54 protein-coding genes, 1 other RNA gene, 2 riboswitches and 1 other annotated feature (2 of these 58 cut by a window edge) are annotated in these 56560 nt (G+C 59.3%); of the genes, 14 read left to right on the top strand and 41 right to left on the bottom strand.

Features of this window, described 5'->3' with window-relative positions:
* The 9 genes from EKM88_RS08820 to groES all read right to left on the bottom strand — a co-directional run.
* Positions 1 to 45, bottom strand: the start of a protein-coding gene (locus EKM88_RS08820; protein ID WP_125705303.1) for a Maf family protein. It extends 516 nt beyond the left edge of the window; 45 of the gene's 561 nt are visible here — the first part of the coding sequence; the start codon lies at positions 43 to 45; its stop codon lies off the left edge, out of view.
* On the bottom strand, positions 42 to 1985 hold the full coding sequence (gene mutL / locus EKM88_RS08815) for a DNA mismatch repair endonuclease MutL (protein WP_125705301.1): 1944 nt from the start codon (positions 1983 to 1985) through the stop codon (positions 42 to 44). Before mutL ends, EKM88_RS08820 begins: the two co-directional genes overlap by 4 nt.
* A gap of 4 nt (positions 1986 to 1989) precedes the next feature.
* Complete coding sequence (mutS, locus tag EKM88_RS08810) at positions 1990 to 4557, bottom strand: DNA mismatch repair protein MutS (RefSeq protein WP_125705299.1); 2568 nt, start codon at positions 4555 to 4557, stop codon at positions 1990 to 1992.
* Positions 4558 to 5434: 877 nt separating this feature from the next.
* Positions 5435 to 7270 carry an APC family permease gene (locus tag EKM88_RS08805; protein WP_125705297.1) on the bottom strand — a complete coding sequence of 612 codons (1836 nt, stop codon included), beginning with the start codon at positions 7268 to 7270 and terminating at the stop codon, positions 5435 to 5437.
* A gap of 209 nt (positions 7271 to 7479) precedes the next feature.
* The gene (locus tag EKM88_RS08800; RefSeq protein WP_125705295.1) at positions 7480 to 7833 is read right to left on the bottom strand and encodes a DUF1827 family protein; all 354 of its coding nucleotides are present in this window, start codon (positions 7831 to 7833) and stop codon (positions 7480 to 7482) included.
* 24 nt (positions 7834 to 7857) lie between these two features.
* The gene (locus EKM88_RS08795; protein WP_125705293.1) at positions 7858 to 9003 is read right to left on the bottom strand and encodes an MFS transporter; all 1146 of its coding nucleotides are present in this window, start codon (positions 9001 to 9003) and stop codon (positions 7858 to 7860) included.
* Between the two features lie 211 nt (positions 9004 to 9214).
* Positions 9215 to 9409, bottom strand: a complete 195-nt coding sequence (locus tag EKM88_RS08790; RefSeq protein WP_125705291.1) for a hypothetical protein — start codon at positions 9407 to 9409, stop codon at positions 9215 to 9217.
* Between the two features lie 114 nt (positions 9410 to 9523).
* Positions 9524 to 11152, bottom strand: coding sequence for a chaperonin GroEL (groL, locus tag EKM88_RS08785; RefSeq protein ID WP_125705289.1), 1629 nt, complete (start codon positions 11150 to 11152; stop codon positions 9524 to 9526).
* Between the two features lie 40 nt (positions 11153 to 11192).
* The gene (gene groES, locus EKM88_RS08780; RefSeq protein ID WP_125705287.1) at positions 11193 to 11477 is read right to left on the bottom strand and encodes a co-chaperone GroES; all 285 of its coding nucleotides are present in this window, start codon (positions 11475 to 11477) and stop codon (positions 11193 to 11195) included.
* Positions 11478 to 11707: 230 nt separating this feature from the next.
* Between groES and EKM88_RS08775 the strand changes: the two genes are divergently transcribed.
* The 3 genes from EKM88_RS08775 to EKM88_RS08765 all read left to right on the top strand — a co-directional run bounded on the left by EKM88_RS08775 (position 11708) and on the right by EKM88_RS08765 (position 13677).
* Positions 11708 to 12772, top strand: a complete 1065-nt coding sequence (locus EKM88_RS08775; protein ID WP_125705285.1) for an LCP family glycopolymer transferase — start codon at positions 11708 to 11710, stop codon at positions 12770 to 12772.
* A 65-nt stretch (positions 12773 to 12837) separates the two neighbouring features.
* Positions 12838 to 13317 (top strand): hypothetical protein, encoded by a 480-nt coding sequence (locus EKM88_RS08770; protein WP_125705283.1) that lies wholly within the window; start codon positions 12838 to 12840, stop codon positions 13315 to 13317.
* Between the two features lie 159 nt (positions 13318 to 13476).
* The gene (locus EKM88_RS08765) at positions 13477 to 13677 is read left to right on the top strand and encodes a DUF2188 domain-containing protein (RefSeq protein ID WP_125705281.1); all 201 of its coding nucleotides are present in this window, start codon (positions 13477 to 13479) and stop codon (positions 13675 to 13677) included.
* Between the two features lie 565 nt (positions 13678 to 14242).
* On the opposite strand, the gene EKM88_RS08760 is transcribed toward EKM88_RS08765, so the two are convergent.
* Positions 14243 to 14902 carry a redox-sensing transcriptional repressor Rex gene (locus tag EKM88_RS08760; protein ID WP_125705279.1) on the bottom strand — a complete coding sequence of 220 codons (660 nt, stop codon included), beginning with the start codon at positions 14900 to 14902 and terminating at the stop codon, positions 14243 to 14245.
* Positions 14903 to 15107: 205 nt separating this feature from the next.
* Between EKM88_RS08760 and EKM88_RS08755 the strand changes: the two genes are divergently transcribed.
* Positions 15108 to 17042, top strand: a complete 1935-nt coding sequence (locus EKM88_RS08755; RefSeq protein WP_125705277.1) for an ABC-F family ATP-binding cassette domain-containing protein — start codon at positions 15108 to 15110, stop codon at positions 17040 to 17042.
* Between the two features lie 62 nt (positions 17043 to 17104).
* Here EKM88_RS08755 and EKM88_RS08750 read toward each other — a convergent pair whose 3' ends face one another.
* The 5 genes from EKM88_RS08750 to EKM88_RS08730 all read right to left on the bottom strand — a co-directional run bounded on the left by EKM88_RS08750 (position 17105) and on the right by EKM88_RS08730 (position 21493).
* Positions 17105 to 18442, bottom strand: a complete 1338-nt coding sequence (locus tag EKM88_RS08750; RefSeq protein ID WP_125705275.1) for a chloride channel protein — start codon at positions 18440 to 18442, stop codon at positions 17105 to 17107.
* A 121-nt stretch (positions 18443 to 18563) separates the two neighbouring features.
* Complete coding sequence (gene tsaD, locus EKM88_RS08745) at positions 18564 to 19586, bottom strand: tRNA (adenosine(37)-N6)-threonylcarbamoyltransferase complex transferase subunit TsaD (protein WP_125705273.1); 1023 nt, start codon at positions 19584 to 19586, stop codon at positions 18564 to 18566.
* 10 nt (positions 19587 to 19596) lie between these two features.
* The gene (rimI, locus tag EKM88_RS08740) at positions 19597 to 20133 is read right to left on the bottom strand and encodes a ribosomal protein S18-alanine N-acetyltransferase (protein WP_125705271.1); all 537 of its coding nucleotides are present in this window, start codon (positions 20131 to 20133) and stop codon (positions 19597 to 19599) included.
* Positions 20117 to 20839, bottom strand: coding sequence for a tRNA (adenosine(37)-N6)-threonylcarbamoyltransferase complex dimerization subunit type 1 TsaB (gene tsaB / locus EKM88_RS08735; RefSeq protein ID WP_125705269.1), 723 nt, complete (start codon positions 20837 to 20839; stop codon positions 20117 to 20119). Before tsaB ends, rimI begins: the two co-directional genes overlap by 17 nt.
* Before the next feature lie 129 nt (positions 20840 to 20968).
* Positions 20969 to 21493 carry a folate family ECF transporter S component gene (locus EKM88_RS08730; RefSeq protein ID WP_125705267.1) on the bottom strand — a complete coding sequence of 175 codons (525 nt, stop codon included), beginning with the start codon at positions 21491 to 21493 and terminating at the stop codon, positions 20969 to 20971.
* 37 nt (positions 21494 to 21530) lie between these two features.
* A riboswitch (THF riboswitch) is annotated at positions 21531 to 21625 on the bottom strand.
* A 415-nt stretch (positions 21626 to 22040) separates the two neighbouring features.
* On the opposite strand from EKM88_RS08730, the gene EKM88_RS08725 reads away from it, so the two are divergent.
* The 3 genes from EKM88_RS08725 to EKM88_RS08715 all read left to right on the top strand — a co-directional run bounded on the left by EKM88_RS08725 (position 22041) and on the right by EKM88_RS08715 (position 25598).
* Positions 22041 to 23009 carry an asparaginase gene (locus EKM88_RS08725; RefSeq protein WP_125705266.1) on the top strand — a complete coding sequence of 323 codons (969 nt, stop codon included), beginning with the start codon at positions 22041 to 22043 and terminating at the stop codon, positions 23007 to 23009.
* Positions 22996 to 23643, top strand: coding sequence for an endonuclease III domain-containing protein (locus EKM88_RS08720; protein WP_125705264.1), 648 nt, complete (start codon positions 22996 to 22998; stop codon positions 23641 to 23643). The genes EKM88_RS08725 and EKM88_RS08720 overlap by 14 nt, the downstream gene beginning before the upstream one ends.
* A gap of 410 nt (positions 23644 to 24053) precedes the next feature.
* Positions 24054 to 25598, top strand: a complete 1545-nt coding sequence (locus EKM88_RS08715; protein ID WP_125705262.1) for an LPXTG cell wall anchor domain-containing protein — start codon at positions 24054 to 24056, stop codon at positions 25596 to 25598.
* A 93-nt stretch (positions 25599 to 25691) separates the two neighbouring features.
* Here the strand turns inward: EKM88_RS08715 and EKM88_RS08710 are convergent, their stop codons facing one another.
* From EKM88_RS08710 to tadA, 16 genes are all read right to left on the bottom strand, one after another.
* Positions 25692 to 26414 carry an acyl-[acyl-carrier-protein] thioesterase gene (locus tag EKM88_RS08710; RefSeq protein ID WP_125705260.1) on the bottom strand — a complete coding sequence of 241 codons (723 nt, stop codon included), beginning with the start codon at positions 26412 to 26414 and terminating at the stop codon, positions 25692 to 25694.
* The gene (rsmI, locus tag EKM88_RS08705; RefSeq protein WP_125705258.1) at positions 26404 to 27279 is read right to left on the bottom strand and encodes a 16S rRNA (cytidine(1402)-2'-O)-methyltransferase; all 876 of its coding nucleotides are present in this window, start codon (positions 27277 to 27279) and stop codon (positions 26404 to 26406) included. The genes EKM88_RS08710 and rsmI overlap by 11 nt, the downstream gene beginning before the upstream one ends.
* Entirely contained in the window at positions 27279 to 27617 is a 339-nt protein-coding gene (locus EKM88_RS08700; protein WP_125705256.1) for a DNA replication initiation control protein YabA, read from the bottom strand. The genes rsmI and EKM88_RS08700 overlap by 1 nt, the downstream gene beginning before the upstream one ends.
* Before the next feature lie 64 nt (positions 27618 to 27681).
* The gene (gene holB / locus EKM88_RS08695) at positions 27682 to 28650 is read right to left on the bottom strand and encodes a DNA polymerase III subunit delta' (RefSeq protein WP_125705254.1); all 969 of its coding nucleotides are present in this window, start codon (positions 28648 to 28650) and stop codon (positions 27682 to 27684) included.
* The gene (locus tag EKM88_RS08690; RefSeq protein ID WP_125705251.1) at positions 28650 to 28979 is read right to left on the bottom strand and encodes a cyclic-di-AMP receptor; all 330 of its coding nucleotides are present in this window, start codon (positions 28977 to 28979) and stop codon (positions 28650 to 28652) included. Before EKM88_RS08690 ends, holB begins: the two co-directional genes overlap by 1 nt.
* A 24-nt stretch (positions 28980 to 29003) precedes the next feature.
* Positions 29004 to 29654: a dTMP kinase gene (tmk, locus tag EKM88_RS08685; protein WP_125705249.1), complete on the bottom strand. Its 651-nt coding sequence runs from the start codon at positions 29652 to 29654 to the stop codon at positions 29004 to 29006.
* 122 nt (positions 29655 to 29776) lie between these two features.
* Positions 29777 to 30058, bottom strand: a complete 282-nt coding sequence (locus EKM88_RS08680; protein ID WP_125705247.1) for a YaaL family protein — start codon at positions 30056 to 30058, stop codon at positions 29777 to 29779.
* A 16-nt stretch (positions 30059 to 30074) separates the two neighbouring features.
* Complete coding sequence (gene recR / locus EKM88_RS08675) at positions 30075 to 30674, bottom strand: recombination mediator RecR (protein WP_125705245.1); 600 nt, start codon at positions 30672 to 30674, stop codon at positions 30075 to 30077.
* A 542-nt stretch (positions 30675 to 31216) separates the two neighbouring features.
* Positions 31217 to 31525: a YbaB/EbfC family nucleoid-associated protein gene (locus EKM88_RS08670; protein ID WP_125705243.1), complete on the bottom strand. Its 309-nt coding sequence runs from the start codon at positions 31523 to 31525 to the stop codon at positions 31217 to 31219.
* 18 nt (positions 31526 to 31543) lie between these two features.
* On the bottom strand, positions 31544 to 33229 hold the full coding sequence (gene dnaX, locus EKM88_RS08665) for a DNA polymerase III subunit gamma/tau (RefSeq protein ID WP_164512058.1): 1686 nt from the start codon (positions 33227 to 33229) through the stop codon (positions 31544 to 31546).
* A gap of 568 nt (positions 33230 to 33797) precedes the next feature.
* Positions 33798 to 33895, bottom strand: an RNA gene (gene ffs / locus EKM88_RS08660) — signal recognition particle sRNA small type.
* A gap of 98 nt (positions 33896 to 33993) precedes the next feature.
* Entirely contained in the window at positions 33994 to 36375 is a 2382-nt protein-coding gene (locus EKM88_RS08655) for an ABC transporter permease (protein ID WP_125705241.1), read from the bottom strand.
* 4 nt (positions 36376 to 36379) lie between these two features.
* On the bottom strand, positions 36380 to 37045 hold the full coding sequence (locus EKM88_RS08650; RefSeq protein ID WP_125705239.1) for an ABC transporter ATP-binding protein: 666 nt from the start codon (positions 37043 to 37045) through the stop codon (positions 36380 to 36382).
* Between the two features lie 109 nt (positions 37046 to 37154).
* Entirely contained in the window at positions 37155 to 38171 is a 1017-nt protein-coding gene (locus EKM88_RS08645) for a sensor histidine kinase (protein WP_125705236.1), read from the bottom strand.
* The gene (locus EKM88_RS08640) at positions 38158 to 38808 is read right to left on the bottom strand and encodes a response regulator transcription factor (RefSeq protein WP_125705234.1); all 651 of its coding nucleotides are present in this window, start codon (positions 38806 to 38808) and stop codon (positions 38158 to 38160) included. Before EKM88_RS08640 ends, EKM88_RS08645 begins: the two co-directional genes overlap by 14 nt.
* 522 nt (positions 38809 to 39330) lie before the next feature.
* On the bottom strand, positions 39331 to 39792 hold the full coding sequence (gene tadA, locus EKM88_RS08635) for a tRNA adenosine(34) deaminase TadA (protein ID WP_125705232.1): 462 nt from the start codon (positions 39790 to 39792) through the stop codon (positions 39331 to 39333).
* A 98-nt stretch (positions 39793 to 39890) separates the two neighbouring features.
* On the opposite strand from tadA, the gene EKM88_RS08630 reads away from it, so the two are divergent.
* Complete coding sequence (locus EKM88_RS08630; protein WP_125705230.1) at positions 39891 to 40718, top strand: helix-turn-helix domain-containing protein; 828 nt, start codon at positions 39891 to 39893, stop codon at positions 40716 to 40718.
* 172 nt (positions 40719 to 40890) lie between these two features.
* On the opposite strand, the gene EKM88_RS08625 is transcribed toward EKM88_RS08630, so the two are convergent.
* The 4 genes from EKM88_RS08625 to rplJ all read right to left on the bottom strand — a co-directional run bounded on the left by EKM88_RS08625 (position 40891) and on the right by rplJ (position 45271).
* Positions 40891 to 41487 (bottom strand): class I SAM-dependent methyltransferase, encoded by a 597-nt coding sequence (locus EKM88_RS08625; RefSeq protein WP_125705228.1) that lies wholly within the window; start codon positions 41485 to 41487, stop codon positions 40891 to 40893.
* Between the two features lie 55 nt (positions 41488 to 41542).
* The gene (gene mprF, locus EKM88_RS08620) at positions 41543 to 44167 is read right to left on the bottom strand and encodes a bifunctional lysylphosphatidylglycerol flippase/synthetase MprF (protein WP_404819971.1); all 2625 of its coding nucleotides are present in this window, start codon (positions 44165 to 44167) and stop codon (positions 41543 to 41545) included.
* A 174-nt stretch (positions 44168 to 44341) separates the two neighbouring features.
* Positions 44342 to 44710 carry a 50S ribosomal protein L7/L12 gene (gene rplL, locus EKM88_RS08615; RefSeq protein ID WP_125705225.1) on the bottom strand — a complete coding sequence of 123 codons (369 nt, stop codon included), beginning with the start codon at positions 44708 to 44710 and terminating at the stop codon, positions 44342 to 44344.
* Positions 44711 to 44764: 54 nt separating this feature from the next.
* On the bottom strand, positions 44765 to 45271 hold the full coding sequence (gene rplJ / locus EKM88_RS08610; RefSeq protein ID WP_125705223.1) for a 50S ribosomal protein L10: 507 nt from the start codon (positions 45269 to 45271) through the stop codon (positions 44765 to 44767).
* Between the two features lie 31 nt (positions 45272 to 45302).
* Positions 45303 to 45422: a sequence feature (ribosomal protein L10 leader region), on the bottom strand.
* A 48-nt stretch (positions 45423 to 45470) separates the two neighbouring features.
* Here rplJ and EKM88_RS08605 point away from each other — a divergent pair.
* The 6 genes from EKM88_RS08605 to EKM88_RS08580 all read left to right on the top strand — a co-directional run bounded on the left by EKM88_RS08605 (position 45471) and on the right by EKM88_RS08580 (position 51813).
* The gene (locus tag EKM88_RS08605) at positions 45471 to 46130 is read left to right on the top strand and encodes a GNAT family N-acetyltransferase (protein ID WP_125705221.1); all 660 of its coding nucleotides are present in this window, start codon (positions 45471 to 45473) and stop codon (positions 46128 to 46130) included.
* Between the two features lie 275 nt (positions 46131 to 46405).
* Positions 46406 to 48289 (top strand): BglG family transcription antiterminator, encoded by a 1884-nt coding sequence (locus EKM88_RS08600; protein WP_125705219.1) that lies wholly within the window; start codon positions 46406 to 46408, stop codon positions 48287 to 48289.
* A gap of 141 nt (positions 48290 to 48430) precedes the next feature.
* Entirely contained in the window at positions 48431 to 48757 is a 327-nt protein-coding gene (locus tag EKM88_RS08595) for a PTS sugar transporter subunit IIB (RefSeq protein ID WP_125705218.1), read from the top strand.
* A gap of 12 nt (positions 48758 to 48769) precedes the next feature.
* Positions 48770 to 50014: a PTS sugar transporter subunit IIC gene (locus EKM88_RS08590; RefSeq protein ID WP_125705216.1), complete on the top strand. Its 1245-nt coding sequence runs from the start codon at positions 48770 to 48772 to the stop codon at positions 50012 to 50014.
* Between the two features lie 10 nt (positions 50015 to 50024).
* Positions 50025 to 50366, top strand: coding sequence for a PTS lactose/cellobiose transporter subunit IIA (locus EKM88_RS08585; RefSeq protein WP_125705214.1), 342 nt, complete (start codon positions 50025 to 50027; stop codon positions 50364 to 50366).
* Positions 50367 to 50376: 10 nt separating this feature from the next.
* A complete protein-coding gene (locus tag EKM88_RS08580; protein WP_125705212.1) occupies positions 50377 to 51813 on the top strand; it encodes a glycoside hydrolase family 1 protein in 1437 nt (478 codons plus the stop codon).
* A 293-nt stretch (positions 51814 to 52106) separates the two neighbouring features.
* On the opposite strand, the gene EKM88_RS08575 is transcribed toward EKM88_RS08580, so the two are convergent.
* The 6 genes from EKM88_RS08575 to EKM88_RS08550 form a co-directional block, all read right to left on the bottom strand.
* Positions 52107 to 52820 (bottom strand): TatD family hydrolase, encoded by a 714-nt coding sequence (locus tag EKM88_RS08575; protein ID WP_164512057.1) that lies wholly within the window; start codon positions 52818 to 52820, stop codon positions 52107 to 52109.
* Complete coding sequence (locus EKM88_RS08570) at positions 52810 to 53556, bottom strand: ABC transporter ATP-binding protein (protein ID WP_125705208.1); 747 nt, start codon at positions 53554 to 53556, stop codon at positions 52810 to 52812. The genes EKM88_RS08575 and EKM88_RS08570 overlap by 11 nt, the downstream gene beginning before the upstream one ends.
* Positions 53557 to 53565: 9 nt before the next feature.
* Positions 53566 to 54558 carry an ABC transporter substrate-binding protein gene (locus tag EKM88_RS08565; RefSeq protein ID WP_125705205.1) on the bottom strand — a complete coding sequence of 331 codons (993 nt, stop codon included), beginning with the start codon at positions 54556 to 54558 and terminating at the stop codon, positions 53566 to 53568.
* 11 nt (positions 54559 to 54569) lie between these two features.
* Complete coding sequence (locus tag EKM88_RS08560) at positions 54570 to 55313, bottom strand: ABC transporter permease (protein WP_125705203.1); 744 nt, start codon at positions 55311 to 55313, stop codon at positions 54570 to 54572.
* A gap of 61 nt (positions 55314 to 55374) precedes the next feature.
* Positions 55375 to 55478, bottom strand: a riboswitch (TPP riboswitch).
* 184 nt (positions 55479 to 55662) lie between these two features.
* Positions 55663 to 56322 carry an ABC transporter permease gene (locus EKM88_RS08555; RefSeq protein ID WP_125705201.1) on the bottom strand — a complete coding sequence of 220 codons (660 nt, stop codon included), beginning with the start codon at positions 56320 to 56322 and terminating at the stop codon, positions 55663 to 55665.
* Positions 56315 to 56560: the final stretch of an osmoprotectant ABC transporter substrate-binding protein gene (locus tag EKM88_RS08550; protein WP_125705199.1), read on the bottom strand. The gene runs 687 nt beyond the window's last position; only the last 246 of its 933 coding nucleotides appear in the window; the start codon falls outside the window, past its right edge — the gene reads right to left on this strand; it ends in the stop codon at positions 56315 to 56317. Before EKM88_RS08550 ends, EKM88_RS08555 begins: the two co-directional genes overlap by 8 nt.

Here is a 56560-nt window from a genome sequence, read left to right as displayed (position 1 = left end):
GAGGAGCTCACGCCGGCGCGGCGAGCTGCTGGCGAGGATGATCATTGCCGCGCCTCACTTTCGTGGCTGTCCTGGATGCGCTTGAACATTTTCTCCAAGTCCGTGTTAGAAAAATGCACAAGCACCGGCCGACCGTGCGGGCAGTTGAACGGGTTCTCCGCCGTTGCCAGCTTGGTCAACAGCGCCTGCGCCTGCGGGGCATCGAGGTGATGGTTGGCCTTGATGGCGCACTTACAGCTCATCATGATGGCCGTTTTCTCCCGAAAATCGGCCACGCTGAGCTTGCCGTCCCGCAACACCCAGTCGACCATCTCGCGGATCGTTTCGGTTTCTTGCCCCGCCTTGAACCAGGTCGGGTGTTGGCGCACCTCGAAGGTGTTTTGGCCAAAATCCTCCAAGTACAGGCCGACGCTTTCCAACACGTCGCGGTGCGCACGAATCGCCACCGCGTCGCTGGCGGGGTAATCCAACACCAGCGGCACGAGCAGCGCCTGCTGCGCGGTGCCGACCTCGCCGATCGCCACGCGGTAGTACTCGTAGTTCACCCGCTCCTGGGCGGCGTGCTGATCGAGCAGGTACAGCCCGTCTTCGGCCTCCGCCAGCAAGTAGGTGCCGTGCACCTGCGCCAGGTAGCGCAGGTGCGGGAAGCGCTCAGCCGGGGCGGCCACCGGGGTGAGCTTCGGCGCCGGCTCTGCCGCCGGTGCAGGCTGCGCGTAACGTGCGTCCCACGCCGCCAGTCGGGCCGGATCCTTGAAGATCGGTTCGCTTGGCAAGTCGGTAATCGCCAGGCCAAAGCCGGCGGGCTGCGATGACGTCGCCGGCACCGGTGAGGCGTCGGTCGCCGCCGGTTGCGCCGATGCTGCAGGGGTGGTCACAGGCAGCGGGGCAACGGTTTCCTGCACGGTTTGGGCCTTGGACGCCTCGTTGAGCGTCATCGCCAGCTGGTCTAGGTTCACCGCCGGGTGGTGCGGCAGGTTGTGCAAGGCATCCGGGATCAAATTCTGCGCACCCAACTGATGGCGAATCGCATCTGTCAAAAGCGCGCCCAGCTGGTCCTCTTTGCTCAGGCGCACCTCCTGTTTCGTCGGGTGCACGTTCACATCGACGAGAAGCGGATCCATCTGAATGTTGATGATCGCCACTGGGTAGCGCCCGACCATCAGCTTGGAGCCGTAACCCGCGATCAGGGCCTTGGTCAGCTGGTAGTTTTTGATGTAGCGACCATTGACCATCAGGCTCAGGTAGTTGCGGCTGGCCCGGGTGGTGTCCGGCAGGCTCGTGAACCCTGAAATGGTGAAGTCGAGGTCCTGCCCCGTGATCGTCATCATCGCCTTGGCCGTGCCGACACCGTAGATGCCGGCGATGGTTTGCTGCAGGTCGCCGTGACCGGCCGTTTTGAGCATCAGGTTCTGCCTATTCTTGAGCGTCACCGCCACTTCCGGGTGTGCCAGGGCGAGCCGGTTGACGATGTCGGCGATGCGCGACAGTTCGGTGGCTTGCGACTTGACGTACTTCAAGCGCGCCGGCGTGTTGTAAAACAGGTCGTGCACGGTCAACTGCGTCCCTTGGCGGGCGGCCGTGGTCTGCTGCGCCAGGAACTTACCGCCCTGAATGTGGGCCTGGGTGCCCAGCCCGTCTTCGGTGGCAGTGATCAGGGTGACATCGGCGACCGCCGCGATACTGGCCAGCGCCTCACCGCGAAACCCGAGGCTGTGCACATTGAACAAGTCGCGCGTGGTCAGGATCTTGGACGTGGCGTGGCGCAAAAAGGCCGTGGGCACATCCTCGGCAGCGATCCCGCTGCCGTTATCGATGACCTGCACGGTGCGCATGCCGGCGTCTTCCACCAGCACATCAACTTGCGTGGCCCCGGCATCGATCGCGTTTTCGACCAGCTCCTTGACGACACTGGCCGGGTGTTCGATCACTTCCCCGGCAGCAATCTGGTTTGCCAGCGTCTGGGATAATTCGTGGATCTTGGCCATTCGCTCACCTCTTCTTCAGTTGCTTTTGGACATCATACAACAGGTTCATCGCATCCATCGGGGTCGCCGCCATCAGGTCGAACTTCGCCAGCTTCTTCAACAGCGGGTCGGGCTTGGCGACCGCGGGTTCCGGTTCAAACAACGACAGCTGGGCCTCGGCCTCCTGCACAACTGGCTGAGCCGGCGCAGTGCTCGGGCTGTCGGATTCCAGCGTGCTGAGGATCGCATCGGCGCGGTTGAGCAGGCTGCTCGGCAACCCGGCCAGCTTGGCGACATGGATCCCGTACGACTTATCGGCCGGCCCCGGCAGCATCTTGTGCAAAAAGACCAGCGTGCCGTTTTCCTCGACCGCCCCGACGTGCACGTTTTGGAGCTTGGCCAGCTGATCGGCCAGCGCCGTCAGCTCGTGGTAGTGGGTCGAAAACAGGGTCTTGGCGTGCACATGGTCGTGCAGGTACTCGATGATGGCCTGCGCCAGCGCCATGCCGTCATACGTGGCCGTGCCCCGCCCGATTTCGTCAAACAGGATCAGCGAACTGGCCGTCGCGTGGCTCAGAGCCGCCTCAGCCTCCATCATCTCGACCATGAACGTACTTTGGCCGTTGGCGAGGTCATCGGCCGCCCCGATGCGGGTGAAGATCTGGTCGAACACCGGCAGGCTGGCGTCGGTGGCCGCCACAAAGCTGCCGGCCTGCGCCATGATCACGGTCAATGCGAGCTGGCGCATGTACGTGCTTTTCCCTGACATGTTCGGGCCGGTGATCAGCAGGATGTCAGTTTGATCGTCCATGATGACATCGTTGGGGATGTACTGGGCCTCGCCCAGCACCAGCTCGACCACCGGGTGCCGGCCGCCGTGGATCGCCAGGTCGTGGCGGCCGGCGTGCATGCTCGGCCGCACAAAATGGTTGTTCTCCGCGACCACCGCGTAGCTTTGCAGCACATCCAGCGCCGCCACGCGCGCCGCCAGCTGCTGCAGCCGGGTGATCTGCGCCTTCACCTGCTCGCGAATATCTTGGAACAGGTCGTACTCCAGTCCGGTGGCGTGCGCTTCCGCTTCCAGGATCAGGCTTTCCTTTTCCTTCAGCGCCGGCGTGGAAAACCGTTCCGCGTTAGTCAGCGTTTGCTTGCGCTCGTAACGGTCGGCCGGGACCTTGCTCAGGTTGGCCTTGGTCACCTCGATGTAGTAGCCGAACACCTTGTTGAAGCGGATGCGGAGGTTGTGGATCCCAGTGGCCGCGCGCTCGCTGGCCTCTAGTTCCGCGATCCACTGCTTGGAGTTCGCCATAGTTTCGCGGTAGGCGTCGAGCTTGGCGTTGTAGCCGCGCAGGATCACGCCGCCATCCATGATGGAGATCGGCGGCTCCGGCTCGATCGCCCGGCGGATCAGGTTCGCGACATCCTGCACCGGATCCAGTGCGTCCAGCAGCGCCGTGAAGCTGCCATCGTCGAGCGTGGCCAAAATGTTTTGCAGCGCGGGGATCTGGTCCAAAGACGTCTGCAACTGGATCAGGTCGCGCCCGTTCACCGTGCCGTACGCCACGCGCCCGGCCAGGCGCTCCAGGTCGTACACCTTGGTCAGGCGCTCCTGCAGCTCGCTGCGCTCGAAATAGTGGTCTAAGAGGTCCTGCACCTGGTTTTGCCGCGCCGTGATCTGGTTGAGGTCCAAAAGCGGCCGGTCCAGCCACTGCTTGAGCAGTCGGCCGCCCATCGCGGTTTTGGTCTTATCGAGCACGGCCAAAAGCGTGTCGCCTTTGCGCCCCGTGCGGCTGTTCTTGAGGATGTCAAGGTTGGCGCGAGCGTCTTGGTCCATCTCCAAAAACTCGGACGGCGCGTACGCCACCGCTTTTTGGATGTGGGCCAGGCTGCGCTTTTGCGTCGTCAGCAGATAGTTCATCAGCATCGCCACGACCTCGACTTCAAGCGAGTCGGTCAGGTCCTGGCTGACGTAGCTCGCCTCGGCCTGCACTGCTGCGGTCCCATGGCTCAGCAGGCGCCCGGCACCGATCAGCTGGGCGTCCGCGTCTGCCAGCTCCTCTGGCACCACGACTTCGCGGGCGTTGAGCGCCCCTAGCTCGTTTTGCAAGGTGAAGCGGTTGGTCAAAACGGTCACCTTAAACTCCCCGGTGGACAGGTCCGCGTAGGCGAAGCCGTAGCGCTCGGCTTGCGGCACCACCGCGGCCAGGTAGTTATTCGACTTGGCCTCACCGATCTTGACCGCCATCTTGGTCCCCGGCGTGACGAGCTGGATCACCTCGCGGCGCACCATCCCCACGGCCTTCTTCGGGTCCTCCATCTGCTCACAGATAGCGACCTTATAGCCCTGGTCGACCAGAATGTCGACGTAGCTTTGCGCCGCGTGGTGCGGCACCCCGCACATCGGGATCGGATCGGTCGCGCTTTTGTTGCGCGCCGTCAGCGTCAGCTCCAGCAGCTGGGAGCCCTTGATGGCGTCATCGTAGAACAGCTCGTAAAAGTCCCCGATGCGGTAGAACAAAAAGGCGTCCGGGTACTGATCTTTAATCGCCTGATACTGTTGCATCATCGGCGTGTCTTGCGTTTTTTGCGGCATCACTGACGCTCCTTAACTTGGGTTGATTACGGTCTATTCTAACATTGATTACGTCTTTCGGGGAGGGCACCGTTCCTGGTTTCCTTTCGTCTGTGCCCACCCCGATCCGTTCGTCACACAGGCCCAGACATCCTTTCTTTCTCGCCTCATTTGCACGGTGTTGTTCGGTAGCGTGCTTGCCGGCAACACCGCAAGCCACCGTAGGGCGCACGCGACCGGAGGTGTGAGACTGCTGCTAGGCGGCACACTTTGCCGGCTTACAACAATGGTGGGTCTGGAGACCGCACTTTGACGTCTGGGAACCCCATGCGTTTCGCCGCCACCCGCCTCCGCTTCCAGTGTCACAGGCTGAATCTCCGTCCTCCGATGATGATTAACTGAAACATCCGGGGGAAAACCGATAGCGACCGAAAGCCGTGTTAGCGCCCAGTGACCCTACCAAGGCTCGTATTCTAAGCATCTGAACACCACGCAAGCCGCCTTGGCTAGCTCGCCAGGTTGATTATAACCACTCACTGTTCGGTGATTTTGAATGTCAGTCACCACCCCAGGCCTCTTAGGTCGGCAGGCGTAGCGGCGCAGATTGGGGCCCAGCAGTATCGAGCTCCTTAGTGATTTATCGCTTAGAAGCTGGGCCGTGTTTGAGCCTGACTTGCGGGCTTGGCAAGTCGGGTTCAACCCGAGGGAAAAGACAGTGCACTTCTGGCTTTTTCCGGGCCCCACTGCGTTCCGGCCCCAAAAGCTGCAGAGCGGAACCTGCCGGCCTAAGTGACCGGCCAGACTCACGCTGCCGGCCAGCGTGGGAACGGCACTAAGTCTGAGTTCGCCCTGATCTCGCTAAAAAAGCACCCCAAAAGTGGGGTGCTCGATAACGGGCTTAGCGCTTCAAGTGGTAACTATACGTAGCGATGATGACGTTCTCACGGCTGGCGAACGCAGCGCGTAGTCGCAAGTTTGTCTGGTTGTGCAAGATGTTTTGCCATGGCTTCTTCGGCACGAACTGCGGGATCAGCACGGTGGTCGTGAAGTTACGCTTGGCCGCGTTGCGGGCAACGATGTCTACGAAGCGAATCGTTGGCCCCTCAACCGAGCGGTACGAGGAATGCACATCGACAAAGCGGACATCCGGAAAGTCGCGCTTGAACTCGGCTTGGGTCTCCTGCTCCTTGTTCGGGTTCTCGTCCATCGACACGTGCATCGCGATGACGTAATCCCCGATCGTCTGCGCGTAATTCAGCGCCCCGCGCGTCACGCGGGTCACATTGCCGACCAGCACGATCACGGTAGAGCCCGCGTAGTCGTGCAGCTCAATGTCTTGCGGCAAGCGCAACTGCGCCGCGACTTCTTTGTAGTGGTCGTGAATTTTCCAGAAGACGAACACAAGGGCTGGCATGATGATGAAGAACGGCCAGATGTCTGGCAGGCGGTAAACGAACAGGATCACCAGGATGGCAAAGGAGATCAGTGCGCCCGTAAAGTTGGCGATGCTCTTGCCGATCCAGCCCTTTTCGGTCGTGTGACGCTTCCACCAGTGCCGGATCATCCCAGTTTGCGACAGCGTGAACGGAATGAACACGCCCACCGCGTACAGCGGGATCAGGCGCTCGGTGGACCCTTGGAACATGGCGATCAGAAGCCCAGAGCCGATCGCGAGGGTCAAGATCCCGTTGGAGTAGCCGAGTCGGTCGCCACGGTCCATGTACATGTGCGGCATGTACTTATCCTTGGCCATGTTGTAGGCCAGCACTGGGAAGGCGGAGAACCCCGTGTTCGCGGCCACAGCCAGGATCAGCGCGGTCGCAAACTGGATCACGTAGTACATCAAGCCGGTGCCACCAAACGTCGCCTTAGCCACCTGCGACAGCACAGTCACCTTGGTTTCCGGCACGATGCCGTACCAGTAGTTCAAGAACGTGATCCCGGCAAAGAAGAAGCCGAGGATCGTGGCCATGATGGCTAGCGTGCTGGCGGCGTTGTGCTCGCGCGGCTTTTTGAAAAACGGTACCGCGTTACTGATGGCCTCGACCCCGGTCAGCGAACTCGACCCGCTGGAGAACGCGCGGAAGATCAGCGCCATGGAGATCCCTGGCACCACGCCACCGACGATCGCGGTGGCGTGGTACGGGATCGCCCCGGTGGCGATCTGGTACAGCCCCCAGCCGATCATCCCTGTGATGGAGACGACGAACAGGTAAACGGGCACCATCAGGAAGTTCGCGGATTCGCTCAACCCGCGCAGGTTCATCGCGGTCAACACCACGATGATGATCAGCGCGATGGCGACCTCATGGCCGTACAGCGCCGGGATCGCCGAGGTGATCGCCTCGGCCCCAGCTGATGTCGACACCGCGACGGTCAGCATGTAGTCGATCAGCAAACTGCCGCCGGCTGCGAGCCCCGCGTTTTGGCCGAGGTTCTCACTCGCCACGAGGTACGCGCCCCCACCGCTCGGGTAGGCGTGAATGATCTGCCGGTACGACAGTGTCAGGCTCAGCAGTAAGACGAGCACGAAGGCGGCGATCGGTAAGGAATACCAGATCGCGGCCGCAGAAAGGGTCGTCAGGACTAAGACGATCTGCTCAGTCCCGTACGCCACGGAAGACAGGGCGTCTGACGACAGCATCGCCAGCGCTTTGAGCTTCCCCAGCTTTTGGCCCCCTTCTTCGGAGGATTTTAGGGGTTTCCCCACCAATAACCGCTTCAATTGAGACATACTAACGCTCCATTTCCAAGTGATCGCTTGCCATAGCAAACTAAAGCATTATAAAACTCACGTCGAGCAAATACTAGCAGAAGTTTAAGCAATGGTAAAGCTGTTGCCCGCGGTGTCTACGCTCGTCAGGCGGGTGTGCGATGGTGGTAGACAAAAAACAGGGCCGCGCCCCTTGGGCAACGGTCCCGTTTGGCACACCGCCAAGCGCCTTATTCGCGCGTGCGCTTTTCGATGATGACCAGGTCCTTCACGCGAACCTTGCGGTGCAGGTCCGCCTCGATCTGGTTCTTCGCCGCATGGTTGATCGTCAGATCGTCCTTGGCGACGCCGTCAAAGAGTTTGGCCACCACAAAATCGATCTCGTCATCCTTGATGTTACGCGTATCGTGGGTCATGACCAGCTCATCTTTTTCGAAGCCCTCGATGAAGTACACGTGAACGGACCCCAGCGTGTACAAGCGAAAGGCCTTCACGGTGCTTTGCCCGTACAGGTAACGCATCGTGTACGGCAGCATCTTGTGCAAGCTTGCATTCAAACGAATCGGGTTTTCAATCAACTTCATAGCATCAGCTCCTTTAAGTTCAGTTTACCACAGCCACCACCCCACGGCTGTGATGACCCCCAGGATCGCGCCCATCAGGCCAAACGTCGGGCCAAACCCCCACGCTGAAATGGCCGCGCCCAAGGCTGGAAAGCCCACCACCATGAGAACTGAGAATAACAGCGCACTGACCGACAGCAGCGTTGCCCGTTGCGCACTGGGGATCGCCGCGTTGTAATAAACGGCAAACACGGGCGGTAGTAGCGCGCTCAGCGCATAGATCAGCACGTACGCCACGACCATCCCTCCAGTGTGCCCAAGTCCCGCAAGCCCCATCAGGATGATCAGGCTCAGCGTCAACCCCAAGGCCACGCGCCGCGGTGGCAGTTGGGTCAGCCGCGGGCTCAGCGGAATGATGGCCAACGCTGCCACGGCAGTCCCGGCAAGTAGGCTTGTGATGCCCAGACTGCTGAAGTGACGCACCGCCATCTCCTGTTGAAAGTAGTAATAATAGCCGGTGGCCAGCGTGGCAAAGCCCGCATCAAAGCCCATCAGGCGCCGCAAGCGGCGATCGTGCCGTAGCACCCCACCCGCCGCTTGGAGAATTGCCAGCAGCGGTTGCGGGGTGCGCTGCTGATGCGTGACAGGCTCCTTGAGCTGACCTGCCAGTCCCCAGGCCACAACGGCCGCCCCCGCAGCGATGCCATAAGTGGCCGCGAAGTGCCAATGCACCATCGTCCCTGCCACCAGCAAACCGCCGCTGGCCGCCCCTTCGCCGATCAGATTCAGCCGACTGGTCACCTGTGCCCACTGGCCCTCAGTGTGGGTGGCCTGAAGCGATTCGTACAACAGAGCCTCAAGCGTGCCGGACTGCAGGTTATACGACCAGGCCGACAGCACAAAGCTCAGAGCAAACCACCCGACCCCCCCGTTGACCAGCATCATCAGGCTGGCAAGCACTGCGGCGATGCGGCTGAGCCCGAGCATCCGACGGTACGTGAAGCGGTCCGCCAAGGCCCCGGACGGCACCTCACTCAGCAGGCTGGTCAAGTGAAACACACTTTCGCACAGCCCGATCGCCACTAGGCTCAGGCCCCGCTGACCCAAGTACAAGACCCACAGTTGGGTAATGCCGAGATTCGTCAAAAAGGCGTACGCGTACGCCACGTGTAACTGTTTGGTTATTTTCATTGGATTGATCCTCATCTGAGGCTTGCCCCAACACGAAAACACGCTGGCCATCACAAAATGGCCAGCGTGTTCATGCCGTGGCCAAGCAGAAAAAAACTGCAAAAAAGGGCGCACTTCGCCCCTTAGGCCACTCAGATGTTTGCAACTCCGTGCTTCAAAATCAACCAATGACGCATAACGTTCTCCTTAAATCCCTTGAGGTAAGGGCGGCTTACATGCCGCTCGCCAATGACCACAAAACGGCCATCCAGTAAACACTGCCACCGATCATCACAACGCCCAGAATAATCTGGATCCAGCGCGTGATGGTGCTGACGGGCGCCTTTTTGGCCGACACCAGCAAAATCACGCCGACTGCTAGCAAAATCAACGCCAACAACACGGCTGGCACAACGATGCCCAACATTCCACTCACCTCCGTCTATGGCATTATAGCACACTGGCGCAGGGGGTGCCAGCCGGATCAGATCAAAAAAACGTCAGGCGATTAGGCCTGACGTTTCTTTGACGATTCAACTGCTTACATCATCCCGCCCATGCCTGGGGCACCGGCACCCGGTGCGGGCACGTCAGCCTTTGGATCTGGCTTGTCGGCCACAACGGCCTCGGTGGTCAGGATCAGCGCCGCAACAGAGGCAGCGTTTTGCAGGGCCGAACGGGTCACCTTGGTTGGGTCGATGATACCGGCCTCAGCCATGTTTTCCCACTTGTCGGTCGCCGCGTTGTAGCCGAAGCCGGTGTCTTCGTGCTTCATGCGTTCCACGATGACGGAGCCTTCCAGGCCCGCGTTTTCGGCGATCTGGCGAACAGGTTCTTCAAGGGCGCGCAGCACGATGTTGATCCCAGTTTGCTCGTCGCCTTCCTCGGTCAAGGCCGCAACGGCCTTTTGCACGTTGACCAGAGCGACACCACCACCGGCCACGTAGCCTTCTTCAACGGCCGCACGGGTCGCGTTCAGGGCGTCTTCGATGCGGTACTTGCGCTCCTTGAGCTCGGTTTCCGTCGCAGCGCCGACCTTGATCACGGCAACGCCACCGGCCAACTTGGCCAAGCGTTCCTGCAACTTCTCCTTGTCAAAGTCGCTGGTCGTGTCTTCGATCTGCTTCTTGATGGTGGCCACACGTTCTTCGATGGCCGCCTTGTCGCCGGCGCCTTCAACGATGGTCGTGTTGTCCTTGGTGATGGTGACCTTGCCAGCCTGGCCAAGCTGCTCCAGCTTGGTGTCCTTGAGGTCCAGCCCGAGGTCAGACGTGATCACGGTCCCACCGGTCAGTGTCGCAATGTCTTCCAGTTGCGCCTTACGCCGGTCGCCAAAGCCTGGCGCCTTAACGGCAACCACATTGAAGGTCCCACGGATCTTGTTCAGAACCAGAGTCGGTAGGGCTTCTCCGTCCACATCATCGGCGATGATCAACAGCGCCTTACCTTGCTGCACAATGTCTTGCAGCAGTGGCAGGATGTCTTGGATGTTGGAGATCTTCTTGTCGGTGATCAGGATGTATGGGTTATCCAGGTCCGCTTCCATCTTGTCGTTGTCGGTCACCATGTACTGGGACAGGTAACCGCGGTCGAACTGCATCCCTTCAACAACGGACAGCTCGGTTTGGATCCCCTTGGATTCCTCGATGGTAATGACGCCATCGTGGCCCACTTTTTCCATCGCATCGGCGATCAAGTCGCCGACTTCAGGGTCTGCGGAGGAGACACTGGCCACCTGCGCGATTTCCTTCTTGCCGGAAACGGTGTGGGAGATGGCATGCAATTCGTCAACGGCCGCCTTCGTGGCCTTTTCGATCCCGCGGCGAATGCCGACTGGGTTAGCCCCGGCGGTCACGTTCTTCATGCCTTCGCGGATGATGGACTGGGCCAAAACGGTCGCGGTGGTGGTCCCATCACCGGCGATGTCGTTGGTCTTGGTGGCAACTTCAGCCACAAGCTTCGCGCCCATGTTCTCGTAGTGGTCTTCCAGCTCGATGGACTTGGCGATGGTCACCCCATCGTTCGTGATCTCAGGGGAGCCGTAAGCTTTGTCCAACACGACGTTGCGGCCTTTCGGGCCAAGGGTCGTCTTAACGGTATCTGCTAACTTATCAACGCCGGCCAACATTGCGTGGCGGGCGTCTTCACCAAACTTAATATCTTTTGCCATGTGTTTCGTTCACCTCATATGATAGTTTTTGATTACGACACTACTCAGCGATGGCCATAAGGTCCTTTTCGTGCAGGACCAGGTACTTCTCGCCTTCGTACTTCACTTCGGAACCGGCATACTTGTCGTAAACGACCACGTCGCCAACCTTGACAGTCAGTGGCAGCAGCTTACCTTCCGGGGTGCGGGCACCGGCCCCCACGGCAACGACTTGACCGGATTGTGGCTTCTCCTTGGCGTTGTTCGCCAAGACGATGCCCCCGATAGTCTCTTCCTGCTCTTCAACGACCTGCACGATCACGCGGTCTCCTAATGGTTTTAACAAGGCAATCCCTCCATACTTGAATTGATGAGCTTTAGCACTCTTGGTATCTAAGTGCTAAGTACACTTGTTACTATAACGAGTTCGGGGGCAAAATGCAACCCCCGTGATTCAGTCTGTTATACTGGATGCATCCCTTGGTTCGTTAAAAGAGCGTTAAGTTCCCACCGCTTTGGTGTAACGCTTGTGTGATTCACTACAATGAAACCAAACTCTGACTCAAGGAGGCTGTTATGGACAGTCGCAGCGCACGCCACAAGATGCACCACCCAATTCTGAAGCTCATCCTACTCGTCGTCTCCACCGCCCTTGTGGCCGGTGGGCTGTACGGGCTGCGCTTGTACAGCCAAGCCAAGTACGCCATTGACTCGACCTATTCCAAACTTGGCAGTGATAGTAACACCGATGTGGCAACGACCATCAAGACCAAGAAGCCGTTCGCCGCCCTGCTGCTCGGCGTCGACACCGGTGCCGATGGCCGCACCGAAAAAGGGCGCACAGACACGATGATCATCGCCGTCGTTAATCCGGCCAAGCAGTCCACCACCTTAGTCAGCATCCCGCGTGACACCGCGGCCAAGATGATCGGCACGAAGTCCTTCAATATGCAAAAGATCAACGCCGCCTACGAACTCGGCGGCTCGACCATGGCCGTTGACACGGCCAAGGCCTTGGTCAATGTGCCCATCAAGTACTACCTGACTGTCAACATGGCCGCCTTGCAAAAAATCGTGGACGCGGTCGGCGGCATCGACGTGGCGGTCCCGTTCACCTTCACCAGCAAGTACACCGGCGGCCAGACCTTCACCAAGGGGCAGATGCATCTCAATGGTGAACTGGCTCTAGCCTACGCCCGGATGCGCCACGAAGATCCCCAAGGCGACTACGGCCGCCAGCAGCGCCAGCAACAGGTCATCAAGGCGATCATGAAAAAAGCCGTGTCCATGGACGCGCTCAAGAACTTCAGCACCTTGCTCAAAACCATTTCCGGTAACATGCGCACGAACCTGAGCTTCGACGACATGATGAGCCTCGTGCAAAACTACCGCGGTGCGGCCAAGACCATCACCACCGACCACATTCAGGGCCACGATGCCTGGGTTTACCCCGGCCCCGCCTCCTACCAGATCCCCGCGACCGAAGAGCTTCAGCGCGTCTCCGACAAGCTGCGCGCCGCCCTCGGCCTGAGCAAGGAGACCCTCGCGAACCAAAACGTCCGAGAGAACAACGCTAACACCCAGTTCAACTGGGATAACGCTAACGCCCAGACCTACACCATCTACAACCCTGATTTATAACCGCCATCCCTGCACAACGCGCCACCGTGCCGCGTCGTGCGCAGACTGAGACAGGAGCGCCTGCGATGAAATTCTGGTGGTTTTTGGCGATCATGTTACTGACTATCGTGGTAGGGGGCTCACCGACCACGATGCTGCCTGCCCCCAAGGTATCCAACCACGAGGCGGGCACTGACAGTGAAAACTTTTACGTCTATTTGCCCGACCACTGGTACATCGCGGGCGGGCCGATGGGCAACGCGCTGACATACGCGACAAAAGCACCCGAGGCCATCACCCAAGGCGATGGCCTGAGCCACATCTTGACCGATGTTGATCGCGTGGCTTGGGATCAGACGACGATCCTCGTAGTGGGTCGGGTCAGCGGCATCAACACCCCCATCAAGTACGTGGCGGTCGATATGAAAACCGGTGCGCAGACCTGGCGGGACTCGCGTGCACAGATCACGCGGGCTGTGCCATCAACCCAGCCATTCAAGCTCAAAGACGTCTCGGCCTACGCTTGGCATGTGCACCTGCGCAGAGCGGATGCGGTCGCGCCGTGACCATGCCGCCTCATCCCTGCCGGTTGACACGACGCCCGCCCCGGCATTGCCGCACCTTTGCGGTCCCGCGCAGTTTTCACGTCCCGCGAGGGCTACGGCTGGCCGCCGCCGTCACCAAGGGCTTACCATAGAGGCAACCCAACCTTGGAGGTGACTTGCATGACTTGGACGTTGACCCACTGCCCCACCCCACTTACGCAAACGCGTCAGCTGGTGCGCAAAAAGACCCTCGAAATCGCCAATGACTTGCGGCGAGAAAACGTGCCGGATCACTTGGCGCTGGCACTTGCCTTACGTCAGGCCCGCCAGTGGTACCAGGCGGCGGACGCCTCAACGCGCGCCGCGTATGCGCGGCATTAGGGGGCAAACACCACTTCGCGGGCTGATGCGTTGCGGCACAAATAATGTTATTTAATATTGCGGATATCAGCTGGTGATAAAGCCGCTTGCCGACCGCTCAGGACCGCTTTTTTCATCATGTCCTTCGCCGCAGGTCATCGACCCACCTGATTTGCACTGCTTGCGGGCTAACGCAAACCATGCTATATTATGGGGGAAGAATCAGTTGCACGGCAACACGAAACCCGCCCCTAGTGTGAATAGGGACGGGTCTTTTTTCACCTTGACATCAGGCGCGTTGGCTGGCGGCAACTGATCACCGATCATCGTCGCCTATCCGGCCAATAGGCGAATAGCTCACAAGCTATCCCCACCGACAATGGGGCGATGATCTGAAAAAGAATCATCTGCACGACAACACCCCCCTTCGAGGCAGTTGCCGCTGTCAGTGTAACAGGTGACCTACATTTCTGTCGATTTTTCGTTATTTATTACTGACAACCCCTGGCATGACGCGGAAATACGATTTCACCGATGCAAAAGAACGGGGCCCTGACTGCGCAGTCAGGGCCCCGTTCTTTTGCATTTAGTCTTCGTCCGGGCTTTCCTGCAGCGTTGGGCCGTAGTGATCCAGGAAGTAGATCAGCGTCTGCAACTCGGTGGCCAAGTCCACGTTCTGGACGCGCACGTAGCTTGGCACGGAAATGCGGATCGGGGTGAAGTTCATGATGCCTTTGATCCCCGCTGCCACCAGTTCGTCGGTCAGCGTCTGCGCCGCATCGGTAGGCACGGTCAGGATCACGATCTCGATCTGCTGCTGGTGGATCTGGTTGGCCAGCTCAGCCATCGGGTACACGGGCACGCCGCTTTGAATCGTGCCGGCGATCTCCGGGTTGACGTCAAACCCGGCACTGATCCGGATGTTGTTGGCCTGACGGAAGTTGTAGTTCAACAGCGCGTGACCGAGGTTCCCGACGCCGACCAGCGCCACGTTGGTCAGCCGGTCTTGGTTCAAGATCTTCTTGAAGAACTTGATCAGATCCGCGACATCGTAGCCGTACCCACGCTTGCCCAGCGCGCCAAAGTACGAGAAGTCCCGCCGAATCGTGGCGGAGTCCACCTTTACGGCCTCAGACAATTCGGTGGAGCTGACCTTGGTCGTGCCTGAGTTCGCCAAGAAGTTCAGGTAGCGATAGTACAAGGGCAACCGCTTAGCGGTGGCCTTTGGAATAATTGTTTCTGCCATAATGTTCCTCCTATGGGGCGCGAAGGGCGCCGATGTGGTTGAAGAGTGACCGATTTGTGAAAACACCGGCATACTTTCATTTTTATAGTAACCGGTTTTGCGAAAACCTGCAAGCATTCCAGCCCAGCTTGCTCAATTTTTTTCACAAATGTCTTGCCGGTGGTATGGTACACTGGAATCAAATGCACCGAAAGGACACGATACCATGATCATCATGCAAGCCCAAGGCGTTGGGCGCAGCTTCGACGGCAACGACTTGTTCACCAACATCAGCCTCGAAGTGCAAACTAATTCCCGCATCGGTCTTGTCGGCCCCAACGGGATCGGCAAGACCACCCTGCTGGAAATTCTGGCGGGACTAAACCCACCGGACGGCGGCCAGGTCACGACCGGCAAAAACATGTCAGTCGGCTACTTGGCCCAGGACTCTGGCCTCGACTCCAGCCGCACCATTTTTGCCGAAATGCTCACCATCTTCGACGACTTGATCGCGATGGAGGCACGGATGCACGCCCTTGAAGCACAGATCGCCGACCCGGCGCTGGCCAACGACCCCGCGCAGTTCGAGCAGGTGATGCATCAGTACGACCAGCTCCAACACGACTTTGAGGCCAACAACGGGTACGGCTACCGGGCCGAGATCCGCGGCGTTTTGACCGGCTTCAAGTTTCCCGAGGCGACCTGGGAGATGCCGATCCACACCCTGTCCGGCGGCGAGCGCTCGCGCCTGGCGCTGGCCAAACTGCTGCTGGAGCACCACGACCTGATCATCCTGGACGAGCCGACCAACCACTTGGACATCGACACCCTGACGTGGCTTGAAGGCTACCTGCGCGGTTACGCCGGGGCGCTTTTGACCGTCAGCCACGATCAGTACTTCCTCGACCACGTGGTCACGGAGATCTACGAGCTGACCGCCAGCCGCGCCGTCCACTACACGACCAACTACAGCGGCTACCTCAAGCAAAAAGACCAGAACCGCGCCTTGGCGTGGAAGGCCTATGAGAAGCAACAGGAAGAGATTAACAAGCTGCAGGAGTTCGTCGACAAGAACATCGTGCGCGCCAGCACCACCAAGCAGGCCCAGGCCCGGCGCAAGCAGCTGGAGAAGATGGACCGCCTTGAGCGCCCCGAAGGCCCAGAGAAAACCGTTCACTTCAAGTTCACGCCGGAAAAGGTCAGCGGCAACGAGGTCTTGCAGGTGCGCCAGGCCACCGTGGGGTATTCGGCGGCGGAACCGATGGCCGGCCCCATCGATTTTCAGGTCAACAAGGGTGACCGGATCGCCATCATCGGCCCCAACGGCGTCGGCAAGTCCACCCTGCTCAAGAGCGTGCTCGGCCAGATCCCATTCTTGGCCGGCAGCGCGCGCTTCGGCACCAACGTCACCACCGGGTACTACGATCAGGACCAGCACCAGCTCCACTGGGACAAGTCCGTCATCGATGAGATCTGGGACGATCACCCGACCATGCCGGAAAAAGACATCCGCTCGGCCCTGGCCGCCTTTCTGTTTGACGCCAACGACATCGAAAAGCGCGTCGGTGACCTGTCCGGGGGGCAAAAAGCGCGCCTGGAGCTGACCAAGCTGGCGCTGAAGCACGACAACTTCCTGATCCTGGACGAGCCGACCAACCACTTGGACATCAACTCCAAGGAAGTGCTGGAGCAAGCCCTCGCCGATTTTGCCGGCACCGTGCTGTTCGTCTCCCATGACCGATACTTCATCAACGAGCTGGCCACCAACATCGTCGCCGTTGAACCGACCGGCAGCCACTTGTACCTCGGCAACTGGGACTACTACCAGGAGAAGTTGCAGGAGCAGCTCGCCTTGGCCGCCGAGGCCACCGGCACCGCAGACGCACCGGTCGCAAGTGAAGCCAAGCGCGACTACCAGCAAAGCAAACAGGACCAAAAAGCGCAGCGCAAGCTTGAACGCGAAGTCGCTAAGCTGGAAGACACGCTCAGCACCCTGAGCGAACAGGCCGAGACCCTGCAACAGGCCATGACCGCCCCAGCCGTCCTCACGGATTACGTCAAGATGCAGGACCTGCAGGAACAGCTCGATGCCGTCAACGCTCAGGTCGCCGCAACCGAAGACGCCTGGGAGGAGGCCAGCCTCAAACTGGAGGAGCTGTGACCCCCACACACCAAAGCGGCCCACTCGTTCACGCCAACGAGTGGGCCGCTTTATTGTGTCGCCTAATGATCCGCCGCATGCTTTATAGCCGCCAAGAGCGCCTCGCCTTTGCTCTGAAGCAGGTCGGCGGTTTCAGTTTCCCCCACCGTTTCAGGTGGCAGCGTGCGCGTGTCGGTGAACCAGTTGGCCACCACCATTGCCAGGGCAATGCCCAGCGCCAGCGGCAGGAGTGCGGCGTAACTGAGGTGGCTGACCTCAAACACCATCATCATCGCCATCAACGGCGCCTGCTGGGTCACGGCCAAAACGGCCGCGGCGCCGACCACGGCGCACTGCCACACGACCACCGGCGTCACCCAAAGGTTGATGGCCGTGCCCACGGCGGCCCCAACCGCGGCGCCCACCGCGATGGACGGCGTCAGGGTGCCACCGGCCGCGCCGGCCGCAATACTCATCAGGGTCACCAACGCTTTGACCAGTGCCCCGAGAAGCAATAGCGGCACCAGTGCAGTCAGGCGGTTATCGAACACGAGCTGGGCGAACGCGCGCCCGTTGCCGCACACCTGTGGGAACACGATCGCGATCAATCCTGTTGCCAGCGCTGCTAGGGGCAGCTGCCACAACAGCGGCCGCCGCTGCGCCTGACGCACCGCGGCCCACTGAATGGCCCGTCGAAACACTGCCCCCACCACGCCGCAAACCGGCCCGACCGCCAACAACGCCACGGCCAGCCGCGGACTGAACGGCGTGCTCGCCAGTAGGTAGTACGGCTTGAAGCCCTTGAGCGTTGCGCCGACGAAGGTCGCGATCACCGACATCGTCAGGCTGACGACCACGGCTCGGCGCGAGACGCGCTGCAGGAGGATCTCAACGGCAAAAAGCATCCCCGTGATCGGCGCAATGTAGACGCCAGCAAACCCGGCGCCGGCCGCCGCAGCCACAATCAAGTGCTGGTCGGCCGCACTCAACTGAAGCCCCCACCGGACCAAAACGCGCTGCCACCACTGCGCCAGCATCGCGGCAAGTTCGCGCGGGGCGAGCTCGCGCCCGACCGATCCGCCCGCGCCGACGAACAGCATCTGCGTGAACGTGTGCACCACCGTGGTGCCCCCTGGCATCGTTTGCCCGTGCACCGCGTTTTTGACGCTGACGGTCGGCCGCATGCGATTGCGCACCCACCACCACAAAATCGCCGCCACGAGGCCGCCACCGACCAGCACCGCCACCCGGCGCACCGGGCTCACGGCCAGCGCGGCCGGGTGCGCCGCCGTTTCAGTAAAGTTGAGCAAGACGTGCGTGACCAGTTCCAAGAACAGACTCAGCGCCACCGCGCCTAGTCCCGCGAGCACGCCGCACGTCACCGTGACTAGAAGCAGTACCCCGTTATGTTGTGACTTCATGGCTACATCCTTTCATCGCTTCTTTCATTTTAGTTTAGCACATTTGCCCGCCATGCTTCGGCTCGGCCAGAATTGAAGCCAAAACAAAAAAGCCTCCCGCAGGCGGCTTTCTGTCATTCTTTCAGGCGTGGGCGAAGTTCAACCCGGGTACCGCATTGAGGCTTTCATCCGCCAAGTGGCCATGCGCCAGCTCAACATGGGCGGCCGCGCCGATCATTGCGGCGTTGTCGCCGGTCAGGCGCACCGGTGGCACGATCAAGTCAACATTTGGGAACTGCACGGCCAGCGCCGCACTGAGCGCCTCGCGCAGCCCCTGGTTAGCGGCGACCCCGCCGGCCACGACCAGCTGGCTGACCGGATGGGCGGCCAGCGCCCGGCAGGTTTTGTGCACCAAGACGTCCACCACGGCGGCCTGGAAGCTGGCGGCCAGGTCGTTGCGGTTCAGCGTCTCCCCGATCTGGTCGGCGTGGTGCACCGTGTTGATGAACGCGGACTTCAGGCCACTGAAGCTGAAGTCCAAGTCCGAAGAATCATCCATGGCGCGGGGGAAATGAAACGTATCCTGCCCCAGGTGGGCCAAGCGGTCCACTTCCTTGCCGGCCGGGTACGGAATGCCCAGCACCCGGCCGATTTTGTCGTACGCCTCGCCCGCCGCATCATCGCGCGTGTCGCCGATGATGGCAAAGTCGCCCGCGGCCTTCATGATCACCAGCTCCGTGTGCCCGCCGGACACCACCAGCGCCAGCAGGGGGTACTGCAGCGGCTTGACGAAGCGGGCCGCGTAGATGTGCCCCGCCATGTGGTTGACCGGGATCAGCGGCAGGCTGTGCGCATAGGCGACGGTTTTGGCCGCCGTCACACCGATCAGCAGGCTCCCCACCAGCCCAGGGCCGTACGTGACCGCCACGGCAGTCAGGTCCGGGTAATCGACCTTGGCCTCGGCCAGCGCCAAGTTGATGACCTCAGTGATCTGCTCAACGTGGTGGCGGCTGGCCACCTCCGGCACCACGCCGCCGAAGCGCTTGTGCGAGTTGATCTGCGTGGCGATGATGTTGCTCAGGATCGTGTCGCCGTTTTCGATCACGGCCACGCTGGTTTCATCGCAGCTGCTTTCAAAAGCCAAAATTAGTTCGCGTTCTTGCATGTTCATTCTCCTACTCGTCCAGCCGGCGCCACATATCCATCGCGTCTTGGTGATCGGCCACGTAATAGCCACGCTTGATGGCGCCGTCCTTGAACCCTAGCTTGTGATACAGCGCCTGAGCCGCCACATTGTCCGTGCGGACCTCAAGGGTCATCTGCGCGCTGCCAAAATCCAGCGCCTTAGCGTGCATCACTTCCATCAGCGCCTCACCGATGCCCCGCCGCTGCGCGCTTGGCGCCACCGCGATGTTCGTCACGTGCGCCTCTGCCTTGGTGAACCAGCAGCCGACAAAGGCCACGATCTCGTCATCACGCAACACCACTAAATACAGGGACTGATGCACCTTGCGCAGCTCGGACAAAAACGCGATCCGGTCCCACGGCGTCTCCCCGTACACGGCGCGCTCGATTTCAAGCGCTGCGTCAATATCTAGGTTCGTCATTCGCCGTAGCTGGTAGGTCGTTCCTTTGACCGCCAGCACCTGTGGGCGAAACGTCAACTCGATCGGTGGTTCTGGGTCGAACCACGACTTAAACCTTTTCAACATAAGGCGCGTGCCTCTCTGCATGGTGCGTCTTCAGCCAGTTCGTCTCCGCCTCGGTCAGGCGCAGGTACCGCGGCACGAACGTGATGGGGGAAACTGGAGCCGCGTGTCCCCCTAACTGGGCAAGGCGGCTGGCGTGCGGCAGCGCGTCGATCGCATCGACAAAGTGGGCCGCGCTGCCGAGCGCTTCTTCGATCGTGGCGCGAAACTGCGGCACATCCGCCCCCACGAAGGTGACCGGCTGGTTCAGCAGGCGCAACTGGTCCAGCAGCTGGCTGAGCGCCAGATGCCGATCGACCAGCACGTTGACCAGCTGACCGCGGTCCCACTGGTAGCCACCCGCAAACACGTTTTGGCGCCGGGCGTCCATCAGCGGCACGATCAGGTTGCGCGTGCGCGTCACATTCGCCGCCAGCACCGCCAAACTCGACACGCCGACCAACTCAAGGTTCAGCGTGGCCGCCAGCGTCTTGGCCGTGGTCACCGCAATGCGAATGCCGGTATACGACCCCGGCCCGTCTGCCACCGCCACCCGGTCCAGGTCGCTCGGGGCCAAGGCGTTAGCCTGCAGGAGGCGACTGATGGTCGGCAGCAGCTGCTCGCTGTGCGTCTTCTTTCGGTTCAGCAGTTCTTCGGCCATCAGCTGGCCGTCAACCATGACCGCCACGCTCATCGCCTGATTCGACGTATCAAGCGCCAACACTTTCATTGCGTCCACTCCTTTGATTTATCCCCCTAGTTTACCACACGGGACCACGCCGCGGTATTGGGCGTGCGCCGCCCCAGGGCCGCGCAGGCAGCAAAAAAGCCGCCACAATTCGTGGCGGCTTGAGTCGGTTTAGAAATTCAGGCGCGGCCGAATGCGTTCGACCGCCTTCAGCGTGCTGTACGCCAGGAAGGTTTGGATCGGCAACATCACAATGTTCTTGAGCACGCGGATGCCGATGATCCCCTGCCACGGCGTCCCCATCATGTCCAACCACAGGGTGGTGAAAAAGACGTTGCAGATGAGCAGGACCAAGAACACCGCCAGAAGCGTCCGCCAGACACTGACCGTTTTTTGGTGGAAAAACATCCCATAGAGGATCGCGGCCAACGCGGCCGACAGGGTGAAACCCGGGAAGTTCGTGCCCGGCATGAACAGCCAGGCACCCAGTTGATCGGCAAGCGCGGCCGTGAGCCCACCCAGCCATGGGCCGAGGTAGTAACCCATCAGGATCGTGGCGAAGAAGGCCGGGCTCACTTGCAGAAAGCTGGTGCCAAACGAGAAGCGACCCAGCACGATCTGCATGGCCACCAGCAAACCCATATACACAATGGCTTTACTCGAAAACTTGGGGCTGGTAAATGATAATACTGTCATGATGACAATCTCCTTTGGTAGGAGACGCCTAAAAAAACTAGGCGAATGCGGCGCCAACACCGCGACTGCAGTCTTCGTCCACCGTTCACATTCCGTTCCGGCGGCACTTAACGCGTTGACGTCTACTCCTTAGATTTATGGTACTCACCTATCATACCTGTCGCGACAGAAAGTGCAACATTGTGCACAAGTGAATAATTAGCGAGTTATGAGTTGTCTCACACAAAACTCTTTTCATTTCCCTTGTGAGTCCCCCGCCGGCTTTAATCGCCCAAGGCTAAACTAACAGTTAGTAACCACCTAGTACCAACAACCCGTTTCGGGTTTCCCTCATATAGGCGTGCGGCCTGGTCGCACGCCTCTTTTGTACCCCCAGAGCGACGTGGCGCACACTTAGCGCAACGCAACTCGTTGAAAACCGGAAAGCTGAGCGGAAGCGCGCCCTACTACCCCACACCGGCCAAACCCGCGCTTTCAGCCCAATCCCCATCATTGTCAGCATCGCACCTGCGTGCTACCCTGAAGCTACTATCAACGGAGGTTCCACATGAAACACATTCTTGCGTTACACACCGGCGGCACGATTTCGATGACCGCAACAGACACCGGCGATGTGGTGCCAAGCGCCATCAATCCTTTACTCGATCTTTCGGCCCACCTTGAGGGCATTGAAGTAACTAGCGAGGAGGCGTTCAACCTGCCCTCGCCGCATGTCACACCCGCACATATGCTGGCCCTGAGCCAGCGCATTCGCCAGGCGGAAGCTGCCGGCATCGACGGGGTCGTAGTGACCCACGGTACCGATACGCTGGAGGAAACCGCCTACTTTCTCGATCTCACACTGGACCCGACCATTCCGGTAGTCGTCACTGGGGCCATGCGGTCGGCCAACGAAATCGGCTCAGACGGCCGCTACAATTTTCTCAGCGCGATCCGGACTGCGGCCAGCGCAGGTGCCCGGCACAAGGGCTGCTTGGTCGTGATGAACGATGAGATCCACACCGCCCGGTTTGTGACCAAAACGCACACCACTAATGTGGCCACCTTCCGCACACCGACGTTTGGCCCGGTTGGCCTCGTGAACAAGGACGGCGTGCGCTTCTTTCAGGAGCTCATCAACCAGCAGGCCTGTCGGATCGACCACGTCATCGCCAAGGTCTTCTTGCTCAAAGCCTTTGCGGGCATGGACGGCACGCTCTTTGACGCGCTACCGACCAGCACCCAGGGCCTTGTGATCGAAGCGTTGGGGGCCGGTAACCTACCCCCGGCAACGCTGCCGGCACTGCGGCGCCTCATTGACCGCGGCGTCCCCGTAGTCTTGGTGTCACGCTGCTTCAACGGCGTGGCCGAGGATTTTTACGATTACGAAGGCGGTGGCGTCAACCTGAAGAAGATGGGCGTGATCTTCTGCCAGGGGTTGAACGGGCAGAAGGCACGCATCAAGTTGATCGTTGGCCTCAGCAACGGCAAGCAAGGCGCAGTGCTCGCCGATTACGTGAACAATGCCATCAGCTGAGCTCGACCTCACCGCGCTTTACCACACGCTGGCCGAGTGGCTCGGCCCTTCCGGCTGGTGGCCCGCCGACTCCAAGATAGAGATCGCGGTCGGCGCCATTCTGGTGCAAAACACGGCGTGGCAAAACGTCGACCGCTCGCTGACCAACCTCCGCCAGGTCACCGCCTTTGACCCGCACCGCCTGCACGCGCTGCCCCAGGCGACCCTGATCGAGCTGATTCGGCCGAGCGGCTTCTACCAAAACAAGAGTCGTGCCTTGATGGGGTTGTGGGACTGGCTCGCGCAGTGGGACTTTGACCTGACTCAACCCGCGGCCATGCCCCCGGCCGAGCTGCGCCAAACCCTGCTGAGCCTGCGCGGCATTGGGGCCGAAACGGCGGATGCCATGCGCCTTTACGTCTTCGACCAGCCGACCTTCGTCGGCGACCAGTACGCCCGCCGACTATTCGGCTGGCTCGGGCAGCCGTTTGCGAGCTACGCGAAGCTCTTCGCCGCCACCCACTCCGTTGCCGCCTGGCCGCTGCAAGATGCCCAGGAGTTGCACGGATTGATCGACAATCTGGGCAAACAGATTAAAACCGCGCCTGATTTAGTCACCACACCGCTTGCGCACAAGCGATTGATTCTGAGATAACAAAAACCGCATGAAACCTTCGTCATCGAAGGCTCATGCGGTTTTTTTGATGCGCCAAGCCAGTTTCTGACCAATCGTGGCAAACTCGCCATGAACCTAACACAACCCCCCCATTGAATAACATCTTCGTGGCGGCTCAGTGGCAAACCCAGGCCGCAACCGTTTGCGTTGCGCACAATTTATAATCCTCGCAATCCGCTACGACCGCACGCTAATGATATTTCCGCCATAAAGTGACACCTAAGATGAGAACGGATTAATACTAATTTATGCCGAAAATAATGGTCAATCGAATTAGAGAAGGTTTTTTGAATATATATTTACACCATTCTGATTGACCACCTGTCAAGCCACCCCATATACTGAACCAGATGATTCGCTCATCACAACTCGCGACTAGGAGGAGACAAATGAAAGACCACACCAGCACCAAGAAACTGAAGAAGACCCGCCGCGGCTGGGTGACCGCCGCACTGGCAGCAAGCACGTTGCTCAGCTTCCAAGCGCTGAATGGCCACACCGTTGCAGCCGCTACGGCGACCCCAGCGCTCACCCAACTCAGTCCAGATGCCCTGAATCAACCCAACGGTGACCAGGCCGGAGCCGGCCGCCCCGATTTCAACCACGCCGGGCCAATCACTGACGCCAATAACCTGAACAACGGCGGCCAAACTGGCGCAGGCCGCCCTGATTTCAACCATGCCGGGCCAATCACTGACGCCAATAACCTGAACAACGGCGGCCAAACTGGCGCAGGCCGTCCTGACTTCAACCATGCCGGGCCCATCACCGACGCCGCCAACCTGAGCAACGGCGACCAGGCTGGCGCAGGCCGCCCTGGTTTCAACCATGCGGGGCCCATCACCGACGCCGCCAACCTGAACAACGGCGACCAGGCTGGGGCCGGGCGACCAGAGTTCAACCACGCCGGGCCCATCACCGACGCCGCCAACCTGAACAACGGCGACCAGGCTGGGGCCGGGCGACCTGACTTCAACCATGCCGGACCGATCACTGACACCGCTAACCTGAATAACGGCAATCCAACGGGTGCTGGCCGACCTGACTTCAACCATGCGGGGCCCATTACTGATGCCGCGAACCAAGCTGGGAACGCAACCGGCCACGTCCAAAGTGAAGTCGAGGCCTATGCTTTGGGGCTGCGGATCGGTCAAACCGGTGCTGCGACGCTGCCGGCCAGCCTGCTGAGCGGTTTAACGACCGAGGCCCAGCAAGCGATGCGCCAAGGCTTTGGCGCTGGCCAGCAGCTCTGGGCACAACGGCACCCGCAGCAGGTCACGCCGATCACAGATGCCACTGCGCAAGCGACGGGTGATCAAACCGGTCACAGCGAAGCCGAACGCGCGGCGTATGCGCTGGGCCTGTGGATCGGTCAGCACGGCGCCAGTGCGCTGCCAGATCGCGCCTTGGCCAACCAGTCTGAAGGCGAAATCGCCGCAATGCGCGCCGGCTTTGGCGCAGGTGAGCAAGCCTGGATGCAGCGGGTCGGCGCTCAGCCGAATGCCCCGACGCCAAGCCCGACCCCTGAATCCGTCGGCCCAACGGACCCCACTGAGCCAGTCGAGTCCACGAAGCCAACGGACCCCACTGAGCCGGCGGAGGCCACGAAGCCATCGGCCCCAACCGACTCAGTGGAAGCCGCGACCCCAACCGAACCACTCGTCCCTGGCAAAACGCCAACGGTCGAAGTGACGAACGTTGAGGGGCGCCAGCCTTCACCTCAACCGAACACGCCTGTGGCAACGGCCGCCAAGCCCGTGATCAAGGTGCCCGTCACGCTTGGCAGCCCCCGCACGCAGATGACGCGGCAAACAGCCAAGCGGGCACTGCCACAAACTGGTGGTGAGCAGGCTGTCGCACTCAGCGGCCTGGGTCTCACCACTGTCATTGCCGCCCTCTTCGGCTTGGCCGGCGATCGCCGCAAGCGCGCATAACCCAACCTGACGCGGTCTTCCCCCAAAAGACCAACCAAAAAGCGTGAGCACGCAGACCGAACTCGGGTCTGCGCCTCACGCTTTTTACTGTGCTTAGGCTTCGCGCCACGTCAGCATGGCTTCGGCATTCACGTCCGCACCGGTGCTGATCTGGTGATGCGTGGTCAGGCCAGCCACGGTGACGGCGGACTGGACAGTGCTGCCGTACGCGACTTCGCGGGCGTACTTGATGTCCACGCTCGCAAGCCGATGCGCGTCAAGGAACTCGGCGCCCAGCGCGTCCTCCAGCCACTCGAAGTAGTGCGTGTTGTTGACGTGGCCGTTGCCGTCGATGTCAAAGTAGCGCACGCGGTACGGCACTTGCCGCTGCCACTCGGTCAGCTTAGGAAGCCGGGGATAGCGGCGCACCTTGGTGGTTTTGACCGCCTGCACCTTCTCGGCAAAGGCTTCGATGATGGGGATCAGCTTACGCGTGGTCAGGTCCATCATCACCCACGCACCGCTCATCGTTGCCAGCGTGTTACCGCTGGCGTCCTTGACCCAGTACTCGCGGTAGGTCATCAGCTTGTTATAGGCGCTGGCCTCAGTGCCCACCGTCAGGGGCTCCTCGACGCGCGGCATACGGGTCACGTCCAGGTGGTACTGCGTGATCACCCAACCGGCGCCGAACTGGCTCAGGGCGGCGATCCCCGCGCCGAGCTGGTCGAGCTGGTGCTCGGAGCCCAGCAGCATCACATTGACCAGGGTCGCCAGGCTCAGCGCCCCGGTTTTCGTACCAAGGAAAAACGGCACGGTCACTGGTTCCTCATAGATCATCAGGCGCCTCCAATTCATGGTATGCGTTGTACACTACTTGCCGCGGCACGCCGTTGGCCTTGGCCACGGCCTTGATGGCCGGATTGGGCTTGGCCCCGGCGGCGATCTGGGCCAGCACTTGGTCGCGCAGCGGCGTATCGCTGACCGTCGGGGCCTGCTCCGGGGCCGGTGCCACCATCACGACGAATTCACCGCGGGCGTTGTCGGCTGCCCAGTCGGCCAACTCTAAGAGCGTGCCACGGTTGAACTCCTCGAACTTCTTGGTCAACTCGCGCGCCAGCACCGCCTCGCGGTCGCCGAACACGTCCGCAATGGTCGTCAGCGTCTTGGCTAACCGGTACGGGGACTCGTAGAAGATGACGGTTTGCGGTTGCGTGCTCAGCGCGGCCAAGGCGGCGCGTTGCTCACTGGCCTTGCGTGGCAAAAAGCCGTAGAACATGAACGGCTGCGGTGGCAGTCCTGAGGCGATCAGCGCGGTGGTGGCGGCGTTGGCGCCGGGCAGCGGCACTACGGGCAGGCCGGCATCGATGGCCGCCCGCACCAGCTCTTTGCCGGGGTCCGAAATCGACGGCATCCCCGCGTCCGACACCTGCGCGATGCTTTGCCCGGCCACCAGCTTGGCCAGCAGCTCCGGAATGCGGGCCTGCGTGTTGTGCTCGTGGAAGCTGATCTGCTTAGTCGTGATCTCAAAGTGGTTCAGGAGCTTCTGCGTGTTGCGCGTGTCCTCGGCGGCAATCAGATCGACTTGCTGCAAGGTGTGCACGGCGCGCACCGTCATGTCCTCCAAGTTGCCGATCGGCGTCGGCACGAGGTACAGCGTGCCGGTGTCATGCGGCGCGAAACTTTTTTGCTGGGTTAAGGTCATTAGTGTTCCCCATAAATAATGTCGAGGCAAAAGGCGCAGGGCTCATCGTCGATGCGGCGCTGTCCGTACATGTACGGACAGACATGGAAGCCTTCCTCGTACAGGTTCTCCAGGTTCAGCTTGGACTTCGACAGCTCAGCCGCCCCGGTCGACTTGTGGTCCGCATTTTTTTGCAGCTCCTGCAAGTGCTCGCGCAGGTGCCGGTTTTCGATCTCCAGCTCCGCGTTCTTTTCGAGCACACCGCCCATGTCCGTCTTCAGCGCCTTGAGCTGATCTAAGATGGCCTGCGTCTGCTGCTCCAGCGCCACGAATCCATCATAGAGTGCTTTTTTCTCCATCAGATACCTCCACCGCATGGTTCAAAGAAAGGCAGCGCTGCGGCCGCCTCAATTGTCGAATCGATTATAAAAGCTCAAGCACCAACGCCTCAAGGGTCGATTGAAACGTGACGTTCTGGCTGAGCTGGATCTGTGCCGCCAAAACGGCCGCCAGCCCGTCACTCAACCGCCGCGCCGGTTGCGCCGCCAGCACCTGGATCGTCGCATCGTTGCCGTACGCGCCGGTGGTCGGCACCTCATAGTGGCGGTTCAGCGCATCAGCGTAGGCCAACGCCAGCATGGCCAGCAGCTGTTGCTGGTCGGGCAGGCTTTTGGCCAGCGGCATCAGTGTGGTTTGCACCGCCACAAACGCGGTGTCATCGTGGTTGGTCAGCTTGCTAACCAGCGCCAGCACCTTGGTCAGGCGCGGCTCGAAGTTCGGGTCCGCCGCCAGCGCCTGCCCCGCCGTCACATCCACAGTCAGGTGCGCGGCCAGGTTAGCCAGGCGCGCCGGCACGCCGCTTTCGACTAGCTCGGCCGCCACGGTGTCGCGCGGCGGCGCCGGGAAGTTGATCACCTGTGCCCGCGACAAAATGGTCGGCAGTAGCTGGTTCTTGGTGGTCGTGGTCAGGATGATAGTCATCCCCGGCACCGGCTCCTCGTAGAACTTGAGCAGACTGTTGGCCGCGCCGGCGGTCAGCTTGTCCGCATCGGTGATGATGAAGACACGCTGGTTGCCTTCCACCCCGCTTTTGCTCATCTCGGCCTTCAGCGCGCGCATGTCGTCCACCTTGATGCTCTTGGCGTCGCTGGTCAGCCACACCACGTCCGGGTGGTTTTTCGTCAAAATGCGCTGGCATTCCGGACACTGACCGCAGGGCATGCCGGCCTGCAGGTTCTCGCAAAACAGCCGCATCGCCAGCCACTCAGCCAACTGCGCCTTGCCGGTGCCGCTGGGCCCGTTGAAGATGTACGCCTGGCTCAGCTGCGCGCGCGCCACGATCTGGTCGAACTGCGCGACGAGCCGCGGCTGCAGGCTTGTGATCGCGGGCATCAGAAGTGCAGGAACTGGTCGACCGGCAGGACAAAGACGGTTGCGCCCCCGACCTGCACCTCGATCGGGTAAGCCATCGTGGCGTCAGAGGTCGCGTCCAGGTTTACCGGTGGCGTCATGAACTGCTCCCGCGTCTGCGCGGTTTCCTTGATGATCTGCAGGACTTCCGGCACCCGCTCATCGTCGATCCCGATGATGAACGTCGTGTTGCCGGACTTCAAAAAGCCGCCCGTCGTCGACAACTTGGTGGCGCGAATGTTGTTGTCGATGAACTCGCTAGACAGCAGGTTGCTGTCCTTGTCTTGAACGATCGCTAGAATCAGCTTCATGCGTTTTTCTCCTCTCTATCTCACCTAACGTGACTGCCAACTGTCGGTCAAAAAATGCTGCAGGGTGGCCAAACAATCCGCCACCACTTGCGCCATCGGCTGCGTCGCATCGATGGTGTGAATGCGCTCAGGTTCCTGTTGCGCCAAACGCAGGTACGCCGCCCGCACGCGCTGGTGAAAGGCCAGCGATTCCTGATCGAGCCGGTCGAACTGACGGCTCGTGCGGTGTGCCGCGATGCGCGCCAACCCGATCTCGCTGGGGACATCCAAGTACAGCGTCAACCCCGGCTGAATGCCATCAGTGGCAAACTGGTTCATCTCAAGCACCGCCTGTTCCCCGATCTGCCGCCCCGCGCCCTGATAAGCCACGGAGCTGTCAACGAAGCGGTCACAGACCACGACCTCACCGGCGTCAAGGGCCGGCACGATCACCTCGCGCAGATGCTGGCGCCGCGACGCCGCGTACAGCAGCGCCTCGGTGCGCGCGTCCATCGCAGTGTTTTCGGGGTCCAGGATCAGCTCACGAATTTTCTCGGAGATCTGGGCGCCACCGGGCTCGCGCGTCAGGTGAACGGGGCGCGTCAGGTGCGCCGCCAGTTGCGGGATGAGCGCCGTCAAGACGCTGGTTTTGCCCGCGCCATCCGGGCCTTCGAACGTGATGAATGTGTCGACCAACAGGTTGCCTTCTTTCTCGTATTACTTATAGTGTACTTGAAACTGCCAGCGATTGCACCCACGAAGGAAAGCATTTCGGTGCTAAAAAAGCGGTCAGCGCGCGTGCTGACCGCCTCTTGAAATCACTTTCGGCCACCCTGCCAGACTTGATTCTCAGCCTGCAGCTGTTGCGCCGCCATCTCGGCCACGAGCTTGCCCGACACTTGACGCGTGCGGGCCTCGCGGTGCAGGAAGTCGAACAATCCCTCTTGCAGGCTGATCTGCGACCGGGTCGCCTCGTCGACCTCGCGGAAAGTCGCCACGAGCTTGCGTTGGCTCGCCATGTGTTCCCGCACCCGGCCGACGGTTTGCATCAGCTCGCGGTCGGCTTCTTCTTTGATGTTGGGCCGTTTTTTAAAAAACATGGCGTTCGCCTCCCGCTTAGATCTCCGTGCGTCCTTCAACCGCCTTGAGCAGGGTCATCTCATCGGCGTACTCAATGTCCGAGCCAACCGCCAGCCCGTGGGCCAGCCGGGTGACCTTGATGCGTGCCGGCTTGATCAGGCGCGCCAGGTACTGCGCGGTGGCCTCCCCCTCCGGCGTGGCGTTGGTCGCCACAATGATCTCCTTGACTGCCTCATTTTCCTGCAGGCGCTTGATCAAGTTCTCAATGTTCAAGTCTTCCGGCCCGCGGCCTTCGATCGGGCTGAGCACCCCGTGCAAAACGTGGTACAGGCCGTGGTACTCGTTGGTGCGGTCGATGCTCATGACGTCTTTGGCCTGCTCCACCACGAGGATAGTGCTTTGGTCGCGGCCCTTGTCCCGGCAAATTTCGCACGGGTCCTCATCTGTGATGTTGCCACAGATGGTGCAGTAGTGCAGGTCGTTTTTGGCCGCTGTCAGACTCTTGGCGAAGGCCTCGACGTCATCCTTGTTCATATCAATGGTATAAAACGCCAACCGCGTGGCCGTCTTGTTGCCGATGCCCGGCAGCTTCATGTAGCTGTCGATGAGCTTGGCAATGGGGTCTGGGTATTGCATGTGCTGCCTCCTGCTCCCTACTTTTTCTTCTTTGTTGCGCACCGCAAACAACACGGGCGCAAGCTGTCAGTGCGGACTTTTCACCGAGTGGCTCTGGCCTCGGGTTTTCCGCCTTGCTTCCGTTCGGCTTTGCCGAACTCCGCAGCAAGGCGTGCTTACTTCTTTCCGCTCTTCGTCGAGCGCCGTGGCGCAACGCGGGAGCAGCTAGCTACGCCATGCCACTCGGGGCCAAGAACGCCCCAAGCACCGTGGCTAGGCTACCCGTCCCGCTAAGTGCGCACCACTCTGCTCTGGTTCGTCGAGTGCCGCAAAGCAACGCAGGTGCATCTAGCTACGCCATGCCACTCGCGTCTAAGTGCGGACGCAAGCGTCATGGCTAGGCTAGCTGACCTGCTAAGTACGCTTTGCGCTGCTCTGGTTCGTCGAGCTACGTGGCGCATGAGGGTGCGGTCTAAGCCATCCTGCCACTCGCGCCTAAGTACGGGCGCAAGCGTCAGGCTGACTTAGCCCAACCCTCATAACCGCGCCACTTCGCTCTGGTTTTACATGCCCAACCCACGTGTGTATTTGCCCATCTTGGCCTGGGTCGTTTCGTCCACCTGCTTGAGGGCCGCGTTGACGGCTTCCAGCACGAGGTCTTGGAGCATGTCCGGGTCATCTGGGTCGATGGCTTCCGGCTTGATCGCGATGTCTTGCATCTTCTTGTCGCCGGTGAAGGTCACGGTGACCATGTCGCTGGCGGAGCTGGCCGTGAAGGTGGTCTGGTTCAGCTCGTCTTGCGTGTCCGTCATTTCTTTTTGAAGCTTCTTCATCTGCTTCATCATACCTTGCATGTTGCCCATTCCGCGCATAATCGTGTCCTCGTTTTCTTAGTCGTTTTTGATGGTGATATTGTCTTCGTCGCCGAACATATCGGTGATGGCCTTGACCACCGGCGCTTCCGTCGGTGCCTTAGGTTGCGTCTTCTTCGGCGCGCCCATTTCGCTCAGGTAGGTCTTGCGCACCTTTGGCCACTCGTCTTGCTGCACCAGGACGATGGTTTTCTTGTCACCCATCAGTCGTTCCAGACCGCTTTCCAGCTCGGTCATCAGCGCCGCATCCTTCATCGCCCGCTCCACTAGAATGTCATAGGCAAAACTGACGATCACGCCGGCGGGGCTGGCGGCGACCGGTTCGGAAATACGCATCATCGCGCGCTTGGTCACCGACAGCATGTTCAACAGATCCGGCCAGATGTCCTTCACCGCCGTCAGATCCGCCTTGGTGGCCGCCCCCAGGATCGGGTACAGCTGCTGCTTGTTGACGTGCGGGTGCTTCGCCGCCTTGGGCTTAGGCTTGACTGCCGCAACCGGCGCGCCCGTCTGCAACTTGGCGACCGTTTCCTGCAAGGCCTGCACCTGCGCCTGAAGCGCGGTAACAGCTTCGGCCTCCGCAGGCACAGCGGCCGGCGCTGGGGCCGCCGTCGATGCCGTGGGCTGTTCGCCCAGACGTACGGTGGCCACTTCTAGGTACAGCGTCGGGTGGTTGGTCAGCCGCAGCTGGCTTTGCGTCTCGTTCAAGACCCCGATCATGTGATACAGCGCTTGGGCCGTGAAGGTCTGCGCCAGCGTCTGAAAATGGTCATCACGCAGGGCACTCTGGGTGTCATTGACCAAGCTCGGGGCTTGCTGGAACACCAGCAGATCACGCAGGTACTCGATTAAGTCCTCGATCAGCCGCGCCGCGTCTTTCCCACCGGCAAGCAACTGCTCGATGGTGGTCAGCGCCGCCGCAGGGTCATGCGCCCCGATCTGGGTCAGATAGGTGCCCAGCTGCGCCGCCGCCACGCCGCCGGTCACATCCAGCGCGTTTTCGACGGTCACATGATTTTGGCCAAACGACAGCACCTGATCCAGGATCGACAGGGCATCGCGCATCCCGCCTTCCGCGGCCTTCGCGATGACCAAAAGCGCCTGCTCGTCATAGGTGATGCCCTTGTCCTCAAGGATGACGGTCATCCGGCCGACAATGTCTTGGGCAGTAATGCGGCGAAAATCGAACCGCTGCGTTCGGCTGATAATGGTGGCCGGGATTTTCTGTGGCTCCGTCGTCGCCAGAATGAAGACAACGTGGGCTGGCGGTTCCTCCAGTGTTTTGAGCAACGCGTTGAAGGCCCCTGTCGACAGCATGTGCACTTCGTCGATGATGTAGACCTTCACCTTCGCAACCGTCGGCGCATACTTCGCCTTGTCGCGAATATCGCGGATCTCATCGACCCCGTTGTTGGACGCCGCATCGATTTCGATGACGTCGGTCAGGCTGCCATTGTTGATGGCCTCACACAGGTCGCAAGTGTTGTCCGGCTCGCCGTGGTCGAGGTGACGGCAGTTGAGCGCCTTGGCTAAAATCTTGGCAACACTGGTCTTCCCCGTGCCCCGTGGCCCGCAAAACAAATAGGCGTGACTGGTTTGACCGGTCGTCAACGCATTCTGAAGCGTCTGCGTGATGGCCGTCTGCCCAATCACATCGGCGAATTGCTGGGGCCGCCAGACCCGATACAGTGCTTGGTAGCTCACCGTCATCATCCTTTCTAACCAGAGCGCTGTGCCGCGCACTTAGCGGGACAGGTAGCCCAGCCAAAGCGCTTGCGCCCGTACTTAGGCGCGAGTGCTTTGGCGTAGCTAGCTGCTCCCGCGTTGCGGCACGGCGCTCGACGAACCAGAGCGAAGCGGGACGGGCTTAGCGGAACGGGTAGCCTAGGTTTGGTGCTTGAACCCGCACTTTGGGTTCGAGTGCCAAGCCGTAGCTAACCGCTTCCGCGTTGTCCCGCGTAGCTCGACGAACCAGAGCGAAGCAAAGCGGGCTTAGCAGATCCGAGAGCCTAGCTGAAGGACTTGAATCCGTACTTTGGGTTCGAGTCCTTCGGCGTAGCTCACTGCATCTGCGTTGCTTTGCGTAGCTCGACGAACCAGCGCGAAGCGAGACGAACCCAACAACAACAGCCCGCGCAAAATCGCTTCGCGTACCCGTACTAGTTTACCATAGGCCAGCCAACTTCGGCAGGACCGCTCACGCTTTTTCGCCGGCCAATTATGCGGTCCGAAAACGCAAAACCGGCCACCACAGATGTGATGACCGGGTCATTAGCGTAAAACAAAAGGCACATGGTCGACGATTCTTAGTGCTGCTTCCTTCCGGACCTGACACAATTCGAAAGGCGACCATTGCCTTAAGGCCTTGCGGCAATTAGTAGTATACACGACTTCACCAGCGTTGACTAGTGCCTCTCAGACAGAAACCGAACGCTTACTTGCGCTATGGTCAAGGTGAGTGTGCGTGATCACTCCGCGCGCAGTAACCGCTCCAGATCCTGATGGGTCAAAAGCCGCCAGGTGGCCCCAATAAACGCCACTCCGACCAGCAACAGAACCGCTCCCGCGGCTGCGATTTGCCCCCAAGGTATGATGAGCGCCACCGGCTGATCAGAGGCCGACAGGCGGTACAGCACGCTACTGATGCCAGTTCCAAGGATACTGCCGCCAAGCCAGCCCGCAACAAGCAACGTCGCGTACTGCCAGGCCTGCATCGCGACGACTTGGCGCGGGGTCATCCCGATGGATTGAAGCATCGCCAGCCCACGGCGCGCCCGCATCAGGTTGGCAAAGGTGTGATTGACAACGATGGCTAAGCAAACCAGTGCCAGCAAACCGATGAAGCCGTATGCCGTTGCCTTCATGACCAACACCACCGCCGCCTGTTGCTGATTATCGGCCACCGCGTCCATGATGGCGATTTGCCCAAACTGTGCCTTGATCGCCTTGACCACTGCGGTGTGCGCACTGGGCCGCGCCAGTTTCACGTACAGGACGCTTTCAAGCGTCTTATCCGGGACCCTCAGCGCCGCCGCCCACCGCTGATACTGGGAATCGGAGACGACTAGGCTGACCCGTCCATTGTTGAACAACAGCTTGCTAAACACCGGATCTTTAGCCAGCGGCTGGTAGCGAACCCGGACGCTCAGGCCTGGCGCCTTACTGTCTCTTTGATCCGCAACAATTAACCGCAACGGCTTGGAATAGGTCGGGTCGACCTGCCATTCCATGTGGCGTCGGCCATCCGCATCCACGAATAGCGCCTTCGTGTTCAAAAGCGTTGGCCGCCAGCCGTAATCTCGCTGGGCCTGACGGTCAGGCACGACCAGCAAATTGATCTCGGTGAGCTCAGAACCCCGCGGTCCCTTCTGAATACTCAGCTGCGCTTGGCGCGTTACTTGCGCCTGCTTCACCCCATCAAGCCGGTCTGCCAGGTGCCGCATCGCGGCAGTCTGATCGCCACTGCGACTCAGTGTCGCGCGGATGTCCGCGGCCTCACCGGTGTCATAGTGTCGCCACGCGTTGCCGATGAAGCCGGTCAGTCCGACAAATAAGGTGACTGTCACCACCAATGTAGTCAGCATCGTGGCGCGCCGCCCCTCGCGGCGGTCGAGTTTGGCGGCCAGTCGCATCATTGGGTCAGGCAGCCGCCGCACCCACCACGGCTGACGGAGCTTGCGCCGGGTCAATTGAGGCGAGATGTTCAGCGCGCGGATCGCCGCGATCGGCGTCACGCGGCTGGCGCGCCATGCCGGCCGTGCGGCGGCCAGCAGCGTGATGAGCGCCATGAACACCACCACCGCCAGTAGCGGCACCCAGTCGACGGTCAGCACCAGCGTGATCGGCAGCTCGTTGCCGCTCAGGACGCCGTTCATCAGCCAGATCGCGACGCCTAACCCACCGATACCGAAGATGGCACCTAATCCGAGTGCCGGGAGCGCCAGCATCAGCGCCTCACCGTACACCAGGTGTCGAACCTGCCGCGGCGTCGTGCCGATCGACCGCAGAAGGCCGTAGCGCTGCCGATTCGCTCGCACAGACAAGTTGATGCTCGTGTAGATCATGATCAGCGCGACCGCCCCGACGATGGCCAGGATCGTCCCCACCACCGCGATCTGTTTGGCTTGCGAGTCATTCGACTTGGCCCCCCACATCCAGGTCAGCGCCGCCAAGTTCACTTGCAAGTCGCGCGGGGCCAACCCCGCTTGCTTGGTGATCGCTTGCAAGCGCTGATGGCCCTGCCAAGGCGACTTTAGGCTGGCCATCACCACCGTGCGCCCGGCCGGTAGGTGTGGCACGACCTGAAGCACGCCGCGCGTGGACAAAAAGTTCCCGCCGTACCCGTTCGTCGTCCCAACAATTCGGAAGCGCTGGGTCTTCCCTGCCACCGTCACCTGAATGCGCTGACCGATGTTTCGGTGCGCGGTCACCAGCATGTCCGACAGCAGCACCTCCGACGCCTTGCGCGGCAAGCGCCCGTTGACCAGCATCGGCTTCAATGCCGCCGTGGCTGCGGGTGTGGTCACGGTCAGCCGAAAAGGGTCCCCGATGCTGTCGGTTTTGGTGGTGCCGATCGTCGCCCGCCCGGCATCGACAAAGCTGATCGTCTGATCAAACGCGGCGTTGGCCCGCAACTTCGCCGCCTTGGCCGGGGTGGTCGCGGGAAAGGCGGCGACCATCCCGCCCGTGTTCCGCAGCTCGTACTGGTAGAAGCTGGTCTGGAAACTGCGCAGGCCGACGAGCGTTGCCATCGCCAGCGTTGCCGCCAGCCCCATCGCCCCGATCGTCAGCGCGGTGCGGCCACGGGTGGTGCGCAGGTGACGCCACCCCAGTTTTGCGAGGATGCCCATGCGCTCACGCCCCTTCCGTCAGACGACCATCGGTGATGGTCAGCACCCGCTGAGCCTGCGCGGCCACCTGCGGGTCATGGGTGATCACCACCACGGTTTGGCCTTGCGTCACGTTCGCGTAGTGCAACAGCGCCATGATCTCCTGTGAGTTGCGCTGATCCAGGTTCCCGGTCGGCTCATCCGCCAGCACGATCGCCGGCTCGTTGATCAGCGCTCGGCCGATCGCCACGCGCTGCTGCTGGCCGCCGGAGAGTTGCCCCGGCAACGCGTTGCGCTTGTCCGCCAGACCCAACTGATCCAGCAGCTGGTTCAGGCGCTGCGCCTCGACCTTTTTGCCGTCCAGCTCCCGCGGCAGCGTGATGTTCTCCGCCACCGTCAGGCTCGGCAACAGGTTGTAGAACTGGTAGATCAGCCCGACCTGGCGCCGGCGAAAAATCGCCAACTGCGTCTCGTTGAGCCCGTAGATCGCCGTGTCGTACAGCTGCACTTGGCCGCTGGTTGGGCGGTCGACCCCGCCCAGCAGGTGCAGTAGCGTCGACTTGCCGGAGCCCGATGGCCCCACGATCGCGACGAACTCTCCAGGTTCAATGCTCAGGCTGACGTGGTCCAGTGCCGGCTGCTCCTCGCCAGGATACGTTTTGACTAAATCCGTGGCCGTTAAAATTGCCATCTTCCTCACCTCTTGCTTCCAGTATAGCGACGCCAAGTGACAGCTAAGTGACGACACGAAAAACGGCCGCGCCAACGTTTGGGGTCGGCGCGGCCGCGTGCGGGCGCAGTTATTGTGGATCGGCCGCGGCAGGGGCTTGGAACCACTCCACGCGCACCTGCACGCCACCGGTCACGTTGGCCACGCTTAGGCGGCCAGCACCGGCGGTCACAATGCCTTGCGCGATCGCCAGTCCGATGCCCACATTACCTGCGGCGCTTTGACTGCCGCGATAGAAGCGTTCAAACACGTGCGGCAGGTCTGAAGGGGGGATCGGTGCGCCAGTATTCGTCAGCGTCACGACTACCGAAATCGGCGTGCCGCTCGCCTGCACCGTGACGGTCGAATCCGCTGGCGCGTGCTCCAGCGTGTTTTTGAACAGGTTGATCAGCGCCTCTTGCATCAGCTTCACGTTCACGTGCACCTGCAACCCGACCGGCACCTGCCAGTCCAGCGTCACCCCACGGTCGGCAGCCACCGGCGCAAGCGGCGTCAGACTTTGACGCAGCAGCGTGTCCACTGAGACGCGGGTCCGTACTTGGCTCAACGTGTGGGTGTCCACCCGCGCCAAAAGGATCAGCTGCGCCACCAGGTGCGCCAACCGCTCGTTTTGCCGCAGCAGCTCCGCGCGCGTGGTCGCCGCATTAGCTGGCGTCAACAGCTCCACCAGATTGCCCTGCACCGCGATCGGCGTGCGCAGCTGGTGGGCGATATCTGTAATGGCCGTGCTCAGTCGGTCACGGTCGCGCTGCAAGTCGGCGCGCAACGCGGTCGTCTGGCGCACATAGTGATGCAGCTCGTTGTGTAGCGCGGAAAAAGCGCCCTCGTCGTTTTGCCCGATGGCGTACTCGGCGTGCCCCATGCGCGCGGCATGAAGCTGCGCCTCGATGGCGGCCAGGTCGCGGTGCAGCCGGCGTAGCCACAACCCGCAAACCACACCGATCAGTGCCACCCCGATGCCCCACAGAACGAGGAGCCCCACGCCAGCCAGCGGAGCCGCGCGCCACGCCAGCAGACACACTGCCATCAGCACGCCGCCCAACGCCACAGCCAGCTGAAGAATCAGACGCGCTTCAGGCTTGCTCATCGATAAAATACCCCATTCCCCGAATCGTGCGGATCAGCTGCGGGTGCGCCGGGTCGGCCTCCAATTTTTCCCGCAGCCGCTTGATGGTCACGGTCAGGGTGTTGTCGGTGACATAGGCCTCGCGGGCGTCCCACAAGGCGGCCATCAGCTGCTCGCGGCTGACGATCTGCTTGCGGTTGGTGACCAAAAACGCCAGCAGCCGCCACTCCGTTGCCGTCAGGTCGACTACGCGCCCGTTGCGCGTCACCTGTCCGTCCGCCAGGCCCACTGTCACGGCCCCCAGCTGGATCGGCACCGCTGGCCACAGCCGGCGCAGGCGCGCCGCCAGCACCGGTAGGCTGATCGGCTTGACCACGTACTCATCGGCCAGCCGCAGTCCAGCCAGCTCAGCCGCTTCACTGTCATTAGCCGTCAGCACCAGCACCTTAGCCGCCAGTGACGGGCGCCATTCGCGCAGCCAAGCCAGCCCGTCCCCGTCCGGCAACGTGAGGTCCAAAATAATGGCGTCCGGCCCCGCGGCCACGGCGGTACTGGCCGCCGCCAGCGTGCCGACCGCTTGAACCGTGGCCTGCTGGGCAAAAAAGGCCGCCATACTGGCGCGCAACGCCGGCTCGTCTTCCACGATCAATAGTCTCATCGCAATCCCTCCGCGCCCATCATACCGTAACCGAGGGTAAAGTGCGACGCGGATCGCTGTGGGGCGAAAACGCACATTAAGCCGTGTTAGCGCCCAGTAACCCTAACAAGGCTCGTTATTCTAAGCATCTAGACACCCACGCAAACCGCTTCAGCTAACTCGCCAGTTGACTATAACCCCTCACTGTTCAACCTGTTCGGCGGCTTTTGAACGTCAGCCACCACCCCAGGTCACTTAGGTCGACAGGTGTAGCGGCGCAGCTTGGGGCCCAGCAGTGTCGAGCTTCTTGGCGATTTATCGCTTAGAAGCTGGGCCGCGTTTGAGACTGACTTGCGGGTTTAGCAAGGCAGGCTCAAACCGAGGGAAAAGACAGCGCCCTTCTGGCTTTTACCGGGCCCCACTGCGTTCCGGCCCCAAAGCCGCAGAGCGGAACCTGCCGGCCTAAGTGACCGGCTGGACTCATGTTGCCGGACCACGAGTGAAAAAAGAGACCAATGCTGAATTGGCCTCCGCTTGCTTGATTCAGTTGGCTTGCTTCTTGGCCGCCTTGCGCTTGGCCCGAATACCGCGGAAAAAGTCCTGCAGCAGCTTGGCCGCCTCATCCGCGCGCACACCCGGCACGACCTGCACCTGATGGTTGAAGCGCGGATCCTGCAGTAAGTCCAAAAGCGTCCCGGCCACGCCTGCCTTGGGGTCGGCCGCGCCGTAGTAACAGGTGCGGATACGACTGTTGATCATCGCGCCGGCGCACATCGGACAAGGCTCCAGCGTGACAAACAGGTCACAGTCTTCCAGTCGCCAGGTTTTCAGGGTCATGCAGGCCTCTTGGATGGCCAGGATCTCGGCGTGCAGTGTGCTGTCTTGGCTGTGCTCGCGCAAGTTGTGGCCGCGCCCGACCACAACGCCATCATGCACAATGACCGCGCCGATCGGGACCTCGCCGATGCGGCCGGCGTCATGCGCCTCCTGCAGGGCGAGCTGCATATAATCCTCGATTGCTTTTTGTTCCAGGGTTGTTTCCTCCCTTCCACCGAAACTCTGCTACAATCAATGTAGAAAAACTGAGCGAGGCGGTGGCGATTATGGCTGCGATTTTACCTTTACTTAAACAAGTGGTGCCGGTGCTGGAGGTGCCGCCATTCCCAGAGAATGCGCTGGTGGTGACGGTCGATGGCCAAACCGTGGCGGTCGACGCGGAGGCACTCGCGCCACGCGAAATTGCGCTGATCAAGGCGCTGTTGCCGCAAGCCCAAAGCCAGCACCCCTGGGCCCGCTTCCTGCGCGGGGCAGGGTTGGCACCTAGCGCGCAGCCGGTGCGCCTGCTACACTTTGCGGTCGATTTCACTGCCAGCAGCCTGCCGCCTGCCGCGTGGCTGACCGCCTTCACCAGCCTGTTCACCGTTCCGGTCACCGGTTTTTTTGACACCGAAACCGCCGGGACGCTGATCGAGCCGGCCGAGGCGCGCCAAACCGATGCCGGCGTGCTCCTCGGCATTCTGGACACGCTGGACTCGGACTTTGACACCACCACGCGCCTGTTTGTCGGCCATCCGTGGCCCGTTAATGGCCAGCTGCCAGCGATCGCCGCGGCGGAGCAGAAGCTTGCGCTGGGCGCCACGGCGCGGCTGGCGACGATCCCAGACACTGCGCTGACGGCCAGCACCCAGGCGCTGCGCACCCGCGACCCGCTGCTCAAAGCACTGGCGGCCACGATCGCCGCCCAGCCCGAGAGTCTGCCGATCATCGGCGCGCTTTACCAGGCGCAGGGCAACCTGACCGCGGCGGCCAAGGCCCTGTACATGCACCGCAACACGCTGCAGTACCGGCTGGAGAAGTTCGAGGCCACCACCGGCTTCAACTTGCGCCGCATGGACGACCTGGTGCTATGCCACCTTTTAACCACCCGCTGAGCGTAAAGGCGGCTGGGCATCATTATGAGCCGCGACGATTCCAGGACAGTCCGAGCCGAAAAGCGACGCCCCTGCCGTATCAAACGGCCACCATGTCAAACCTAAGGACGGGTTTGTCATGGTGGCCGTTTGATACTCTGAGCGCAACCGCTTTTCGGCTCAGCCTCTTTTTTTACTTGATCGCCCGCAAAATATAGTACCCGTGCGCCTTGGTCACCACCTCGGCAGCCGCAAAGGTTGCCTTCATCAGCTTCAGCGCAGATGGCGCGCCCTGTTTCTTCTGCAGCACGGCGAACAGCTGGCCGCCCGGCTGCAAGTGGTCGTATGCGCCGGCCAAAATGCCGGAGACGATCGCCTTACCGGCGCGAATCGGCGGGTTCGTCACGATGACGGCGAAGTCGCCGTCGATCTGGTCGTACACCGATGACTCGAGGATCGTCACATTGGTAATGCCGTTGGCGGTCGCGTTGCGTTCGGCGAGCCCCAGTGCGCGCTCATTCACATCGCTCATCGTCACGTGCCGGTCCGGCCAGTGTTTGGCCAGCGCCAGGCCGATGGGACCATAGCCGCAACCGACGTCCAGGATGGCGCCGGCCGGCAAGTCTGCCGCGACCACGGCGTCGATCAGCACACGGCTCCCGTAATCAATGGTGTGCTTGGAGAACACCCCGTTATCGGCGGTGAACGCCAGCGTGTGTCCCGCCAGGTCGAAGTTGAATTGGTGCTCGTCATGCGCGAGCGTTGGGTCATTCGTGTAGTAGTGGTTCATTACCTTATCCTCGTTTCCGGTCGTGGTTGTCGCGTTTCATTGTACCACGGTCCGGCTACTTGTCGCGCACCCCGGCGATAATGTCGCCAATGCGACCAACTTTTTCCAGCCGTTTGCGCCAAAAGCCGATGCGTGGCTTCGTGCCGATCGGGGCGTTCACCAGCAGCAAGATCTGCAACAGGGTGAACAACAACGACTGGCGCTTGCGGTAGGCGACGTACTTAGGCCGCCAGGTCGTGACATACTTTTCCTTATAGGAGCGCAGGCCCTGGAACCCGTAGAAGCGGTAGCCGTACTCGTAGACAAGGTGCGCCATTTTCTCTTCCAAAAAAGAGTAGTCGCTGGTGCCCACGTTGCTCAGCGGCGCCATACCGAGGTTGAACTGCTGGTAGCCGTCCGCTTTCGCGCGCGCAAACAGGTTGATGAACATCCCATCCATGATGCCGCTTGGCGCCGCGTCGCTTGAGCGCATCAGGTCAATACTGGTCGTGTTGCCCTCGCCCATCGGCATCGCCGTGGCAAAGGACACGATGGCCCCGGCGGCATCGCGGATCACCGCGATCGGCGCCTGGTTGAGGTAATGGGCATCGAAGTAGCCAAGACTGAAGCCTTTTTCCGGGCGGCCTTCCAGCCATGACAGCGACACCTGCTGAAGCTCAGCCAACAGCGCCGGGCTGTGCGGCGGTTCGAGCCACCCGAAGACGTAGCCGAGCCGCTCAAACTTGTGCATCAGCGCACGCTCGCCCTTGCGCTTCGTCCCCGCCAGGGTGAAGGCCTGCACGTCCACGCTGCCTTCCTCACCGAACTTCATGAAGTCAAACCCGTACTCGTGCAACAGCATCGTGTTTTGTTCTGAAACCTCGTAGAACACTAGGCTCAGATCCTGCCGATCCGCCGCCTGGACAAACGCTGCGACCGCCGCCCGAACTTGCGTCGCATCCCCGATCGGATCCCCGAGGATGACCAACTTATCGGCCTTTTTGCGAAAAAGGAAAGCGACCCGGTCTACACCGTCGACCTGAAAGAACCGCACCAGCTTGTCGCCGACGAACGCCAAGTGTGACACCTCATTACCGCCGTACCGGGCGATCAGCGCACGCATCCGGGCCTCATCAACGCCCTCCCCCAGCGGATCAAGCGGATTCGCCAGGTACCCGTAAATGATGGCGAGCGTGAGCGCCGCCACCAGCACGCCGGCCAGCGTGGTGAGCCACATTCGCTCGGACGGAAAGAAGAACACCGTTGGCACCGGATGGCGATGGTGGATCGCCGGGGCAGTGTAGAACAGCGCGATCGCGTAGAACACCGCGGTGACGGCGAAGATGCCGCCGTCGATCAGCCGCTGCCCCCAAGGAAAGTCCATCCGCGCACGCGTCAGCTCCTTGCGCGCCAGCACCGCTGCCAGCAGGATCAGCGCCAGAAAAATGATGAACTTGACACTCATTTCGCGCCGAAGCGATGCGCCAAGCGCCAGCACCAAAAGCGCCAGCGTCGGCCAGTACGCGCGCCGCACCCGGTTGGCGATCCCGCGGGCGAAGCCGAAGATGATGAACGCCATCATGATGTTCGTCACCCGGCTCAAAAACAGGAACGTCCACGGGTATAGGCGCAGGTATAAGGCGTTGCGAAGGGCAATGTCCGGCACCACCCCACGCAACAGCAACATCACCGCGGAGAAGTACATGAACACCACCAGCACGATGTGGGCGAAGCGGCGAATCAGCTGCATCGGTAGCCCTTCCAGCCGCGCGTTCAGCTGCCGCCCGGCGTCCTGCGCGAATAGGCCCGCGCCGAGCATGAACGGCACCACATAGTAGAACAGCCGGTAAAACAGGAGCCAAACCACCCCGATACTGTTATTGACGCCAACCTGGCTCAGCCCGAGCAGCATGAAGACATCAAAGGAGCCCAGGCCACCGGGCACCATCGAGATGACCCCCAACACATTAGCGACCAAGAACAGCGGCAGCACCTGCGTCAGGTTTACTGGTGCGTGGATGAACGCGCCGATCAGCAGGAAGAAGCCGGCCGCGCCGCCCCATTCTAGAAATGAGCCCAGTGTCAGGCTCAGCTGCCGACGAATCGGCATGTCGGCGAAAAACGCCGCGTTGGTCACATGCGTGGCGATCATCAGCACGGGGAAGTACGCCGCGCCGCCGATCAGCCACAACCAGTAATCGGTGTACATTCGCCCAATGCCTAGACCAAAGATCATCACCAGCGCGATCATCGACCACAAGGACAGGCCCGCCAGCAAAAACAGCGCGATCTTGGCGATGGCCGCCAGCACCTGCTTGCTCGTCGCGTGCTCATGGTAGAAATTTGCGCGCAGGCTCGCACCGAGAAAACCCCCAAAGCCTGCGATATTGGTAAATGAGTTGACGATCCAGCCCGACTTTACCACGTACCACGGCTGGTAGTCCCCCGGTAACATCTTCGTGATCGTGAAATCGTAGTTGAGCATCGGCAGCACACTGATCAACCCGACCACCAGCAACACGGCCAGCGACAGCGGACTCTGCGTTGCCAGACTGGCCCGCATCTCGTCCCCGTTGATCTCGCGGTACACCCGGCCAAGCATTATCATCACGAACACCAGCACCGACAGGACGAACAGCACCTTCAGCAGTGTCAGATGAGCGCGCACCCAGGCGACCCCACGCTTCAGCATGTTTTTCAAGCAGACCCCTCCATTTTTCATTCTGTCTTTCATTATAGCGGACTCCTCGAATGAACGCCGCTAACGATACTGTAAGTCGTGAGATTCTCACCGGATCACCATGTGCAAAGCAAAAAGCCGTGCATCACCATGGACGGTGACACACGGCTTTTCAACCGCATTGACAAGTAATCCTTACTTGATCGTAACGGTTGCGCCAACAGCTTCGAGCTGTTCCTTGAGCTTGTTTGCTTCGTCTTCGTTAACGTCTTCCTTGACGTTAGCAGGAGCGCCGTCGACAAGGCCCTTAGCATCCTTCAGACCGAGGCCGGTGATGGCACGGACTTCCTTGATAACCTTAACCTTTTCCTGGCCAACTTCGGTCAGTTCAACGTTGAAGGAGTCCTTGGCAGCTTCAGCAGCACCTGCTGCTGCGCCGGCAGCTGCTACAGGAGCAGCTGCGGATACGCCAAATTCTTCTTCGATTGCCTTAACGAGGTCGTTCAGTTCAAGAATGGAAGCTTCTTTGAGCTGGTCGACAATTGCTTGTGTGTCTAAAGCCATGTTTGTTTCCTCCAATTATATTGTATTTAAAAGTTAGGACGAACCTAGGCGGCATTAAGCAGCTGGTTCTTCGTTCTTGCTGTCGGCAACAGCCTTGACAGCGTAAGCGACGTTGCGAACTGGGGCCTGCAGAACAGACAACAGCATGGACAGCATCCCGTCGCGATCTGGGAGCTTGGACAGCTCGAGGATCTGGTCAAGCGTTGCGACCTTACCTTCGATGATCCCACCCTTGATCGCCAGTGCGTCGAACTTGTCGGCGTACTTGGCCATGATCCGGGCCGGTGCAACAGCATCGTCGTCGGAGAATGCAATGGCAGTCGGGCCTGTGAATACTTCGTCCAGGTCTTCGTAGCCATTCAAGTCAGCGGCGCGACGCAGGTAGGTGTTCTTGATAACTTCCATCTTCACGCCGGCTTCACGGAGTTCCTTACGGAGTTCGGTGACTTGCTCAACGGTCAGACCACGGTAGTTCACAACAACAGCGCTGGTTGCGGCGTGGAACTGTTCAGAAATGCCTTTAACGATCTCGGCTTTCTTTGCGATAATTGCTTCACTCATTTGTTTCACCTCCTGTAGTTTGGTTGAAGTTTTTCGCATAAAAAAACTCCATGTCCACCAAGACATAGAGGTATCTAGCGTACCGATACCACCTCGGCAGGATAATTAAGGCTTGCGCCCCCTGAGTCTTAGGCAGAGTGAATAATCACGAAGAGTATGTTACCATATCCCCATCAACGCGTCAACGGGAGGCCGCCAAATGTTTACGATTCGCCCTTACCAACCCACCGATAAGGCCGCGTGGCTAGACTGCCGCGCCTTGGCCTACCAACACTCACAGTTTATCGATCAGATTGCTGCCACACGTGAGACTTACTCACCCGAAGCGGACGGCTACGCGCACACCGTTCAGCTGGTCGCGATTCGTGACCAGCAGCTGGTGGGCCTCATTGACGCCGGCGTTTTTACGCCCGAGCGGTCCGCGCACGACCTGTACGTCGCCGATCGCGGCTGCGGCAGCTACATCGAAGTCTTCGCCGTAGCGCCAACGGCCCAGAACCAAGGCATCGGCCGTGCACTTCTGAATGCGTGTTGCGCGCAGCTGCAGCAGCTTGGCGCCGACTACTGTGAGATTTTCACCCGTAGCGACCCTGCGGCCAACCGCCTTTACCAAGCCCTCGGGGCACGTGAGATCGCCCATTCCTGGCGGGTGTTGGGCACGCGCCGGGATGCCCCAATACCTGCGCAGCACTGGCAACTTGACCCAGACACACAAGAGCTGACGGTCACCGTTGCAGGACAAGCGGTCGGCTATCGCGCCGAGCAACCCCAGTGGTTCACCGTCTTTAACGAACCAGCCTTAGCGGATTTTAACGCTGAGGCCGCTTACGTTGAACGCACTTACCTGCTCAACTTATAAACCACCCTAAAAGGTCCAGCTGCCGCGATGGCAGGCTGGACCTTCTTTTGTCTCTATCTACCTTGTGACCTGTAGCAGGATCACTCGCTAGTAGTTTTCACGTATGGATACCAACCAACACTGAGCTTTATTCGCGTTTATTTTAGGGTGCTTCTCTGTCAACGTCAAATTGGTTTGCCCCACCCCATGCAAACCTGTATTTGAAGGTCTTATTTTCGCAACCTATACTAATTCATATAATTGGGTCGCAGTGTAAACACCCCTAGGAGGTCGCCATGAGTACCGCAAAGGAACAGTTGCTGTTGGAGTACATCACTAAGGCTCGTCGCCCAGTCACTGCCAAAGAACTGGCGGCCTATCTCGGTGTATCACCCAGAACGGTAAAGAACTATGTGCACAGCATTAATACCACGCATTCCCCCTGCCTTGTACAATCTAGCTACCGTGGTTATGAAATTACCCCTAAAGTTGGCCGCGCCGCCATAATTCAAGCCACTACAGACACACCTTCAATCCCTCAAAACTACACCGAACGCGCGCAGTTTATCAACAGGCGCTTCCTACTAACACATACCAACGTACTTGATTTATACGACTTGAGCGCGCAACTTTTCGTCAGTGTTCAAACTATCAAGAACGACTTGGAGCGAATGAATTTATCCTATGCTAACTTTCATGTTCAATATCGCGTTCATGGTGATACTGTCACGCTGAAAGCGAGCGAAAAGGAACTTCGTCGCTTAGGCAAATACACGCTTTTTGAAGATAACGACAAGAGTTTTTTTGATCTCAGCGAATTTGAAGTCCTTTTCCCAACCATCTCAATAACAACGCTCCATCAGCTCGTTCAACAAACTGTAGAAAACTACGACTTCTATGTGAACGATTTCGCCCGTCTGAATCTCGTTCTTCATCTCGCGATTGCCATTATCCGCATTCAAAATAAAAACTACCTCCAGGATTTGCTTCCACCGATCAAGACCCCACTTGGCAAGGTGCACCGGGCGGCACTCGAACTAGCAGATGCAATTAGCGCAACGTTCAAAGTTGAATTAACTACAGATGAGCGCAGTAATATCTACTTGCTCCTGAAAGCCAACGTAAACTTTGCCAACCCATTCTCTGGCGAAGCAGATGACAGTGAAATTGATCCATCGATACTCGACTTCACCCGACAAATCATTGACGAGCTTAGCCAGCAGTACTACATCGATCTTTCCAACCCAACGTTTGTCAAACTGCTTGCTATTCACTTTCAGGGCCTACATACTCGGCTCTTGCATCACCAGCAAACTATTAACTCCGTCAGTCCAATTGTGCGCGTTTCTTACCCTATTATCTTCGATATGGCAGTGTTCACTGTCATTGCCTTTGAAAAGCGATTCGAGCTTAAAGTTAATCGCGATGAGGCTGCATACATTGCACTTCACATCGGCGGTGAGATGGCCCGCCAACGCGTAGATGCTGAGAAAGTTCGTACGGTTCTGATTTGCCCCGAATACCTTCACCTCGGCACACGCTTAATCCGACAGCTTCAGCAGCGTTTCGGAGAAGACCTGACATTGATCGCAACATTACCCGACACAACCGGATTGTCGCAATACAAATACGACCTACTTTTGACCACCGTTCCCCTTCCCCACCAGCTAACGACTCAGACACTCACCGTTGAGATTCCACTACTGGGACTAGCAGGTACACAAACCGATATTTCAGACGCTATCGAAATCATCAAGAATCGTGAAGCCCGCGCAATCTTCCGAGACAAGTTTGATCACCTCTTCAGTCCTGAACTTTTTTGGCCTCCAACGGGCATCATTACCAACAAGCATGTGGCCATGACGCAGATGGCTCAGGCGATGGTCAAAGTTGGCAACGTTCAGCCCAGCTTTTTACAGAGTATCCTCGATCGTGACGCCGCATCGAGTACTGGTTTTCCTAATATTGCCATTCCACACTCGCTAAACATGGACGCCGTCAAAACTAGTGTTGCCGTAATGCTCTGTCCAAGCGGTCTTCGATGGGACGAACAGGTTGTCAAAATTGTACTGGTCATTGCGATTCAACGCGCTGACGGCGATATGTTTCGCAAACTCTATCAGTACCTGATTCAGATTCTAAGCGACGGCAACAACGCCCAACGTCTCAGCCGCTGCTAATCCTACGAAGAATTCCGCCATCTCGTGCTATCTATGAGTATCTAGTTGCCTTGAGTCAGGCAATTCTGTAGTTGAGCGAACTGGTTCATCAACGCTACGCTAAAAACGTAATCCATCATCTTCTAAGGAGAGTGACTCATAATGGCAACTCAACGTATTATGCTTTGCTGCGGCGCTGGCTTTTCCAGTGGTTTTCTCGCACAGAAAACGAGGCAGGCAGCAAAGAAACAAAAACGAGATCTACACATCGATGCCCGTAGTGAATCCCAAGTCGCCCAGTATCTGAACAACATTGATGTTCTCTTACTCGGTCCCCACTTCGCGAATCAACTAGGAACATACCAGGAAATGACGGCGGATCGCAACATTACCGTTGCAGTAATTCCAGCCAATATCTATGGCACGCTGGACGGCGGTGCGCTGATCAATTTCATTGACCAGTTGACTCAGTCTGACGAAGTTGAGTAGGGGGACACAACAATGAAACGCATCATGAATTGGTTAGAGAATTCCTTTTCACCAGCAATGAACAAAGTTGCACGTAATCCCTGGGTCGCTGCCGTTTCCAGCGCGATGATGAAAATCCTGCCGTTTATTCTGGTTGGCTCGGTCATCTTTTTCTATAACGTGTTCCGTACCTACCTACCAGTTCTTCCCGACCTATCCATCATCCTGCAGTGGACATTCCAGATGATTTCCATCGTCCTAGTCTTCATGGTGGCCAGTCAAGCAATGGAAAAGCTGGAACATCCCCAGTATCAGATGAACGCCGGGTTAACAGCTATTATTGCTTACCTGATGTCCACAATGCCCAAGATTAATGCTAAAAGCATCATGACCATCGATTTTTCAAAGTTCGGCCCTTCGGGGATGTTCGTAGCGGTAGTCGTCGGCCTATTTATCGCCGCAATTTATCACTGGTTCTCCAAGTTACACCTTTTAGAAGACAGCACCGCTGTCCCAGACTTTGTTGGCGAATGGATTAACAACATCATTCCCATCTTTATTTCGGTCGCCGCAATGATGGTGTTGGTCGACAACCTTCATCTAGATATCTACAATTTGATTCTTGATCTGTTCAAGCCTATTCAAAACTTTGGGTTTACACTTCCTGGATTTATCCTGATCAGCTTGCTCCCTGCGTTCTTCTTCACCCTTGGGATTTCAACATGGTTCATCGGTGCTGTGACGACGCCAATTCTGATGGCCGGCACCGCAGCCAACATTCAAGCGGCAGCGGCGGGGCAGTCGATTCCATACATTGTCTGTTACGAAAGTATCTACGCCTTGTCCTTAATTGTTCTGGGCGGTGCAGGTGGGACGCTTCCATTGAACGTAATGATGCTACGTTCTAAATCCAAACGACTTCGTACTTTAGCCAAGATTTGCCTTGGCCCCTCTATTTTCAATATCAATGAACCCATTACATTCGGGACTCCGATTGTCTTTAATCCCCTTTTGATGCCACCTATGTGGATTAACTCCATTACATCTGCAATCATTGTGTGGTTTGCAATGAAATGGAATTTTCTGACCATTCCGAGCGCCGCACTAACAACCGGGCAGTTTCCAGCCCCGTTTGGCTACATTGTCATTACTCGCGACTTTCGGGCATTGATTTTTTACGTCATCATTTTCGCAGTTCTTTGGTTGACCTGGCTTCCGTTTTTTAAAGTCTATGAACACAATGAGCTGATTAAAGAACAGAACGCACCCCAAGATTAGAGGGATTCTTATGGTAGATAAACAAGAAGAGTTAGTTGAAATTTCCATGCAGATTATTCTGCACGCAGGTAACGCCCGTACACACTGTACAGATGCTGTTCAATGTGCCTACCAGGGTGATGGCGCCCAAGCTGATGCTTTACTGCAGGAGGCCAAAGAAGAAATTGTTCTGGCGCACAACGCCCAGACATCTGTCATCCAGCAAGAGGCACAAGGGGCAAAATACGATTTACCGGTCCTTTTTATTCACGCGCAGGACACGCTTATGACTATCATGAGCGAGCTGAACATGAGCCGTGAATTGATTCGCCTGTACAAGTATATCCAGTTACACTCCGCAGCTGAAAAATAGGAGGTAAATTATGGCTTTCCCAAAAACGTTCCTCTGGGGTGCGTCAACCAGTGCCTATCAAGTCGAAGGTGCCGCAACCGAAGATGGTAAAGGCTTGTCTCAGCAGGACATTATCAATCAAGAAAACTTCACTAAACGTGGGTTTGCCACGGCAGAGGTCACTAGTGATCACTACCATCATTACGAAGAAGACGTAAAACTTATGGCCGAGATGGGGTTCACCACTTACCGATTCTCCATTTCATGGTCTCGGCTCTTTCCGGAAGGTGTGGGCGAACCCAATGCTGCAGGTGTTGCCTTTTACCACCGCCTCATTGATGCACTCAAAGCCAATGGTATTGAGCCCATTGTGACACTTTATCATTACGACTTACCTTGGGCACTGGTTGAAAAATACGGGGGCTGGCTAAACCGTCAAGTCGTGACGGACTTCGAAGCTTACGCGCGCTTTGTCATTAAGGAATACGGCTCGGACGTGATTTACTGGACGACTATCAACGAACAGAGCATCATTGTTCAGTATTGGACGCAAAAGTGCTACATTCCTGATAAGTATCAATCCCAAGATCAACTGCGCTTCCAGATTAATCATTACATGAACCTTGCTCATGCAATTGCCTGCAATCTCGTGCATGATCTGGTGCCTGAAGGAAAAGTTGGCGCCGCAATCGGTTACGCTCCGATTTATCCCCTCACATCAGCGCCGGCTGATCAGTTAGCGGCGTTAAATGCGAATGACTTACGTAATTGGTACTACCTAGACATTTACTTCAAGGGAATTTACAACGAAGGGGCCCTTCGCTACCTGAAGACTCACGGATTGGCGCCAGATATCACACCGGGTGATATGGCCCTCATTAAAAGTGGCACATCAGATTTTCTGGCACTCAACTACTACGCCAGCGAATGCGCCAAAGCCTGCCCAGATGACAGCAAAATGTCGATTCAATTCAGTGGCGTCAACTGGAGTGGCAAAAAAGGTGCCATCAGTGGTTATGAAACCCATCCTGGATACTTTCAACTCTGTAAGAATCCGTCACTAGATACCACCGATTGGGATTGGGCGATTGACCCTGATGGCATGGAGTATCTCCTCCGCGACATCTACACGCGCTATAACAAGCCCCTCATGATTACCGAAAACGGAATTGGTGCATTTGATACGCTCACGACAGATCGCCGGATCCACGATAACTACCGCATCGATTACTTACGTGAACACATTCGCGCCGTTGGACAAGCTATCGATGCTGGCGTGCCAGTACTCGCTTATTGTCCTTGGTCTGCAATCGATCTGCTCTCGACAAGCAACGGTGTCAAGAAACGCTACGGCTTTATCTATGTGGATCGAACTGATAGCGATCCTCGGCAGGCCGAACGGATACGCAAGGACTCTTTCTACTGGTACCAAAAAGTCATTTCCTCAAACGGAACCGACCTTAACTAATGTGACTAATGCGTCTATCGCACGCTGTCAGAGAATCGACAATCTCCGGACGAACAATCAAGGTATCTCTATCAATTGCGCAATTGCGCCACGAGGTCATGCTATGGACAGTAATCGTTCTCGGGTGCGTCCCTGTTTTTGACTGCGCAGATGCTTATTCAAAAGACCGTAACATCAATCATCTAAAAGCGCATTGGCTGTAGCTAATGCGCTTTTTCTGACCGGTAGAAAATTGCCTAATATCATCGAAGGACTCACCAGACGACTGACTATCTTAAAACCAAAGACGCAGGTCATCCCGTCACAAACCGGCTCAAATTCCGTGCCGCAGCGGCCGTCACAGTGGCAACATCGCACTCGCGCAAGGCAGCCACGGCCTGCGCGCACTGCGTCATCGCGTCAACGTACGCCGTGGCCGGCACCGGACGATGCCACGCCCACGTCAGCGATTCGAGGCCATCACTTTCCAGTAATAGCCGTGACAGCGGCACGCGCCGGGCAAGCACCTGTACCGCCGGGTCGGTCAACACATCTGGCCCGATGCTCATGTAGCACCCGGCGGCAAGGTACTCGGCCTGTAGTGTTGCCGCCGAGTACCAATGCACGAAGTAGCGGTTCGGGTACTGAACTAACCGCGCCAGCACTTCGGCTTCGCAGCCCTTGGTATGCAACACCACCGGCTTACCCAAGCGCTGAGCCAACGCCAGCTGCTGGGTGAACACCGGCCGCTGAACGGTCAGGGGCACCGTCGTCCAGACGCGATCCAGCCCAATTTCCCCGATCACCGAGGCGGCTGCAAAATAATCCCCCATCGCGGCGACTGAAGGGGTCGCACTGGCCCACGGGTGCACCCCAACACTCAGCCACTGCTGCGGGCCGAGCGTGCGCCGGTGGTGGTGCCACTCCGCGGGGGTGGCACAGTTGATCAGTGCCGGGATCCCCGCGCGTTGCTGCACGCGCGCCAGCGTGCCTTGAGCATCATCGTGGCAGTGCGCGTCACTCAGCATGGGCCACCTCCTGGACCGAATCGGACTGCAGGAGCGCATACAAGCGCTGATGCAAGGCTCCTTGGGTCGCTAGCCAGGTGCGGTCACGGTGCTTGGGCCGCACCGCAATATCCGCCACCACGCGCGCCGGCCGCGCCGACAACACCAGGATGCGGTCGGCGAGGTAAATTGCCTCATCAATATCATGGGTGACCATCAGCGTTGGCCGTTGCAAGGCCTCGGGCAGGGTCAAAAGCCAATCCTGAAGCTGCGCGCGGGTCATCGCATCCAGCGCTCCGAACGGCTCGTCCAGCAAGCGAAAGGCGGCCGGGTTCATCACGGTACGCATGAACGCCACGCGCTGCTGCATCCCGCCGGACAACTGTTCCGGGTACCGGTCCCGCTCGGCGGTCAACCCGGCGGCGGCAAGCACCGCGGCCAGTCGGGCCGGTTCGACTGGTCGGTGCGTGACACGCGCAACCAGTGCGATATTTTGCGCTACGGTCAGCCACGGCAGCAACATGCTGGCTTGCGGCATGTAAGCAAAATGCGCGTGCACCCCATGCACCGGGGTGCCAGCCACGGTGATCTGCCCTTGCGTTGGTGGCACAAGCCCCAGCAGCAAATTCAACAGGGTCGTTTTCCCTGCCCCCGATGGTCCGATCACCGCGGTAAAACCGGTTGTGAGCGTCAGGTTGAGCGGCGCAATGATCGGCTGACCAGCCAGCGTCAGCGCCACGTCCTGTAGGTCGATCATGAAGGCCTCCTACTTCAAAAACGCGTTCGTGTACAGCTCATTGGCGGGAATCTTTTGCTTAATGAGCCCGTATTCTGTCATGAACTCGGTGTAATTGTTCCAGACGGTGCTGGTCATGGCGCCCCAGTTGGTCGGATCATCAGTGTAGTGCGCGGATAAGTACTTCTGGGAGGCGGTCAGAAACTTGAGCGAGTCGGTTTGGTCGGCCTGCTTGAGGATCTTGGCGCTACCGGTCGGGTCCTTGATGGCCTGCTGGTAGCCCTTCTTTGTCGCCTGAACGAAGGCGCGCACCGTCTTGGCGTTCGTCTTGATTTCCTTATCACTGGTGATCAGGACCGGCGTGTAGTAATCCAGTCGCGCATCAAGCGTGCGCAGCGGCATCGTGTTCAGCGCAATGCCTTCCTGCTTGGCGCGAATCCCGTCCCAGCCATCGAAAAACCACTCGATGTCCTGACCGTTTTTGCCCAACCCGGCCGGACCACTGCCATCCGCGCCCACGATCTTGAGCTGGTCAAAATCCGCCCCGGCCTTAGTCATGACTGCCTTGAGCACAGCCGCCTCGCTAGGGGCCTGCCACCCAGCATAGGTGTGGCCAGCGAACTGAGCCGGGCTGGTGATGCCAGAGTCCTTGCGGGTCACGAAGCTGGAGGTGTTGTGTTTCACCAGTGTGGCGATGGCCTTGACCGGAATCGGTGTGGCCTGCGCATGGGCGTAGGTGACATCCTCTTGGTAACTGATCCCAAACTGCCCCTTGCCTGCCGCCACCAGCGCAACGCTGGTACTGTTATCACCAGGCTCGATAAAAGTCACGTCCAGGCCAGCCTGCTTGTAGTAGCCCTTGGCCTTAGCGACATACAAGCCGGTGTGGTTGGTGTTGGGCACGTAGTCGAGCACCACAGTGATCGGCGTCAGCGACTTGGGGTGGGTCGTTTGGGCTTGACCGCAGCTGGCCAACAAGAGACCCAGGCCCAACAACGCGGTCGCAATAAGTATTTTTTTCATCATAGACTCCTTTAGTGTAAATGGCGCAGCTGCCACTGAAATGCCCGGGCAAGCCCGCTTGCCAGCATGTTGAACAAGAGGCTGAGCGCAACGACCCAGACGATGGCGGCAAAGACCTTATCGATTGCAAATCCATTCTTCGCGCGGATCATGTAGTAGCCCAAGCCGGCGGAGGCGTTCAGCCATTCACCGATCACCGCACCGCCGACGCAGTACGTTGCGGCTACCCTGAGGCCGGAGAAGAACCCACGCATGCCCAGCGGTAGCCGCAGCGTGCGGTAAATCTGCCACCTGCTGGCCCCCATGGTTGCCAGCAGGTCACTTTGCGCGGTAGGGACTGCCTGTAGCGCGTTCACCAGCGCCACCACCACCGGGAAGAAACTCATGAGGATCACCAGAATAACTTTCGGGGCGAGGCCAAATCCAAACCACAGAATCAGTAACGGCCCAAGCACCATGACCGGTAGCGTCTGTGACACCACCAGCAGCGGATACACCACCTCGTACAGCCACGGCCAGGCATCAAGCGCCACCCCGATGATCAGGGCCAGGCCCGCCGCCAAAGCCAGGCCAAGCAGCGACTCCGACCCGGTCACCAGTGCGTGCTGGGTCAGCGGCCCGGCATCGGTCATCAGGGCCTGCCCCACCGCCAGCGGGCTTGGCAAAAAGTACGGTGGCACGTGCCACCCCCACACCAAGCCCTGCCAGATCAGGCCTATTACTACCAGTGCCAGCACCGGACGCATCTTTCGCATTTTCCACCTCCCGAAGATCGACCCAAAAAAGCGCGCAAGGGCATAGTCTGCCCCCGCGCGCGGGTCCAACTATGTTTCTCCCTTCGACAGTATCAACTGACAGGTTCGACGGGTCTTGGCTTCAGCCAACTCTCATGCCGTGCACGGCATCCCCGGAAACAAGCGATTTTTTAAGTGTGGCCTAACGGTATCACGAACTCGATGCCGCTGCAAGCGTTAACTGCTGCCGCTCAAACGCCGAGTGCGCAGCGTGGGGATGCTTGCAGGCCAAGGGGGCCCGACTGTGCGCCGAACTGATTCGGCGCACAATCGGGCCCGCTCCTCAAGGTAAGCATATGAGCCGACCACCTTACCGCTTCTTTCCGCGCGGCTCCAACCGCCGTTGGACCGCCCCCAAGACGAGGTCAGCCACGATCGCCATCAAGGCGGTTGGCAGCGCGCCGGCGAGGATGATGGCGCCACCGTTCGTCGCGTTGGTGCCGCGCACGATGATGTCCCCTAGCCCGCCGGCCCCGACGAAGGCGCCAATGGCAGTGATGCCGATCGCGACGACCAAGGCGTTACGGATCCCGGCCATGATGACCGCCAACGCCAGCGGTAACTCGACCATGGTCAGCCGCTGCCAACTGGTCATGCCCATGCCCCGTGCCGCGTCAACGAGGGTGGTGTCAACATTGATCATCCCAGTGTACGTGTTTTTCACGATCGGCAGCAGGGAGTACAGGAACACGGTAACGATGACGGTGTTCACGCCCAGCCCGAGGCCGAGCATGATGATCGACAGCATCGCCAGCGACGGGATCGTCTGGATCACGTTGGCCACCCCGATCACGGCCCCGCTCAGCTTGCGCCGCCGCGCAATGAGCAGGCCGATGGGAATACCGATCACCGCCGCCAGGAGGACGCCGTAAACCGAGATCAGAAAATGCCGCGAGAACTGGCTCAACACGTACGCACCGTTGTGGCTCAGGTAGTACCAGAACTGTTGCCAAGTGTTCAGATCAGCCATTATCGGTCCCTCCTTTGAAGTAGTTGTGATCCTGCAGGAATTGGCGCGCGACCACTGCCGGCTCCAGCAGCCGGTCATCGACGCGATAATTCAGCTGTTGCATGGTGGCCAGATCAATTTGACCATCCAACCGATGCAACACCGCCGCCAGTTTCGGGTACTTGGCAAGCAGACTGTCGTTGACCACCATTGAAGCGTCGTACGGTGGGAAAAACTGCTGGTCATCCTTCAGCACGGT

The organism is Lacticaseibacillus daqingensis (assembly GCF_003946115.1).
In the GTDB taxonomy this organism is placed as follows: Bacteria; Bacillota; Bacilli; order Lactobacillales; family Lactobacillaceae; genus Lacticaseibacillus; species Lacticaseibacillus daqingensis.
The sequence above is the reverse complement of the archived record's forward strand: the minus strand, read 5'-3'. Positions and strand labels throughout refer to the sequence as shown.

Bases quoted from the DNA above. Each gene is read 5' to 3' on its own strand.
- EKM88_RS08715 (WP_125705262.1), top strand. From the start codon at position 24,054: ATGAAAGACCACACCAGCACCAAGAAACTGAAGAAGACCCGCCGCGGC.
- rplJ (WP_125705223.1), bottom strand. From the start codon at position 45,271: ATGAGTGAAGCAATTATCGCAAAGAAAGCCGAGATCGTTAAAGGCATT.
- EKM88_RS08765 (WP_125705281.1), top strand. From the start codon at position 13,477: ATGACTTGGACGTTGACCCACTGCCCCACCCCACTTACGCAAACGCGT.
- EKM88_RS08580 (WP_125705212.1), top strand. From the start codon at position 50,377: ATGGCTTTCCCAAAAACGTTCCTCTGGGGTGCGTCAACCAGTGCCTAT.
- EKM88_RS08680 (WP_125705247.1), bottom strand. From the start codon at position 30,058: ATGTTTTTTAAAAAACGGCCCAACATCAAAGAAGAAGCCGACCGCGAG.
- tsaD (WP_125705273.1), bottom strand. From the start codon at position 19,586: ATGCAAGAACGCGAACTAATTTTGGCTTTTGAAAGCAGCTGCGATGAA.
- EKM88_RS08720 (WP_125705264.1), top strand. From the start codon at position 22,996: ATGCCATCAGCTGAGCTCGACCTCACCGCGCTTTACCACACGCTGGCC.
- EKM88_RS08590 (WP_125705216.1), top strand. From the start codon at position 48,770: ATGAAACGCATCATGAATTGGTTAGAGAATTCCTTTTCACCAGCAATG.
- mutL (WP_125705301.1), bottom strand. From the start codon at position 1,985: ATGGCCAAGATCCACGAATTATCCCAGACGCTGGCAAACCAGATTGCT.
- EKM88_RS08570 (WP_125705208.1), bottom strand. From the start codon at position 53,556: ATGATCGACCTACAGGACGTGGCGCTGACGCTGGCTGGTCAGCCGATC.
- EKM88_RS08575 (WP_164512057.1), bottom strand. From the start codon at position 52,820: ATGCTGAGTGACGCGCACTGCCACGATGATGCTCAAGGCACGCTGGCG.
- EKM88_RS08805 (WP_125705297.1), bottom strand. From the start codon at position 7,270: ATGTCTCAATTGAAGCGGTTATTGGTGGGGAAACCCCTAAAATCCTCC.
- EKM88_RS08565 (WP_125705205.1), bottom strand. From the start codon at position 54,558: ATGAAAAAAATACTTATTGCGACCGCGTTGTTGGGCCTGGGTCTCTTG.
- rsmI (WP_125705258.1), bottom strand. From the start codon at position 27,279: ATGACCTTAACCCAGCAAAAAAGTTTCGCGCCGCATGACACCGGCACG.
- EKM88_RS08655 (WP_125705241.1), bottom strand. From the start codon at position 36,375: ATGGGCATCCTCGCAAAACTGGGGTGGCGTCACCTGCGCACCACCCGT.
- EKM88_RS08585 (WP_125705214.1), top strand. From the start codon at position 50,025: ATGGTAGATAAACAAGAAGAGTTAGTTGAAATTTCCATGCAGATTATT.
- mutS (WP_125705299.1), bottom strand. From the start codon at position 4,557: ATGCCGCAAAAAACGCAAGACACGCCGATGATGCAACAGTATCAGGCG.
- EKM88_RS08725 (WP_125705266.1), top strand. From the start codon at position 22,041: ATGAAACACATTCTTGCGTTACACACCGGCGGCACGATTTCGATGACC.
- EKM88_RS08600 (WP_125705219.1), top strand. From the start codon at position 46,406: ATGAGTACCGCAAAGGAACAGTTGCTGTTGGAGTACATCACTAAGGCT.
- EKM88_RS08560 (WP_125705203.1), bottom strand. From the start codon at position 55,313: ATGCGAAAGATGCGTCCGGTGCTGGCACTGGTAGTAATAGGCCTGATC.
- EKM88_RS08710 (WP_125705260.1), bottom strand. From the start codon at position 26,414: ATGATCTATGAGGAACCAGTGACCGTGCCGTTTTTCCTTGGTACGAAA.
- EKM88_RS08700 (WP_125705256.1), bottom strand. From the start codon at position 27,617: ATGGAGAAAAAAGCACTCTATGATGGATTCGTGGCGCTGGAGCAGCAG.
- EKM88_RS08730 (WP_125705267.1), bottom strand. From the start codon at position 21,493: ATGACAGTATTATCATTTACCAGCCCCAAGTTTTCGAGTAAAGCCATT.
- groL (WP_125705289.1), bottom strand. From the start codon at position 11,152: ATGGCAAAAGATATTAAGTTTGGTGAAGACGCCCGCCACGCAATGTTG.
- rplL (WP_125705225.1), bottom strand. From the start codon at position 44,710: ATGGCTTTAGACACACAAGCAATTGTCGACCAGCTCAAAGAAGCTTCC.
- EKM88_RS08795 (WP_125705293.1), bottom strand. From the start codon at position 9,003: ATGAAAATAACCAAACAGTTACACGTGGCGTACGCGTACGCCTTTTTG.
- EKM88_RS08640 (WP_125705234.1), bottom strand. From the start codon at position 38,808: ATGAGACTATTGATCGTGGAAGACGAGCCGGCGTTGCGCGCCAGTATG.
- EKM88_RS08750 (WP_125705275.1), bottom strand. From the start codon at position 18,442: ATGAAGTCACAACATAACGGGGTACTGCTTCTAGTCACGGTGACGTGC.
- tsaB (WP_125705269.1), bottom strand. From the start codon at position 20,839: ATGAAAGTGTTGGCGCTTGATACGTCGAATCAGGCGATGAGCGTGGCG.
- recR (WP_125705245.1), bottom strand. From the start codon at position 30,674: ATGCAATACCCAGACCCCATTGCCAAGCTCATCGACAGCTACATGAAG.
- EKM88_RS08790 (WP_125705291.1), bottom strand. From the start codon at position 9,409: ATGTTGGGCATCGTTGTGCCAGCCGTGTTGTTGGCGTTGATTTTGCTA.
- EKM88_RS08595 (WP_125705218.1), top strand. From the start codon at position 48,431: ATGGCAACTCAACGTATTATGCTTTGCTGCGGCGCTGGCTTTTCCAGT.
- holB (WP_125705254.1), bottom strand. From the start codon at position 28,650: ATGCCCGCGATCACAAGCCTGCAGCCGCGGCTCGTCGCGCAGTTCGAC.
- EKM88_RS08605 (WP_125705221.1), top strand. From the start codon at position 45,471: ATGTTTACGATTCGCCCTTACCAACCCACCGATAAGGCCGCGTGGCTA.
- EKM88_RS08775 (WP_125705285.1), top strand. From the start codon at position 11,708: ATGGACAGTCGCAGCGCACGCCACAAGATGCACCACCCAATTCTGAAG.
- EKM88_RS08645 (WP_125705236.1), bottom strand. From the start codon at position 38,171: ATGAGCAAGCCTGAAGCGCGTCTGATTCTTCAGCTGGCTGTGGCGTTG.
- EKM88_RS08770 (WP_125705283.1), top strand. From the start codon at position 12,838: ATGAAATTCTGGTGGTTTTTGGCGATCATGTTACTGACTATCGTGGTA.
- EKM88_RS08630 (WP_125705230.1), top strand. From the start codon at position 39,891: ATGGCTGCGATTTTACCTTTACTTAAACAAGTGGTGCCGGTGCTGGAG.
- rimI (WP_125705271.1), bottom strand. From the start codon at position 20,133: ATGTTGAAAAGGTTTAAGTCGTGGTTCGACCCAGAACCACCGATCGAG.
- EKM88_RS08650 (WP_125705239.1), bottom strand. From the start codon at position 37,045: ATGGCAATTTTAACGGCCACGGATTTAGTCAAAACGTATCCTGGCGAG.
- EKM88_RS08670 (WP_125705243.1), bottom strand. From the start codon at position 31,525: ATGCGCGGAATGGGCAACATGCAAGGTATGATGAAGCAGATGAAGAAG.
- EKM88_RS08755 (WP_125705277.1), top strand. From the start codon at position 15,108: ATGATCATCATGCAAGCCCAAGGCGTTGGGCGCAGCTTCGACGGCAAC.
- EKM88_RS08555 (WP_125705201.1), bottom strand. From the start codon at position 56,322: ATGGCTGATCTGAACACTTGGCAACAGTTCTGGTACTACCTGAGCCAC.
- EKM88_RS08760 (WP_125705279.1), bottom strand. From the start codon at position 14,902: ATGGCAGAAACAATTATTCCAAAGGCCACCGCTAAGCGGTTGCCCTTG.
- EKM88_RS08800 (WP_125705295.1), bottom strand. From the start codon at position 7,833: ATGAAGTTGATTGAAAACCCGATTCGTTTGAATGCAAGCTTGCACAAG.
- EKM88_RS08690 (WP_125705251.1), bottom strand. From the start codon at position 28,979: ATGAAGCTGATTCTAGCGATCGTTCAAGACAAGGACAGCAACCTGCTG.
- tadA (WP_125705232.1), bottom strand. From the start codon at position 39,792: ATGCAGCTCGCCCTGCAGGAGGCGCATGACGCCGGCCGCATCGGCGAG.
- EKM88_RS08625 (WP_125705228.1), bottom strand. From the start codon at position 41,487: ATGAACCACTACTACACGAATGACCCAACGCTCGCGCATGACGAGCAC.